Below are 56,865 nucleotides of genomic sequence, written 5' to 3' on the forward strand. Positions count from 1 at the left end.
ACCGTCCCGGCGATGTGACCGGTGGCGGTCCTCTGGACGTCGATGGTCAACCGCATTCCGGCCTCCTGTCGGCGGCGCCGCTCTCCCGGCGCTCTGGCAAGCGCTCACGGTAATCGCCGGGAAACGGGAAGGCGTCCAGGTACCACCCCTATAGATGGCACGACAAACCCCGACATGCCCGTTTCCCGTACCCTGACGTGCGGGTTTCCCCTACGCGGGCCTGGCCGTTTCCGTACGACGGCCTGGCCGGGGCGTCGTAATCCACGAGCCGCGAACCGGGCACCGGATACCGGGTGCCGGACGGCGGACACCGGATGCCGGTTACTCGTCGGGGTCGGACAGGACGGCGCGGAGTTCGCGCCGGTTGCTGACGTTCAGCTTCGCGTAGATGCGGTTCAGCTGCGTCTCCACGGTGCTGACCGTCACCGAGCGCCCCCGCGCGATCTGGGGGGTGGTCATGCCCTCGCACACCATCGCCACGACCTCGCGCTCGGCCCCGGTGAGGCTGCTGAAGGCGGCGTTGGGGCCGTCCACGGAGAGCCTGAGCTCCCCGGCCGTCTTCAGGGCGAGATCGGCGTAGGCCACGGCGCCGGTGCGGTTGAAGGCGACGAGCGCCCGCCTCAGCAGCCGTTCCGCCTCGGCATGGCGGCCCCGGGCGTGCTGGGAGCGCGTCATCACCAGGTCGATCCTGCCTGCCTCGATCGGCAATCCCACCTCGCGGGCGAGGGAGAGAGCCTCCTCGCACTCCCGTACGGCGCCCGCGTGGTCGCCCCGGGCGGCGGCGATCTGGCCCCGCACCCTGGCGATGGACATCAGGGTCGAGAGGCGCCCGCTCGAGGCGGCCCTGTCGGTGAAGACGCCCAGCGAGACGTCCGCCTCGTCGACCCGGCCGAGCTGGGAGAGCGCGTCGGCGCCGACCGGGCCGAACAGGTGGGTGCCCGGTTCCAGGGAGTCGTAGTGCAGCTCGATGGTCTCGGCCGCGCTGAGCAGCCGCTGGACGTCGCCCTGGGCCTGGGCGATCGACGCGCGCGCCCCCGCCGCGTAGGCGAGACTCACCCTGCTCTCGACGATCGGCGCCCATTCCGCGGCCTGGCGGGCGTGCTCGCGCGCCCGGTCCCACTCGCCCCGGGCCGCGCGGGGGAAGCACGCCAGGGAGTGCAGGAGCGCGTAGTCCCAGACGCGCTCGTTCTCCTCGGCGTCACCGACGGCGAGCCGGGTGAACTGGACGGCGTCGTCGAGCCTGCCCCGCCGGTACTCCACCTCGCCCAGGAAGCCGAGCGCCTGGCCGACCCGCAGCGCCTCGCCGCGCGTGGCCCGCGCGACGCTCTCGCGCAGGTCCGCGGACGCGCCCTCCAGGTCGTCGGTCCACAGCCGGATCATCCCGCGGGCCACCAGCCCGTCCAGGCCGGCCGCCGAACCCGGCAGGTCGGCGTCCGCCAGGGACGCCAGCGCCTCCTCGGCCCGTCCGGCCAGGGTCCAGCCCAGGGACTGGGCGAACCAGGCGAACGCGCGCACCCACGGCTCGCGGCTGCCCGCCGCGACGGCCGCCGTACCGTACTCGACCATCTCGGGGTAGGAGATCTCGACCACCCCGATGATCGCGAGCTGGGCCGCGATGCGCGCCCGCAGGTCCGCGGGCGCGTGCGGACTCTCCGCCCCGCCCTGCCCGACGGCGCCCAGGGCCTGGACCAGCAGCAGCTTGGCCTCCGCGACGCGCCCGGAGATCAGGGCCTGGTAACCGGCGACGTAGTCGCGCCAGGGACCTCGCGGCATCGCGAGGATCTCGCTCTCGTAGCGCCGGGCGACGGTGGCGTCACCGGAGACCAGCAGGGTCTCCGCGGTCGTCAGTATCCGGGCCACCCTGTCGGGTCCCGGCGGCGTCAGCTCCGCGGCGTGGCGGGCGTACACCGCCGCCAGGGGGAGCCTGCCGCGCGACAGCAGGGACTGGGCCTCCTCCTGGGCGAGCGCGGCGAGCTCGCCGTCCGTGCCACCGCCGGACGCCGCGATCCCGTGCCACAGCGCGCCGGGGCCGCCGAGCAGGGCGGCGCTGCGGTGCAGCGCGCGGCGGCGCTCGACGCCGGAGTCGTAGTAGATGCGGTCCCAGACGAGCAGGGTGGTGAACGCGAACTCCTGCCCTCCCGTGCCGGGGATCTCCTTGACCAGCCCGGCGGCGACGGCCTCTTCGAGCGGCGTCGTGGCGTCGGCGACACCGGAGAGCGCGCGCAGGTCGGCCAGGCCGAAGCGGCGGCCGAGCACCGCCGCCGCGCCGACGACCTCGCGGGTACGGCGGTCGCACGACGCCAGCCGCGCCACGACGGCCTGCGTCATGCCGCGGGGGGCGGGCAGCGGGCCGTTGCCGAAGTTGATCGAGTGCATCTCCACCTGGTCCAGCAGGAGGATCGAGTGCAGCGCGTTGCCGTCGGTGTGCTCGTGCAGCCTCCTGGCGCCTGAGGGGGTGAGCCCGTCGTGACCGGTCGCGACGGCGAGTCTCACGAGATCGTCGGCGGGGAGCCCCTCGACCTGGAGCAGGCGCCCCTGCGCCGAGTCGAAGATCCGCTCCCAGCCCTCGTGGAGCTCCAGGCGGGGAGCGTCCGGGGCCGCTCCCGTCGCGTACCCGGGAGCCTGGTGGACGACCAGGAGCATGACCTGGGCGTTGCGCAGGCGCCGGGCCGCCAGGCGGAGCGCGGCCATCGACTGCCGGTCGCCGCAGTGCGCGTCGTCGACGACCACGATCAGCGCGTCCGCGGCGGCGAACTCCGCCGCGAGGGCCTGCCCGATGAAGGCGGCCTCGGCCTGGCCCGACAGCGTCCTGGCGAGCACCGGGGTCGGCAGCTGCTCGGCGATCTGTTCCAGGACCCCCCAGGGATGGGCGAGCGCGTCCTCGTCGCCGAAGGCGCGGACGGTCCGCACGCCGGGCACGGTGCGCAGGAAGCGCTCGACCAGCTCGGTCTTGCCGATTCCCGACACTCCCCGGACGCCCACGATCCGCGCGTCACGGCGTCTGGCCTCCCCCCACGCCTCGCCGAGGAAGTCGAGCTCCCGCTTCCGGCCGATGAACAGCGGAGAGGTTCTGCCGTACAACGCAGCGCTCCCTTTCCCGATCCTCAATGTTCTTGACGGCGATTATGGATCAGGAATCAACCTATCGGCATGGATTCATCTGAATATTCTTCATGAAACGGATCCGAACTAATTTCACATCGTCCGGACACCCTCTGGATTCCCTCGCCCACGGAACGCCGCGGAAGCAGGCTGCGATCATCCGGACACACCAGGAAACCCTTCCCGGGATATCCACGTCCCCCTTCCCGTCAGCTCCGACCTGGTGCTCGCCGTATTCCACACGGTTTCCCCGGAATGGGAACGATCCACTGTCGGGGAAAGGGATGACAGTTCGTGGATACGGTCGGCCACAAATAGGTAACGGCCATTGATTACCGCACGCGCGGCGCGGACTTCACGCGATCGGCGATTTCCGCGCTCGGCAAGTGTGCTATGACACGAAGTGTCCAATACCTCGCACATTACGCGGGAAAGCACACTGCGGATACGGTGTGCGATTTCTCAACCACGGTCCGGGCACTCGCTCAGGGCTCCGCCCCGGGCGGCGAAACGTGAGGACGGCGTCGACGACACGGGCGGCGCTTGGAACCCGAGCGGCGTCCGCTGCACGGTCGGTGCGATCGGCGTGGGGGCCTAGGCGAACCGGGCAGCCCGAACGAACCGGGCCGCCCGGCGATCTGGGCGAATCGGGCGACCCGGGCGGTTCGGGGTCATGGATGGGCGCGGGCCAGGACCGGGCAAGCGTCACGGGCGGCGGAGGTCAGGGCCGGTCAGAGCAGGGCGGAGCGGAGCTGGTCAGAGCAAAGCAGAGCGGGGCTGGTCGGGACAAAGCAGGGCAAGGCGGAGCCGGTCAGGGCAGGGCGGAGCCGTCCGTGTCCTGGAAGCGCCGCCGTAGCACTTCCTTGCGCACCTTCCTGGCCGCGTTGCGCGGAAGCTCCTCGACGACGAACACCCGGGAGGGCTTCTTGTACCCCGCGACCCGCCCGGAGAGGAAGCCGATCACGTCCTCGCCGGTCACGGCGGCTCCCGGGGACGGGGTCACCGCCACGGTGACGGCCTCGCCCCAGCGCTCGTGGGGCGTGCCGAACACGGCCGCCTCGGCGATACCCGGCATGCCCGCCAGGACCTTCTCCAGCTCGGCCGGGTAGACGTTCATACCACCCGTGATGATCATGTCCTTGATGCGGTCGGTGATGTAGACGTATCCGGCCTCGTCCACCCGGCCCGCGTCGCCCGTCCTGAACCAGGGGCCGGTGAACGCCTCGGCGGTGGCGTCCGGCCGGTTGTGGTACCCGGCGAAGAGGGTGTCGGACTCCACGGCGAGCTCGCCGACGGCGCCCGGCGGGAGGGGGTCGCCCGCCTCGTCGAGGACCCGCACGCTCGCGATGGGCATCGGCCGTCCCACGGAAGCGTGGATGTCGTCGGCCTCGCAGCCCGGCCCCCAGTCGGCGGCCGAGGTGGCGGTGACGGGCGCTCCCGTCTCGGTCATCCCCCACGTCTCGATGTAGCGGCTCCCCACCAGGTCGACCATCTCCCTGACGAGGTCGGGCGGGAGCGCGGAGGCCGAGTGGAGCACCGTGCGGAGGGTGCCGAGCACCTCGGGGCGGCGCCGGACCTCCGCGACGAAGGCCGGGGCGAGCGGGCTGGGCACGTAGGTGAAGGCGGACCGCTCGCGGATCATCGCGTCCACCCACGCGTCCGGCGCCAGCCCGGCCATGAAGGAGAGCGTTCCGCCGAGGTACAGGTGCGGCAGGATGACCCCCCACAACCCGGCCACGAAGGAGAACGTGCCGGTGAACGCGCACCTGCCGCCCGGCGCGAGCCGGTAGTGGAAGGGCATGTGCCGGATGATCCTGGCCAGCGTGGCGTCCTCGACCACCACACCCTTGGCGTCGCCCGTCGTCCCGCTGGTGTAGCCGATCACGGCCGGGAAGCCGCCGGGACCCGCCTCGGGAACCCGGTCGGAGGCCCCGGCGAGCAGGTCCGCGTAGCGGAGCGCGCCCCGGGCGGGGTCCCGCCCCGCGCTGACCAGGACGCCGGGCCCGGCGATCGCCTCGGCGACCTCGGTCCGGCCCTCCGTGTGCAGGAACGCCCGCACGTCGGCGTCGTCGACGATCGCCTGGACCTCGCCCGCCCTGAGCCGGTCGTTGACGTGCACGGCGGTGAACCCGCCGAACGCGCAGGCGACGTACGCCTCCAGCGCCTCGACCCGGTCCTCGGCCATCAGCGCCACCCGGTCGCCGGGACGGACCCCGAGCCCGTGCAGGGCGTTGGCGAGCCTGGCTGCGTTGGACCCGAGCTCGCGGTAGGTCCGCCGCTCCCCGTGCGCGACCATCGCGGTCCGCCCGCCGAACCGCCGCACGGCGGCCCGCAGGAGAGCGCCCCAGCCGTCCGGCGCGTACGAGCCCGGAGAGCCCGGCGGACTCGGCGGGCTCGGCGAGTTGCGTGGACCCGGCGAGCCGTGTGGACCGTGCGGGCCGCCCGCCGCCGGTCCGCCGGGTCCGGCCCCCCACGAGCCGGACCCGGACGAACGGTGGCCGGACGCGTCCGGCCCGGACACCTCGGAGCCCGGCGTCCCGGCACCCGGCGTCGCGGAGCCGGGAGTCCCCGAGCCGTGCGGAGCGGGGGTCGTCATGCCGCGAAGTCCGTACCGAGACCCATCCCGCGCAGCAGGGTGGCCCGGTCGTAGTATTCCAGCCATTCGGTGACCAACCCGTCCGCCACGCTCAGCACTCCGACGACCGGAACCTCCCCGTGATGCCCTCGGACGTCGAAGACGTCGAGACGTTCCAGGAACACCCGGCCGTCGATCACCCCCAGCGCCCGCACGTGCAGGGTGAGCCGCTCCAGGCCGTCGGCGAGGACGGCGAGGCGCTCGCCGATGGCCTCGCGCCCGCGCAGGGGCTCCTGCATCACGCTGTGCAGCACGCCGTCCGGCGCGAACAGCCCGACCACGCGCTCCCAGTCCAGGGCGTTCCACGCCTCGACCATGTCCCGTACCACCGACAGCTTCGCGTCGTCGTCCACGTCTCACACTCCCTCTTCCCCGGCCGCTTCCGGTGCGTGCGCCATCTCGCTCCTGAGGCGGCGTTTGAGGATCTTGCCGACGGGGTTGCGGGGCAGCGTGTCCCGCAGCTCCAGCCGTTCCGGCAGCTTGTACGAGGCGATGCGGTCGGCGCGCAGGTGGCCGACCAGCTCGCCGAGGGTGAGGGCGCTCCCCTCGCGCGGCACCACCACCGCGCACACCCTCTCCCCCAGTACGTCGTCCGGGTAGCCGACGACCGCCACGTCCTGGACGGCGGGGTGGGCGGCGATGAGACCCTCCAGCTCGGCCGGGGCGATGTTCATGCCTCCCCGGATGATGAGGTCCTTGGCCCGGTCGACGTAGCGCAGGAACTCCCCGCGCTCCCCGGCGATCTCGAAGACGTCGCCGGTTCTCAGGTAGCCCAGCTCGTCGAAGGGGTCGGCCACCCGGTCACCGCGCAGGTAGCCCGGGAACACCATCGGCCCCTTGATCCGCAGCTCCCCGGGACGGCCGGGCTCGACGACCTCCTCGCCGGTGTCGGGGTCGACCAGCCGTACCGACACCTGCGCGGAGATCCGGGAGCTCCAGGTGATGCCCGGCACGCCGTAGCGGGGGAAGTACCTGGCCCGCTGCTCGGGGTCGGGCACGTCGTGCGGGTCGGTGAGCAGGGCGATGCCCTCGTTGGAGCCGAAGAAGTTGATGATCCCGATTCCGTGGTCGTCCTGCCAGCCCCTGACCATGGAGGGCGCCAGCGGCACCGACCCCGACCCGATGAGCCGCAGCGACGACAGGTCGGCCGTGGCGAGCAGCTCGGCGCGGGCCAGCAGCAGGGTCAGCAGGGCGGGCGGCGCGACGGTGTAGGTGACGCGCTCCTCGGTGATCTGCCGCAGGAACGTCGGCAGGTCGAAGGGGTGGTGCTGGACGAGTACGCCGCCGACGCGCAGCCACGGCAGGAACATGCCGTTGATCCCGGCCATGTTCACCATGGGGAAGGGGTTGAGCAGCACGTCGTCACCGGTGAGCCGGGGCGCGTCGACCGTGGCCCAGCTCATCGCCAGCCAGTCGTAGTGGGTGCGGGGCACTCCCTTGGGAGTGCTCTCGGTACCGGAGGTCCAGCAGATCGTCACGCAGTCGTTGGGGTCGGCGGGGTGCGCCTCCGCGTACGCCCGGACGGCCTCACCGACCTCCCTCCTGCCGGCCTCGCCCCCGTCCGCCCCGGCCCCGTCCGTCTCGTCCCCGTCCGCCTCGGCCCGTACGACGGCCGCCAGCTCGGCGTCCAGGTCGACGGCCCCGGCGGGCAGGGATCCGCCGCCGTCCGGACCGCCGTCGGCGGACGCGCCGCGAGCCGGAGCGCCCCCGACCCGAACGCCGTGAGCCGACGCACCATGAGCCGGGGCGCTGTGAACCGAGGCACCGTGAACCAGCAGGACGCGCAGGCCGGGCAGGGCCGTGCGGACCTCCTCCGCCGGATGCCGGTCACCGATGCGTGCGGCGGTGAGGAAGGCGGCGAACCCGGCGAGGTCGCCGAGCTCCGCCACCTCGTGCTCGCGGTACTGCACCGGCAGCGGCGAGACGACCATCCGCAGCCGCCAGCACGCGAGGTAGACGACGACCAGCTCGACCGTGTTGGGCAGCTGCACGGCCAGCACGTCGCCCGCGCCCAGGCCGTGCCGCAGCAACACGGCCGCGAGCCGCGTCACCTCCTCGTCGAGCTCGCGCCAGGTGAGGCGCCGGGGGTCGGCGTCCACCAGGGCCCGCTTGTTGGGCGGGTCCACGACGGCGAGGCGGCCGGGCTCGGCGGCGACCCGGGCCGCGAAGAGCCCGTCCATGGTCTCGTCCGTCCACCAGCCCCTCGCGGTGTACTCCTCGACCCTCTCGGGCGGATGCAGTCCTGTCATCCCCGTCATCGTCCTCAGTCGCCCTGCGCGTAGTTGTGGGAGATGTCGACGACGTCACCGGCCGGTTCGAAGGTCTTCTTCTCCGCCGACCAGACGAACGGGCGGAAGGCCATGATGCCGAGCGCCTGCGTGGGCGACATCTTCCAGTCGATGCCGTCGATGAACATCGGCGGGTGGTACTCCTGGGTGCGGGCCGCGTTCATGATGCCGAGGCGGCTGAGCCCGTCCGGGGAGGAGCTCGCCGTGGTGAAGACGTCCACCATCAGGTCGGCGATGGCCCAGCCGTTGACCGTGTAGTTGTTGAGCGGGGCCTTGTTGCCCTGCGCCTCCATGTCGGCGAGATACTTCTTGACCGCCTCGTCCTCGGCGTAGATCGGGTTGCCCGGGTCCTTCAGCCAGACCATGATCTGCTGCCCGTCCGCGGCCTCGCCCGCGGGCTCGTAGAGCGACTTGCCGTCGACGCAGTTGGCGGGCTGGACGAAGGTGTCGGGCTTCCACCCGGCGCGGCCGACGGCCATGCTGAGGGTGAGGCAGTCGGTGGTGACCCCGGCGTCCACGAGCACCTGGGCGCCGCTGGCCTTGAGGGTCGTCGCGGCGGCGTTCGGGTCGGTGAGCGGGGCCTCCTTGATGATCTTGAGGTTGGTGCCCTCGATCGCCTTCTTGAACCCCTGCGCGTATCCCTGCCCGGACTCGGTCTGGTTGACCGCCAGCGCGACGGTCGCGCCACCCGGGTACTTCTTCTTGAGCTGCTCGACGACGACGGCCATCTCCACCTCGGCGGAGGGGAGATACTCGGTGGTCCAGGGGAAGTTCTTCGCGTCCCGGTAAGCGGGCACGGACGCCTGGCCGAACAGCAGGGGCACGCACGCCTCGTTCTGGTCGTCGGCGACCGCGTTGAGCTGGCCGGAGCCGAAGGTGTCGAGGACGTGCACGCCGTCCTTCTGGATCAGCTCGTTGACGTTGGCCTTGGCCTTCTCCGGGTTGAACGCGTCGTCCTTGGCGACGACCTCCAGCTTGACGCCCCCGACGCCTCCGGCGGCGTTGGCCACCTCGAAGCGGGCCTTCATGCCGTCGATGACGGCGCCGACCGCCTGGGCGAGCGGCCCGGACAGGGCGGCGCTCCAGCCCACCTTGAGCGTTCCGGTGATCTTCTCCCTGGCGGCGTCCGGGTCGGCGCAGCCGTCGACCGGTGTCACGCTCTCCGCGGCGGCGCCCGGGGCACTCTCCGCCCCGGCCGCGGGGGCGGGGTCCGCCGCCGGGTCGGCCCCGCCGCATCCGGCGGCGAGCAGGGCGGCCGTCAGGCCGATCGCGGCGAGGTGTCGGGTTCTCATGTGCGTTCTCCCAGGGTGTCGCTGGTGGGGGGTGAGGCGGCGTCGCCACCGGGCGGCGGTGCGTCATCGGGGGGCGGTGCGTCATCGGGGGGCGGGGCCGCCCGGTGGCCGTCGCCGGTCGCGGGATCGACGTGGACGACGCGCCCGGCGAGCCTGCCGAGGACTCCGGCTATGCCCTGGGGCATCAGGAAGACGATCGCGATGAGGATCGCGCCGAAGAGCACGCCGGACACGTGGCCCGAGGCCAGGTCGGAGGTGAAGTAGGGCAGGTAGACGACGGCGAGGGCGCCGACGACCGGTCCGAACAGGGTGGCCGCGCCACCGAGGAAGAGACCGGTGATGAGCTCGATCGACTTCAGCAGCGTGAAGGAGCCGTCGGGCGACAGCGCGCCGACGTACATCGCGAAGAGGCTCCCCGCCAGGCCGGTGACGGCCCCGGAGATGCCGAAGACCCCGGTTTTGATCGTCGCCAGGCGCACGCCCGAGGCGGCGGCGGCGATCTCGTTGTCCCTGGTGGCGATCATCGCGATGCCGAGGCGGCTGCGGGTGAGGTTGCGGACGAGGACGAGCACCAGGACCAGGGCGGCCACACTGACCCAGTACAGCCACAGGCCGCGCTGGCCGACCGTGAGCCCGGTCCACTCCGGCGGGCCCAGCTGCCGGGAGCGGATGACGAGGCCCGCGGCGCCCCCGGTGAAGTCCTCGAAACGCCGGACGATCTCCGGGAAGGCGACACCCACCGCGAGCGTGACCAGCGCCAGGTACAGGCCCCTGATGCGCAGCGCGGGCAGCCCGACGACGAGTCCCAGCAGGAAGCAGAGCACCACCGCCACCGGGATGGTCGACATGGGCGCGGCCCCGTACGAGACCACCAGGACCCCGGTGGTGTAGGCGCCGAGCCCGAAGAAGGCCGAGTGCCCGATGGACAGCAGGCCGGTGTAGCCGGTGGCGAGGTTGAGGCCGCTGATCGCGATGGCGAAGATCAGCACACTGGTGAACTGGCCGACCCGGAAGGGTTCGGCGTACGAGCCCGCGACCAGCAGCAGGGCGGCGACGGCGAGGAGGGCGAGCCGCAGTCCCCGGTGCGCGGGCGACCCGGCGCGCACGGTGACCGGGAACCGGCGCGAGGCCCCGCCGGACGGCGCCACGCCCTCCCGATCACGTTCGGGGACGCGGTCGCGGTCACGGCCAAAGGCACTGTCGCGGCTACGACCGGAGGCACTGTCACGGCCACGGTCGGGGCCGCCGTCGCGGGACAGGGCGGTCTCGGGGGTCACAGGCGCTCCATCTGCCGGGTCCCGAACAGCCCGGTGGGCCGGAACAGGAGGATGAGGACGATGACGACGAGTGCCGCGGTCTGCGGCAGCGTGCCGCCGATGAACTCGACGTAACCGGTGATCATCGCTTCGAGCACGCCGATGCCGAGCCCTCCCACGACCGCGCCCACCGGGCTGTCCAGCCCGCCGAACAGGGCGGCGGCGGAGGCGTAGATGAGGATCGGGAACATCGTCTGCAGGCTGAGCTGGTGCGGGGAGAGCGGGGTGAGCAGCACCCCGGCGAGGGAGCCGATGACGCCCGCGAGTCCCCAGCCGAGCATCAGGATGCGGCCGGTCGGCACCCCGCTGAGCGCGGCCGACTCGGGGTTGTCGGCCACCGCGCGCATGTGCAGCCCCAGGCGGGTCCGGTTGAAGAGCGCGAAGACCGCGCCGATCAGGACGACCACGAAGAGCCAGACGCCGAGCGCGTCCCAGTAGAGCCGGGCGCCCCCCACCGAGACGAAGTCGTCCATCGCGCTGGGGAACAGGCTGGGCATCGTCTTGGTCTCGGAGTTCCACAGCAGTCCGGCCAGCGCGTTGAACGCGGTGAACAGTCCCAGCGCGACGATGAGCGAGGCCATGTCGTTGCGCCGCCTGATGGGTCTGATCAGGGTGCGCTCCACCACCGCGCCGAGCACGAAGCCCGCGGCGGCTGCCACCAGGGCCGCGATCCACAGGGGCACCTGGGCGGCGGCGGTGAGCCACCAGGCGAGGTAGGTGGTGAACAGCGCCATCTCGCCCTGGGCGAAGTTGATGGTGCCGGTGCTGCGGAAGACCACCACCAGGGCGAGCGCCATGATCGCGTACACGGCGCCGTTGGTGACGCCGTCGAAGAGTCGTTCGAGGAAGATGTCCATGGGGGCGCTCCTCAGTACCCGAGGTAGGCGCGTCGGACGCTCTCGTCGCCGCGGAACTCCCCGGCGGTTCCCGAGGCGATCACCCGGCCGACTTCGAGCAGGTAGACGCGGTTGGCGAGGCCGAGGGCGAGCTCGGCGTTCTGCTCCACCAGGAGCATCGAGACGCCCTGTTCGCGGTTGACGGTCGCCAGGATGTCGAACAGCTCGGCGACGATGCGCGGGGCGAGCCCGAGGCTGGGTTCGTCGCAGAGCAGCAGGCGGGGCCTGCTCATCAGGGCGCGGGCCACCGCGAGCATCTGCTGCTCGCCGCCCGACAGGGTGCCCGCGGCCTGCCCGGTGCGCTCGGCGAGCACCGGGAACACCGAGCACCAGCGGTCGACGTCCTCGCGGATGCCCGCCTTGTCCCTGCGGAGCGCGGCGCCGACGTGCAGGTTCTCCAGCACGGTGAGGTGCGGGAAGGTGCCCCGCCCCTGCGGGACCAGGCTCACGCCCCGGGAGACGACCGCGTCGGGCCGGAGCCCGCCGAGGGGGCGGCCCTCCAGCTGGATCGTTCCCTCGTACGGGAGCAATCCGGCCAGGGCCCGCATCGTGGTGGTCTTCCCGGCGCCGTTCGCGCCGAGCACCACCACCGCCTCCCCCTCGCCGATCTCCAGGTCGACGCCGTGCAGGACCCGCGCCTGGCCGTAGCCCGCGCGCAGCCCCTCGACGGTGAGCAGGCTCATGACGCCTTCCCCAGGTACGCCTCGACGACGCGGCGGTCGCCGCGTACCTCCTCGGGAGTGCCGTCCGCGATCTTGCGGCCGAACTCCATCGCGACCACGTGGTCGGAGATGCTCATGACCAGGCCCATGTGGTGTTCCACCAGCAGGGCGCCGAGGTCGTGGTCGCGGCGCAGGCGGCGGATGAGCTCGCCGAGGTCGCGTACCTCCGCGTGGGTGAGCCCGCCGGCGGGCTCGTCCAGCAGGAGCAGTCTCGGTCTCGCGGCGAGCGCGCGGGCCAGCTCGACCCGTTTGAGCGTGCCGTACGGCAGGCCCTGGGCCGGCCGGTGCGCCACGTCGCGCAGGTCGAGCTCGGTGAGGATGTCCATGGCCTCCCCTTCGATGCGGCGCTGCCTGGCCCTGGTGCCCGGCCACCCGGTGAGCGCTCCGGCGAACCCGGCCCGCTCGCGGGCGTGGGCCCCGGCCACGGTGTTCTCCAGCACGGTGAGCGAGGGGAACAGCGCGAGGTTCTGGAAGGTACGGGCGATGCCGAGCCGCACCACGTCGTGTGGCCTGACGCGGGACAGGTCGGCGTCGCCGAAGGCGATGGCGCCGGAGTCGGGGCGGTAGATCCGCGTGACGCAGTTGAACAGGGTCGTCTTCCCGGCGCCGTTGGGACCGATGAGCCCGCAGATCTCTCCGGGGGCGACGGTGAAGCCGACCCCGTCCAGGGCCGCGACGCCGCCGAAGCGGAGCGTCACGTCCGTGACCGTGAGGGAGGGCCGTTGACCGGCTTCGTGGACCGTCTGCATCTGAGTGGCTCCAATGCGAGCTTTCATACTTCAGTTAGCAGTGCGTTGCTGGTCAGGTCTTACTACAACAAAAAGAGTGAGTGCGTCAACGGTCCTTAACCCGGTTGAAACTCGTCCGCAACGAGTCCTGGCCAACTCACTCTCTTAGTTGTAGCGTCGAGGAACCCACCCCTGCGAGGAGGCCCGACGTGACCGACCGGCGCGACGAAGCGGTGCAGGCACTGCTCGACAAACAGGAGATCTACGAGGTCCTGGCGCGCTATCTGCGCGCCGTCGACCGGGGTGACGTCGAGGGGGTGGCCGCGTGCTACCTGCCCGGCGCCACCGAGGACCACGGCGGTGTCTTCGAGGGCACCGCCGAGGACTACGTGAGCAGCGTCGCCCGCGTGCTCACCCACCCCAGGAGCCGGACCATGCACTGCATGACCAACGTGCTCGTCGAGCTGGCGGGCGACAGCGCGCAGGCCGAGTCGTACGTGACCACGTTCAGCCGGGTGAAGACCCCCGACGGGCTCGGCGACTCCTTCGTCGGCGCCCGCATCGTCGACCGCCTGGAGCGGCGCGACGGCAGGTGGGGCATCGCCCACCGGGCGCTCGTCTGGGAGTGGAACCACGACGCGCCCGTCTCGGAGACCTGGATCTTCGGCATGCTCGTCCCCGACCCGGCGGTCCTGGTGCGCGGTGGCAAGCACCCCGACGACCTCGTCTACGACGGGCCGAACGGGGCGGCCCGGTGAGCGGTCCAGTGGGCGGCCCGGTGAGCGGCTCGGTGAGCGGCCCGGTGAGCGGCCCGGTGAGCGGCCAGGCGATCCGCGGCTCCGTCGCCCTGGTCACCGGCGGCAACCGCGGCATCGGCAGGGCCTTCGTCGAGGAGCTCCTCGCCCAGGGCGCCGCGCGGGTCTACGCCGGGGCGCGCGACCCCGCCGACGTCGACACCGAGCTGGTGGCCGCCGGGGCGGTTCCCGTACGGCTCGACATCACCGACCTCGACCAGGTCGCCGAGGCCGCCGCGACCTGCGCGGACGTGAACCTCCTGATCAACAACGCGGGATACTTCGCGGGCGAGCGCCTGGTGCTGACCGGCGACCCGCAGGCGGCGCGCCGGGAGATGGAGGTCAACTTCTTCGGCACCCTCAACATGACCCGTGCCTTCGCCCCGGTGCTCGGCGGCAACGGCGGCGGCGCCATCGCCAACGTGCTGTCGGTCGCCGCGATGACCCCGGCCCCGTTCATGGGCGGCTACTCCACCTCCAAGGCGGCGGCGCTGTGGCTGGGCACCATCGCCAGGGCCGAGCTCGCCGCGCAGAACACGCAGGTCACCTCCCTGATCGTCGGCTCGGTGGACACCCGGATGGCCGCCCACGTGGACGGCGCCAAGGAGGACCCGCGCGAGGTCGCGCGGGCCGGGCTCAAGGCCGTCGCGCGCGGGGAGTCCGTCGCCGACACCGACTGGATGGCGATCGACGCCCGCGCCCGCCTCGCCCGCGACCCCGGCCGGTACGAGCGCCAGCTGGCCAGGCTGCTCGACGTACAGAACCTGAGGACCGGCCGATGAGCGCGTCCGGCACGAAATCCCGGGGACGGACCGGCGAGCGTCCTCGACACACGAGACCCGAGGACCGGCCGACGAACACGCCCGGCACGCGAACCGTGAGGACCGGCCGATGAGTGACCTCGAACTCGTACAGGCGACGCTCGCGGCCCGCGACCTCTCCGCCGCCTCCGCCGTCGCCCGCTCGGAGCTGGGCCTGGCCCCCGGCTTCCCGGACCCGGAGCTGGCCTCCTTCGCGATGGCCAACGAGGTCCTCACCCTGGGCGACACCTATCTGGAGATCGTGGCCCCCACCGGCGAGACGTCGGCGCTGCACCGCTTCCTCGCCGGTGGCGAGGGCGGCTACCTGCTCGCGATCCGCGTCCCCGACACCGCGGCGCTGGTGGAGCGGGCCGCCGCGGGAAACGTCCGCGTCGTCCACCGGCAGGACTTCCAGGGGGCGACGATCACCCAGCTGCACCCCGGCGACCTGGGGGTGATGCTGGAGGCCGACGAGATCCCGCCCGGCCGCGAGTGGCACTACGACGACTGGAGCGTTCCCGCGCGCCCGCCCGGCGCGTCGGCGGGCGACCTGCTCGCCGCCGACGTGGCGGTCGGGCACCCCGAGGAGACCGCGGCACTCTGGGCCCACCTGCTGGACGTCCCGGCGGAGCACTCCCCCGGCGCCGGGAACGGCGTGCCCACCGTACGGATCGGAAGCCGGATCGTCCGGTTCGTCCCCCACCCCGGAACCGGAACCGGCACCGGCACCGGTCGTCGCGGCCTCGTCGCCCTCGACCTGCGCGCCCTCACCCCCGGCGCCCCCCGCGAGATCACCGTCGCCGGTCTCACGATCCGCCTCGTACCGGCCGGGGAGCCCGTACCAGCCGGGGAGTCCATGTCGGCCGGGGAGTCCATGTCGGCCGGGGAGTCCGTGTCCGCCGGGGAGGGCGCGTCGTGAGCGTCCGCGTCATCCAGTGGGCGACCGGCGCCATCGGCAGGACCTGCCTGCGCGCCGTCCTCGACTCCCCCGGCCTGGAACTCGCCGGGCTGTACGTCTACGGCGACCGCAAGGCGGGCAGGGACGCGGGCGAGATCGCCCGGCGGCCCCTCACCGGCGTGCTCGCCACCCGGGACCGGCAGCTGATCGTCGACACCCCCGCCGACCTCGTCATCCACGCGCCCCGGCTGCAGGTCCCGTACGAGACCCACGACGCCGACATATGCGCGTTGCTGCGCTCGGGAAAGAACGTGATCACCACCGCGGGCCATCACTTCCCCCGCGCGCACGGCAGAGAGCGCGAGGAGATGTTCCTGGACGCCTGCCGGGAGGGCGGCACGACCCTGTACGGCGTGGGCATCAGCCCCGGCGTCGTCGGCGAGCGGCTGGTGCTGGCGCTGACCGGCGTCTGCCTGGACGTGGAGCACGTCTCCATCGACGAGGTCCTCGACGCGAGCCGCACGCCGGACCCGAACTTCGTCTTCGACGTGATGGGCATGGGCTCCGACCCCGCGAAGACCGACCTCGCCTCGGGCGAGCTGCCGGAGCTGTACGGCATGCTCTACACCGAGACCCTGGCGTTCATGGCCGAGCGGATGGGCCTGGCCGTCGACCGCTACGAACCCGACCACCACGTGGAGCTCACCGACCGGGAACTCCGCGTCGCGGCCGGGACGATCCCCGCGGGCACGGTGGCCGCGACCGAGTGGCGCTGGCACGCGGTCAGCGGCGGGCGGCGGGTGCTGACCCTGTCCATCGTGTGGACCATGGACCCGTCGATGCCGCGCTACGCGGGCCGGGACCACTGGACGGTGCGGGTCACCGGCAGGCCGGGCCTGACGATGACCCTGAACCTGGTCGAGCCCGACGACCCGCTGAGCCGGACCACCGCGGGCCAGTTCGTCACCGCGGGCCCGGTGATCCGCGCCATCCCCGAGGTCCTCGCCGCCCCGCCCGGCATCTTCGAACCCCCGGTCTTCGCCCCGTTCTCCTTCCCCGGGCCTGCCGGGTCACCGGGCGTCTCCGAGGCTCCCGGGCTGCCGGGGGGCGGAGGTTCCGGGTCACCGGACGCCCGGGGTTCCCGTCTTCCCGAGTCGCCGAGGTGAGCACACCGTGACCGTCCCCGCCGCCACCGGCTCCACCACCGGTCCCGCCGCCCCTGATCCCGCCCCTGCCCCTGCCGCCCCTGACCCCGTCCTCACCGGGTCCGCCACCGCCGGTCCCGCCGCCAACCCCGCCACCGGCCCCGTCGTCACCGGCCCCGTCCGGCACGGATTCGACGCCGACTACGCGCTGCACGCCGACGGCTCGCGGGTGGAGCGCCTGGCGGACATCCTCCGCCGCCGGGCGGCGGCCACCCCGGACCTGCCCGCGGTGATCGAGCCGGGCGGGGTGACGACCTTCGCCGTCCTCGATGCCCGCTCCAGCCGGGCCGCCCGCGCGCTGCTGGCCGACGGGGTGGGCGAGGGCGACAGGGTGGCCTACATCGGGGCGAACGCCCCCTCCTTCCTGGAGGTGCTGTACGGCGCCGCCAAGATAGGCGCGATCGCCACGGCCGTGAACAACCGCCTGGCCCCGGCGGAGGTCGCCCAGATCCTGGGCGACGCCGAGCCGTCGGTGCTCGTCCTCGGCTCCGGGGACGGCGGCCTCGCCCCGGGGAAGGGCGTCGTCCCCTCCCTCACCCGGGTGGTCACCGCCGACGGCGACCCCGGGACGACCCCGTACGAAGACTGGCTGGACGGCCACCCGGCCGACGACCCGGGGGTGCTCGCCGACCCCGGCTCGACCGCGCTGATCTTCTACACCTCCGGCACCACCGGCCTGCCCAAGGGCATCATGCTGAGCGGGCGCAACCTCGGCCAGGCTCTGGCGACCATGCACTACGAGATCGGCATGGACGAGACGTCGGTGGCGATGGCGCCGATCCCGTACTTCCACATCTCCGGGCTCGGCCTGGCGATGGTCGCGGCCGTCAACGGCGCGGCCCTGCTGCTGGAACACGCCACCGCCCCCGAGGAACTGCGGGACCTGCTGATCTCCCGGCGCGTGTCGCACGCCGCCCTGGTGCCGACGCTCATCCAGCGACTGGTCGCGCTGCCCGGCGTGCGGGAGTACGACTGGTCGGCGCTGAAGATCGTCGTGTACGGCTCCTCCCCCATCCCGCTGCCGGTGATCCGGGCGGCGACCGAGTCCATCGGCTGCCGCTTCCTGCAGAGCTACGGGCTCACCGAGTCGACCGGCGGCGTGACCGTCCTGCACCCCGACGACCACCTGCCGGAACCGGGCCTGGAGGGGCGGCTGCTGTCGGCGGGCCGCCCGATGCACGGCGTGCCGATGCGCGTGGTGCGTCCGGAGACGCTGGAGGACCTCGGTCCCGGCGAGCGGGGCGAGGTCCTGATCGGCGGCGGGCACGTGATGACGGGCTACTGGCGGCGCCCCGCGGAGACGGCCGCGACGATCCTGCCCGGCGGCTGGCTGCGTACCGGCGACGGGGGCTCCTTCGACGCCGACGGCTACCTCTACCTGCACGACCGGATCAAGGACATGATCGTCAGCGGCGGCGAGAACGTCTACCCGGCCGAGGTGGAGAGCGTGCTGACCGGTCACCCCTCGGTCGCCGAGGTGGCCGTGGTCGGCGTGCCCTCCGACCGATGGGGTGAGGTGCCGCACGCGGTGGTCGTCCCGCGTCCCGGCGCGGAGCCGGTCACCGCCCAACAGCTGATCTCCTGGACCAGGGAGCGCCTGGCCCACTTCAAGTGCCCCGCCGACGTCTCGTTCGTGGACGCGCTGCCGCGCAACGCGAGCGGCAAACTCCTCAAGACGCGCCTCCGCGAGGACCACGGCCGCCGCTGACTTCCGGCCCCGGGCGTCATCCGGAGGGAGGCGCCCGGGGAGTCTCCTCACCGCGCACGGATGAGGACCGGCATCCACCGCACGCGGGTGTGGGTCATGTGGGTCAGGTCGAGACGGGCACCGGCCGGGCACCTGCCACCGGCTGAGGCCCCCAGGCGGTTCCGGGCGGTCCGGCACAGGGCCGTCCGCCAGAGCTGCGTTTCCAGAAATTTCCGGTTCTGGGAGAAATGATGTCGACGCCTTCGACATGGACGGGTGTCCACGAACCCCACCAGAGGAGGCGTCCTGCCATGGGAACCGCCCGTGAGTGACGACCGAAGAGCCCGGTTCGAACAGGTCTACCTCGACACGTACGAACAGATCCTCGGCTACGCGATGCGCCGCTGTGACTCTCCGGAGGACGCGGCCGACGTGGTGGCCGAGACGTTCGAGATCGCGTGGCGCCGGGTGGACGACCTGCCGCCCGGTGAGCAGGCGAGGCTGTGGCTGTACGGCGTGGCGCGCAACGTCCTCGCCAACCACCGCCGGGGGCTGATGCGCCGCCACAGCCACCAGACGGCGCTGCACGAGAACGTCGCCGATCTCTACGCCCGCACGTCCCCGGACGGGGAGGGGACGGAGCTCAGGGCGATAGGACAGGTCTTTCGCGAACTGTCCGACGACGATCGCGAGCTGTTGTCGCTCGTGGCCTGGGAGGGCCTGGACGCCGGGGAGATCGCGTCCGTCCTGGGCCGTTCCCGCAACGCCGTACGCATCCGGCTCCACCGGGCCCGCGGGCGCTTCTCCCGCGGGCTGGCGGAGGCCGGGATCGAATTCACCCCGATGAGCCGGGCCGTGCGAGTCCCGACATGGAGGTCCTCGTGAAGCACACCCATGAGCCGGTGAACCCACCGGCCCGCGTCCGCGACGACGAGCTGGCCGGTCAGGCGTCCGCGGCGGGGGCGCGGGCACTGCTGGCGTCGATCACGTCCGGATCCGGGGCCGGATCCGAATCCGCGTCCCGGGTCCCCGCGGTCTCGCCGTCACGCCGACGACCGTGGAGGCCGCGCCTGGTGACCGGGGTGCTCACCGCCGGAGTGCTCGTCGCCGGGGTCGTCGCCGGTCCCGGCCTGCTGCGCGACGGGAGCGCCACGAGCTACGCGAACTCCGCCGTCGACATCGTGCTGGACGGCGAGCAGTACGTCGCCCGCATCAAGGACCCGTTCGCCGACCACGCCAAGTACACCGAGGCGTTCCGGGCGGTCGGCCTGGACATCACGCTGCGCCCGGTACCCGTCTCGCGTGGCAGCGTGGGAAAGATCATGGGGATGATCGTCACCGGCGGCGAGGAGCCTGACGCGAGGATGACCCCGGATCCCTCAGGTCCCCGGTTCGGCGGTGTCCCCCTCTCGATGGAGACGGCGCCCGGGAAATGCGAGCCGGGCAAGGACGCCGGGTGCGTGATGGTGATGCGGATTCCCTCCGGCTTCACCGGCAGGGTGGACGTGAGGCTGGGGCGCCAGGCGAGACAGGGAGAGGAGTACGCGAACTTCGACCTGGCCATGGCCTCCGGTGAGATGTTCGCCGGGGTCCGGCTGAGGGACGGCCGCCCGGTGGACGAGATCCTGGCCGAGGCTCGGAAACGCGACCTGGCCACGGTGTTCAGCCTCGTCCGGATCGACGCGAGGACGGGCGGGCTGTCCTTCGAACCGCTCCCCGCCGACCGGGTCGGACGTGACTGGACCGTCTGGAACGCCTGGCAGGTGAAGGCCGGGGTGATCCGGCTGCTCGTCACGCCCGAGCGACTGGCCGAGAACCCGTTCTACAACGGAAGCGCGCCACCGCCCGCCTCCTGACGCGGGAACCCCGGCTCCCGCCCTCCTCCTGACCGGCTCTTGCCCGCGCCGGAGGCGGGAGCCGGACGGTTCAGCCGCTCGGCTGCCGGTCTCTCCTGCGGATCTTGATGTCGCGCATGTCCGTCACCGCGACGTGGAGGATCCGGTACGGGTGGCCGTGCGCGTCCAGCGCCGCGACGGCTCCCCGGGTGGCCTCGTCCTCGCCGTCGTCCGGGCTCGCGGGCACCTGGCAGCGGAAGGTGAACGCCGAGAGGCTCTGGTCGTGGGTGAAGGCCCCCGCCTCGGTGAACCCCAGGCCGCCCGCCGCGAGGACGGCGGCGCGGCCGGTGTCGCTCAGCCCGTCGAACGTGCCGCGAATCATCACTCTGAACATGGACGGTCCCTCTCTCGTGATCTCGTGTCTCGTCATCTCGTGGCGTAGGTGAGAACGCGCTCGCCGAGCAGGCCCTCGATGGTGTCCAGCAGGTCCAGCACGGCCGCGGCGATCGCGTCGGGGCGTTCCCCCGCCGCGGTGCGCCTGCCGATCTCGGCGAAGACCATCGAGTGGAGGCAGCCGAGCTGCCAGGCCACCACGCGGGGCACCGGGTCGTCGGGGGCGGCTCCGGTCTCCTCGGCGAGCACGGCGGCGAGCGCGTCGGTCATCTGCCGGCCGAGGTCCTCCAGCCGGGCGGTGAGCGTGGGGGCGGCCCGCATCATCTCGAAGACGCGGCCGAATCCCTCGGTCAGCCCCAGCCTGCGGTCGCGGCGGTGCACCTCGTCGCGCAGGTGGGTCAGCACCGCCCGCGCGGCGGGTTCACCGGGCGGGCGGTGCCGCACGATGTCGGCGAGCCGCTGCGGGGACGCCTCGTCCGGCGGCAGGACGAGGTCCTCCTTGGCGTCGAAGTAGTTGTAGACGGTGTTCACCGACACCTCGGCCGCCGCCGCGACCTCGGCGATCGTGACGTGCTCGAAGCCACGCTCCACGAACAGGCCGACGGCCACCTGGGAGATGCGCTGCCGCGTCTGCCGTTTCTTCCGTTCTCGCAGCCCCTCGGTCATGGCCGGAAGTTTAACCGCACTCCAAATATGAAGTCGATTGCATTTTTGCAGCGCACTCTATTTTTGTTGAGACCATGACCTCGCCGACCGGCGGGCCGGTGCGGTCCGAGTCAGCCGATCCGGCGGTCGTTCCCCTCCCACCAGGGGCGGCGCAGCTCGCGCTTGAGGACCTTGCCCGAGGGGTTGCGGGGCAGCGCGTCCACGAAGGAGACGGCGGTGGGGCACTTGTAGTGGGCCAGCCGCTCGCGGGTCCAGGCGAGCAGTTCCTCCTCGGTGGTCTCCTGGCCGGGGCGGGGCACCACGACCGCCAGGGGCGTCTCGCCCCAGCGCTCGGAGGGGACGCCGATCACCGCGGTCTCCAGCACCGCGGGGTGCCCGGCCAGGGCGCTCTCCACCTCCGCCGGATAGACGTTCTCCCCGCCGCTGACGATCATGTCCTTGATCCGGTCGTGCAGGTAGAGGTAGCCGTCGCCGTCCATCGACCCGGCGTCGCCGGTGCGCAGCCAGCCGCCGGGCAGGAAGGCGGCGGCCGTCTCGGCGGGGTTGCGCCAGTAGCCGGTCGTCACGCAGGGGCCCCGGACGATGACCTCGCCCACCACACCGGGGTCGGCGGGCCGGTCCGTCTCCAGGTCGAGGATCGCGACCTCCATGCCGGGCACCGCCCGCCCGGCCGAGCGCAGCCGCCCCTTCACCGGGTTGTCCGGCAGATGCTGGTCGGGACCGAGCAGGGTCGTCACGCCGATGGTCTCGGTGAGCCCGTACGACTGGAAGAACTCGGCGCCGAACAGCGCGACCGCCCGCGCCAGCAGGCTCTCGGTGATGGGCGAGGCGCCGTAGACGATCTGCCGGAGCGCGGAGAAGTCGGCGTCGCGGGCCGCGGGCAGCTCGGCCATCACCTGGATCACCGCCGGGACCATCGCCGTGTGGGTGACGCGATGGCGGATCAGCTGGTCGAGCATGGAGGCGGGCGTGGGTTCGCGGCACTGCACGAGGGTGCCGCCCTCGGCGATCGTGATGAGCGCCCAGCCCGCACCGGCGATGTGGTAGTACGGGATCGGCACCATGCTGACCGCCCCACCGGCCTCACCGGCCCTACCGCCCAGGTCGAAGCAGGAGCCGAACAGCGCGACCCCCGAGGCCAGCCCGGACGCGGTGACGTTGACACCCTTGGGCCTGCCCGTCGTGCCGGAGGAGTACATGAGCACGATCAGCTCGTCCCCGGCGGCGTCGCGCTTGGGGTCCCTGGGCCGCGCCCCGGCCAGCCACTCCTCGTAGGCGGGACCGACCACGATCACCGGCACGCCCTCCTCCACCGGGACCTCGGCGTGCTCGGGGCCGACGACCACCAGCGACACGGCGGCGTCGGCGAGGATCCAGCGCATCTCGTCCGGGGCCAGCCTGAAGTTGAGCGGGACCAGCACCGCCCCCGCCTTGGCCGCGCCGAAGAGCAGCTCGAAGTACTCGGTGGCGTTGCGGTCGACGTATCCCACGCGGTCACCGGGTTCGAGGCCCGCGGCGATCAGGGCGTCGGCCACCCGGTCGGAGCGCTCGGCGAGCTCCCCGTAGGTGGCGGCGCGACCGTCACCGGTGACGGCGACGGCGTCGGGCGCGCGGCTCGCGGACAGGCGCAGGAGGTCGGCGACGGGGGTGGGGGCGGGGGGCATGGTCGTCCTTCTCTCTTCCGGACCGGACGTCGCCGCCCGGCCTTCCACGCGAGCCGGACGTCGCCGCCCGGCCTCTCACACGGACCGGGCGTCGTCACCCGGCCTTCTCACACGGACCGGACGTCATCGCCCGGCCTTGCCGTCGAGTCGTCTCATGCCGGGCGTTGCACCACGATCTCGTGCCCGCGCAGCGGTGCCGTGCAGGCGTCGCACGTCAGCTGGATCTGGAAGTCACGCCCGCACGCCCGGTGGGTGTAGACCAGGGCGGGTCCCTCGGCCGCCCGGAACCACCGCTGTCCCCAGTCGATGCCGGTCATCGTCACGGGGAAGAAGGCGCGCCCCTTCTCCGTGAGGTGGTAGCTGAGCCAGTCCGGCCGTTCGGCGCTGGGCACCTGCTCGAAGACGCCGAGCTCGCAGAAGACCCGGAGCCGGTCGGCGATGATGGTGGGCGGGGCGCCCAGGCGCTGCTCGAAGTCGCGGAAGCGGTGCAGTCCCTGGAAGGCGGCTCCCAGGATCGCCGCCGACCAGCGGTTGCCCACCAGCGCCATCGTCTCGGGGAACATGCCCGCGCCGCCGTCGGCGGTGGAGCCGGAGCGGCGCCGGGTCGTGGCGGCGGGCACCGAACGTTCCCAGGTGCCGCTCGGCCCGAAACCGCCGACGACGTCGCGGGGCCGTACGGAGCGCGCGCAGGCGGCGCAGGTGAGGATGGGCAGGAACTCCCGGCCGCAGCGCCGGTGGACCATCCTGGGCAGCGACTCCTGGTGCTCCGGCACCCAGCGCGACTCCCACGCCCACACCGACAGCAGCATCGGCCACAGGTCCCGTCCCCGCTTGGTCAGCCGGTACTCGAACCGCTTGGCCCTGCTCTGGTACTCGACCCGCTCGAAGACGCCCATCTCGGTGAGGAACGCCAGCCTCCGGGTCAGCACCGCGTGCGAGATGGGCAGCTCCTGCCGCCACTCCCCGTAGCGGCGCACCCCGAGCAGCGCGTAGCGCAGGATCAGCAGGTTCCACTCGTCACCGATCAGCCCCAGGGTGAGGCCGACGGCGTTGGTGTGCCCCGGGGGAAGCTGCGTGGGACGGTCCATGGGGTGCACGAGCACGCGCGTCTCCTGTAGGCCACGGTCCCGGGTGCCCTTCGCCGACGTCTTCCCTCCCGAGGTTCCGGGACCGGGTACGGCGGCCTTCGCCCGCGTCACGGCGGGACCGGCGACCACGCCCCCCGCCACGGCGGGACCGGCGGGCTCCGTCCCCGCCGCGTCGCGACCGGCGGAGGCGTCGGCCCTCGCGGTCACGCGACCGGAGGCGTCCGCGCCGGAGGGACCGGCGACGCCGGTTCTCCCCTTCGCGGGCCTGGCCACGCCGGTCACAGCCTCAGGGCGTGGGCCGGTGACTCGGCGTCACGCCAGCCGGGGATCGAGTCGCCCGCCGCCCAGGTGGCGTGCGTGCCGCTGGAGATGCGCTCGGGAAGCCTCAGCCTGGCCAGCGGACCGTCGGCCACCCTGGCCGCGTCGAAGATCAGGCACTCGGAACGATCTTCGTTCATGTCGGTGGTCAGCGTAACAAGGTAACCGTCGTCCTCGGCGGTGGATCCCACACGCGGGGCCATCGCGGGCTCGCTGCCGTACACCCCGGCGGGCAGGCCGAAGCGCTCCTCGTCGCCGGTGAGCAGGTCGTGGCGGACCAGCCCGTCGAACAGGAACCACCCCTCCAGCCCGGTGGCCGCGTAGGCGTAGCGGTGCCGGCGCCCGCCGTAGGCGTTGTTGAGCACGCCGAACTCGGTGATGGAGTCGGTCAGCCGTTCCTCCCGGCACCGGCCGGTGACCAGGTTCAGCCGCCAGCGGTGCAGCCGGGTCTGCATGCGGTCGAGCGCGAGGAAGCGGAACATCCGCTGGTAGGCGCCGCCCTCGCCGGTGTCCTTGGGTTCGGGTTCGCCCTGGAAGAAGCCGTCCAGGACGATCTCGTCGCCCTCCTCGTACGCGTTCACCCAGTGCAGCACGTAGGTGGGGTCGGCCTCGAACCACTGGATCGGCCGGGCGCCGCCGCGCCGGGGCACGACGGCCAGCCGGGTCGGCAACTCGGGGTGGAACCTGGCCGCGTACCGCCCCCTGGCCAGCAGATCGGGCTCCCAGAACATGGGGCAGTCGTTGAGGATGGCGTAGTTCTCGGTGAAGGCCATGTCGTGCGGCAGGCGCGGCCCGGGGAGCGGGACCTCCACGTAGTGGCTGAGCCGGTCGTCGGCCCCCACCACGCCGTAGTGCATGTACGGCTCGGCGGTGCCGTAGTTGAAGAAGAGCAGCTCCCCGGTGTGCGGGTCGACCTTCGTGTGCGCCGAGACCCCCAGGTCGTGGGGGAAGGCCCCGCCCCACTCGGCCTTGCCGAGCGTCTCCAGGGTGAGCGGGTCGAGCCGGTAGAGGTCGCCGCACTGGTAGAAGCTGGTGAGCGCGACGCCCGCGTGCACGACGACGTCGGTGCTGGAGGCGTCCTTCATCCGGCCCCTCGCCCCCCAGCCGTCCTGGCGCGGCGAGTCGGCGGGCCGCTCGGCGATCCCGGCCCAGAGCGGCCCGCCCGCCTCCCGCTCGGCGAGCAGCCCGTCGGTGCGGACGAAGCGGTTGCGGTAGAAGGCCTTGCCGTCGCGGAAGCCGACGACGTGGACCATGCCGTCGCCGTCGAAGGGGTGGTAGCGCTCCAGCGCGGGGTGCACCGGGTTCTCGGTGTTGCGCAGGTAGACCCCGTCGAGGTCGGCGGGGATCTCCCCCTCGACGACCCGCAGGTCCTCGGCACGCCACTCGGTGGTCTGCGGCCGCCACGGGCCCGTCCGGTACGGGTGGTCGTCGTCCTGGGGCAGGGTCGACAGCACGCGCCCGACGACTTCGACGTCCATTGGTCTTCTCCTCGTGTGACTGGACCGCACGGGCCCTCGTGCGGCTGGACCGCGCGGGCCCTTGTGTGACCGGACCGCGCGGGCCCTTGTTACCGGACCGCGCGGGGATGCCCGGTGACCTCACCCGGCCCGCTCGGTCCTGCCTGTTCCACCCGGCCCGTTCGACCCGGCCCGCTCGGCCCGGTCCACCTCGACCGGCCCACTCCGCCAGGGCCTTACTCGGCCCCGACGACGAAACTGACGGTCGTGGTGGTGCTGCCGCCGATGTTGAGCGTGCCGAACCGGCGTGCCCCCTCGACCTGGTAGTCACCGGCCCGGCCGGTGACCTGGCGGGCGGCGTCGAGGAGCATCCGGACCCCGGTGGCGCCGACCGGGTGGCCGCCGCCGATGAGACCGCCGCTCGGGTTGACGGGGATGCGCCCGCCGATCTCCAGGTCGCCGTTCTCGATGGCCTTCCAGCTCTCACCGGGTCCGGTGATGCCGAAGTGGTCGATCGCGGCGTACTGCGACATGGTGAAGCAGTCGTGCGTCTCGATGCCGTCGAGGTCGTCGACGCCGCCGACACCCGCGCGGGAGAACGCGTCGAGCACCGCGTTGCGCACGTGCGGCAGCGCGTACGGCTCGTCGCGGCTGCGCTCCAGCTTCATCGCCAGCGGGAGCCCGACGGTCCGGTGCCCCCAGCCGAGCACCCGGGCGAGGCGGCCCTCGCGTGCGAGTCCGGGGTGGCGGGACAGGAAGCGCTCCCCGACCAGCACCACCCCGGCGCCGCCGTCGGTGATCTGGCTGCAGTCCGTACGCCGCAGCCTGCCCTCCACCACCGGGTTGGCCTCGTCGTCGGCGGTGAAACTGGCCTCGGTGAACGTCCACCCGCGCGTCTGCGCGTTGGGGTTGGCCCTGGCGTTGCGGAAGTTGAGCTCGGCGACGGCCCGCAGGTGGGCGTCGTCGAGGCCGTAGCGCCGGTCGTACTCGTCGGCGAGGGCGCTGAACATGTGGGGCCACACGAACTTCGCGTCCTGCCCCTCGTGGCCCACCCACGCGGCGGCGCCGAGGTGCCCGGCGGCGAGGTCACCGGGCACGGTGCGCTCCAGCTCCAGGCCGAGGACCAGGGCGCAGTCGTAGCGTCCGGACTCGATGTCGGCCATGGCGGCCAGCGCGGCGACGCCGCCGGAGGCGCAGGCCGCCTCGTGCCTGGCGGCGGGGACCTCCCACAGCTCGGGCTCGACGGTGGCGGGCATGCCGCCCAGCTGGCCCTGCCCGGTGAAGAGCTGGCCGAAGGCGTTGCCGACGTGGATGACGTCCACGTCGGAGGGGGCGAGACCGGCGTCGTCGAGGGTGCCGCGCACGACCTCCCCGGTGAGCTCGGCGAACCCCTGACCGGCCCGCGACCAGTTGCGGGCGAAGTCACTCTGGTGGCCGCCCAGGATCCATACCGCGTCCGGCATGGCGCGCCTCCTCACTGAGATCCGTCTGCTGTCCGTTTCTTACTACAACAAGAAGAGTATGCCGTCAACGCACCCCGAACCGTTCTTCCAGGTCCGTACGGAAAAACTGCCCGAAGACGGTATTGCCGCCCTTCACCCATCTCACTACATTTAAAAGAGTTACTTGACGACGGGAGGAGCGGCGCATGGGATCGCTCGACGGGCAGGTCATCGTGATCACGGGAGGCGGGCGGGGCCTGGGACGGGCGTTCGCCCTGCACCTGGCCGGGCTCGGCGCCCGCCTGGTGGTCAACAACCGCAACCGGGTCGTCGACGAGAACGGCCTCGGCCCCGCCGACCACGTGGTCCGGGAGATCCGGGACGCGGGCGGCGAGGCGGTGGCCGAGCACGGTGACGTGGCCGACCCGGCCACCGCCCGCCACCTGGTGGAGCTCGCCCTCGACACCTGGGGCGGGATCGACGCCTGCGTCACCAGCGCCGCGGTGAGCGGCCCCGCGATGTTCCACAGGTCCTCGCCCGAGGCGTTCGAGGCCGTCATCCGCACCAACGTGCTCGGCACCGCCCAGGTCGCCGCGGCCTGCTCGGCCGTCATGCGCGAGCGGCGCCACGGCCGGATCGTGCTGGTCGCCTCCACCGCCGGGCTGCACGGCGAGCCCACCGTCTCGGCGTACGCGGCGAGCAAGGGCGCGGTGATCGCGCTCGGCCGGACCGTGGCGGCCGAGGGCGCCGGGCGCGGGGTGTTCACCAACGTCCTGCTCCCGTACGCGCTGACCCAGATGACCGAGAGCGGCATGGCGTCCGAGCACCGCCACCTGATGGACCCCGCCGCGGTCGCCCCGGTGGTCGCCGCGCTCTGCGACCCCCGGAGCACCCTCAACGGCGAGGTGATCGTGGCCGCGGGCGGCGGCCTGCGCTCCGCCGACTCCGTGGAGTGGGGCACCGTTCTCACCTCGGAGACCGCCTCGGGAACCATCCCGGCGGCCACCTCGGGAACCGCTCCGGAGACCCCCCCGGAGGCCGCCTCGGAGACCCCTCCGGAAACCATCCCCGAGGGGAGTGGCGGCCTCACTCCCGCGAGGCTCGCCGAGCTCCTCGAACGCAGCCGCAAGGGCCCCGCCCACCGCTACGCCAACGCCCAGGACGGCTTCCTGGACCTCGCAGAGGAGATGACCCGTTGACAGGCCTGCTGATCAACCTGCTGGTCACGGCGGTCGCCGTGCTGCTCACCATGCTCGCCACGATGGCCTACGCGCTGCGCACCCGGAACCAGGGCTTCGTCGACACCGTCTGGGGCCTGGGCTTCGTCGTCGTGGCGGCGGTCAGCTTCGTCACCTCCCAGCTCCTCGGCGAGGGCCTCGACGCCCGGCGGATCATCGTGCTGGCGCTCACCGCGATCTGGGGGATACGGCTGGGCGCCTACATCCACCGGCGCAACAGCGGCAAGGGCGAGGACCCGCGCTACACCGCGCTGATGCGCAGGAACACCGGCCCCGTGGTGCCGTACGTGATCAGGAACGTCTACTGGCCGCAGGGCTCCATCATGTGGGTGGTGTCGCTGCCCGTGCAGGTCGCCATGTACGAGACCGCGCCGCTCGGGATCGTCACCTGGATCGGCGTCGCCCTGTGGGCCTTCGGCTTCCTGTTCGAGGCGGTCGGCGACCACCAGCTCTCCCGGTTCAAGGCGGACCCGGCCAACCAGGGCGGGGTCATGGACCGCGGGCTGTGGGCCTGGACCCGGCACCCCAACTACTTCGGCGACGCCGTCGTCTGGTGGGGCCTGTTCCTCGTCGCCTGTTCCCACTGGGCGGCGCTGCTGACGGTCGTCTCCCCGCTCCTGATGACCCACATGCTGGTCAACAAGAGCGGAAAGGCCCTGCTGGAACGGCGGATGGCGCGCCATCGCGGCCCCGAGTACGCCGACTACCTGGCCAGGACCAGCGGCTTCCTGCCCCGGCCGCCCCGGCGCGGCCCTTCGGAGGGCTGAGCGCGGGCGTCTCGGACAGCTGGGCGCGGGCGTCTCGGACAGTCAGACAGAGGGCGGCACGGCCGACAGCATGTCGAAGCGGCGGTCGCCCTCGTACAGGGGCGTCTGCGCCTGCAGGAGTGTCTGCGTCTGCAGGGGCGTCGAGAGGGACGCGGGCAGCGGGTCGTACAGGGGGGTGGGCGTCGGCAGGGGTGGGGGCACGGAGCTCAGCGACCTGTTCCCGCTCTCGTAGAGGACGGCGTACAGCCCGCTGATCAGGCGCCGCACGTCCCGCTCCGGCCGGACCACCAGGCGCATGAACTGGCTGGTCATGCCGAGCTTGTTGCCGCACTCGCGGACGAAAAGGTTGTGCTCGTCGAGCAGCTGGTCGCGCAGCGCGGCGCCGTCCCTGCCCCCGGGGAGCCGTACCAGCAGGAAGTTGCCCTGGGAGGGGAAGACGGTGAGGCCGGGGACCCGGGTCAGCTGGTAGCGCATCGACTCGCGGTCCAGGGCGAGCAACCGGAGGCTGTCCAGATACTCGGACATGTGCTGGCGGATCATGAAGACCACGGTCTCGGCGAAGGAGTTCAGGTTCCATCTGGGCAGGGCGCGCCGCACCCTGGCCGCCAGCGCGGGGTTGGCCACCATGTAGCCGAAGCGGATGCCGTGCAGCCCGAAGTTCTTGCCGAGGCTCTTCAGCACCACCACGTTGGGCCGGATGGCGGCCTCGTTCGCGACGCTCGGATACGGCTCGGCGTCGACGAAGTCGATGAACGACTCGTCCACCACGACCAGGTCGAGGTCGACGAGCCGGTCGAGCAGGGCGATGACCTCGTGGCGGCGCAGGTAGCCCCCGTCGGGGTTGTTCGGGTTGCAGATGACCGCCACCCGGGAGCCGCGGTGCCGGACGAAGTTGACGTAGGCGTCCACGTCCAGCGCGAACCCCTGGTTCTCCGGCAGCGGATACATGTCCACGCGCTTGCCGGTCTCCATCGGCTGGTCGGTCCAGCGCCCGAACGTGGGGATCGGGACGGCCAGGCTCTCCCTGACCAGCAGGTGGTCGATCCAGGTGATCAGCTCCGTCGACCCGTTGCCCATCACGACGGTCTGCGGGTTCAGGCCCAGCACCCCGCAGAGCTCGGCGGTGATCGTGTCGGCGTCGCTGGGGTAGAACTTCAGGATCGTGCTGAGGTTGTTCTCCAGGATGCCGAAGACCTCGGGCGTCGGGAAGTACGGGTTGCAGGGGATGCAGAAGTCGACCAGCTCCTCCCCCGGCTCCGGCTGCTCCGGCGCGGCCCGCATGAGCGAGAAGTACGACGGGCTGTGCGCGGCGGCATGCGCTCGGCTGCGATCGGTGGGACCGGCCAACTGGGCCTCCTGACGGACGTTCACGCCTCTGACACCCCCAGCTACGCACCTGGATACGGGCTGGTTCAGCGGGGCTCGCGCGGACGGTCGTCGCCGGTCTCGTCCCGATCGTCCCGGCTCTCCGAACGGCTCTCCGAACGGCTCTTCGCGCCGGCGCGGCTACACCAGGGCCGGGGCGGTGTGCGGCGTCGATCCGCGCAGGCGGGCGGCGTCCTCGCTCGGCGGCGCGCCGAACTGGCGGCGGTACTCGCGGCTGAACTGCGACGGGCTGTCGTAGCCGACGCGGTAGCCGACCCCGGTGACGTCGTGGGGATGGGTGGCGAGCAGCAGCCGGGCCTCCTGCAACCGGATCTGCTTCTGGAACTGGATGGGGCTCATCGCGGTGACCGCCTGGAAGTTGCGGTAGAAGGCGGACACGCTCATGCCGGACAGCTGCGCCACGTCCTCGACCCTGAAGGACTGCGTGTAGTGGTCGCGGATCCACCGGACCGCCCGCGCGACGTGGGTGAGGTTGCTGTCGGCGAGGCCGAGCTGGCGCACGACGGCGCCCTGCTCTCCGGTGACGAGCCGCCAGAGGATCTCCCGCTTGATCAGCGGCGCGAGCACCGCCACGTCACGTGGCCGGTCGAGCAGGCGCAGCAGCCGGACCACCGCGTCGACGAGCGCGTCGGGCGCGTCGCTGACGGCCATGCCGGACGGCGTGCCGCCACCGGGCGGGAGGTCCCCGGGGGCCGCCTGCAGCAACAGCTCGGCGACGGTGGCCGGGTGCAGGATCAGGCCGAAGCCCATCGCCGGCCGCTCGGGGCTCGCCTCGGTGAAGTGGCCGGTGATCGGCATGTCGACCGAGGCGACGAGGTACTGCCCGGCACGGTACTCGTACACGCGGTCGCCCAGCGCGATCCGTTTCGCGCCCTGCGCGATGAGCGCCAGCACCGTGCCCGACATCGACGGCGACGGCGGGTCCGGCTGCTCGACCTTCGAGACCAGGACGCCGTCGATGTCGGTGGTCATGTCGGGCCGGGCATGGCGGGCGAGCAGGGAGCGCAGCTCGTCAAGGTCCATGACCCGATTGAATCACAAGCCCGATAATTCCCACAGCGGTAGGATCAGGCAAGAGATCAGGAGCATCATTCTAACGTTTCCGCTGGTAGCGATGATTACATGGGCTTATCGAAATCCCAGGAGCGCAAGAGTGCTCCACGAATGAGGAGATACCCCCATGGCCGTCGACCACGGTTTCCACGCCACCATGACCGCGCAGCCCGGCAAGGGTGACGAGCTGGTCGCGTTCCTGCTCGACGCTCCGTCCCTGTCGAACGAGGACTGCGTCGTCTTCCTGGTCAGCCGCTCGGCCAATGACCCGGACGTCGTCTCCGTCACCGAGGGCTGGACCAGCGAGGAGGCCCACGGCAGGTTCTTCGCGACCGAGGAGGCGCAGGCGCTGGTCGCGAAGCTCCAGCCGCTGCTCGCCGGCGAGTCCCGGTACGCCGACGAGGTCCCGGTCGGCGGCAAGGCCGCCTTCTGAAACCCCCGGCCGCCCCGGCCGACATCAGCGAACCCCGGACAACCTCGCCGAACTCCAGCGAACCCAGACGACCTCGCCGAACCCCGGCGACCCCGAACGACCTCGCCGAACCCAGCGAAGCTCATCGAACCCCAGCGAAGCCCAGCGAGAGGAACCCATCATGGCGAAGGACCCCACCATGGCACCGGCACGCCCCGACCTCGACCCCGAGCTGCGCGCCCTCCTCGCGGACATGCCGCTCATGTCCGAGCTCACCCCCGAGGTGCTCGCCCAGCTGCGCCAGTACCCGTCGACGCCGATCGACACCCTCCTCGACGGCCGCGCCGTCGACCGCAGGGAGCTCACCGTCCCCACCCCGGACGGCACGCCGCTCCCGCTGTCGATCCTCAGCCCCGCCGGTACCGATCGCGCCACGGCGGCGCCGTGCGTCTACTGGATCCACGGCGGCGGGATGGTCATGGGAGACCGTTACTCGCAGATCGACATCCCCCTCGACTGGCTCGACCTGCTCGGCGCCGTCGTGATCTCCGTGGACTACCGGCTGGCGCCGGAGGCAGGCGGCACGACACTGGTCGAGGACTGCTACCACGGCCTGCTCTGGGTCGCCGAGCACGCCGACGAGCTGGGCATCGATCCCGCCCGCATCGTCGTCGCGGGTGCCAGCGCCGGTGGTGGCCTCGCCGCCGGGGTCACGCTGATGGCACGCGACCTCGCCACCCCGGCGATCGCGGCCCAGGTGCTGGTCTGCCCCATGCTCGACCACCGCAACATCACCACCTCCAGCCGGCAGTACTCCGGCGGGGAAGGCGTCTGGACCCGCGAGATGAACGAGTTCGGGTGGCGGTCGGTCCTCGGTGACCTCACCGGACAGGACGTGCCCGGTTACGTCTCCCCCGCGGTGGCCGGCGACCTCTCGGGCCTGCCGACCACCTACATCGACGCCGGCACGGCCGAGGTCTTCCGCGACGAGGACGTCGACTACGCCACCAGGATCTGGGCGGCGGGCGGCCAGGCGGAACTCCACGTCTGGGCGGGGGGCTTCCACGGATTCGACGCCCTGTACCCGCAGGCACGCGTCTCGGCCACGGCCCGCCGGACGCGCAACGACTGGCTCGCCCGGATCCTGAACCCGGCGGCCTGAACGCGTCGCCGGTCCTGAACCCGGTGACCCGAACACGTCGCCGGTCCCGAACCCTGCGGCCTGAACACACCCCGGGTCCTGAATCCGGTGGCTTGAAAACACGAAAGCCGGCACCGCCGAGCCGGTGCCGCTCCACGAACGAACAGGAGAGTCCAGTCATGCAGGTCGCCATCGTCACCGGTGCCAGCTCCGGTATCGGGCAGAGTGCCGCCATCCAGATCGCCAAGCGCGGAACCGGAGTGATCCTGACATATCACGGCAACGAGTCCGGGGCGCTGGACACGGTGGCCACAATCGAGAAGGACGGCGGCACCGCCGTCGCGCTGCCGCTGGCCCTCGGCCGCTCGGAGACGTTCCCGGCCTTCCGCGAGTCCGTCGCCGGGGCGCTGCGCGACACCTGGCGGCGGGACACGTTCGACTTCCTGGTCAACAACGCCGGATTCGGCCATATGGCGATGTTCGAGGACACGACCGAGGAGACGTTCGACACGCTCATGCGGGTGCTGCTCAAAGGCCCGTACTTCCTGACCCAGACCCTGCTGCCGTTACTGGCCGACGGCGGCGCGATCGTCAACACCACGAGCAACGCGGCCCTGCTCTCCGGCCTGGAGCCCGGTTACTCCGCCTACGGCACCATGAAGGGCGGCCTGGTCGTGCTGACCCGTTATCTGGCCAAGGAGTTCAGCGCACGCGGCATCCGCGTCAACTCCGTCTCCCCCGGTTCCACCCGCACCCGCATCGCCGACAACGCGTTCGAACGCCACCCCGAGGTGATCCCCGCGCTCGCGGCCAGGACCGCCCTCGGACGGCTCGGCGAACCCGACGACATCGGCATGGTGATCGCCACGCTGCTGACCGAGGAGTGCCGCTGGATAACCGCCCAGGACATCGAGGTCTCCGGCGGCTACAACCTCTGACCACGTCAGGCGGAACCGACGGCAGTCCCATACCGCACGGACCTGGGCCTTCCCCCCACGGCACCGAGACCCTCGTCGACCGGGACGCCGCGGCCCGGCCCACCCGGGGTCATGGCGCATGAGCACACAGGGCTCACGTGCCGGGGTGTCGTCGCGGCTCCGTGTCAGGGCGGGGCGAGGACGCAGAACTCGTGGCCCTCCGGATCGGCCAGGCACGTCCACGGGACGTCGCCCTGGCCGAGGTCGAGGTCGGTGGCGCCGAGGGCCCGCAGCCGGGCCACCTCCGCCGCTTGATCGTCACCGGGGTAGGGCAGCAGGTCGAGATGGACGCGGTCCGGCACGGTCTTCACGCCGGGCGCGCGGATGAACTCCAGATACGGCCCGACGCCCTTGGCGGAGCGCAACGCCGCCTGATCGTCGGTCACCTCGTGCGGGGTCCAGTCGATCGCCTCGCCCCAGAACCGGGCCGTGGCCCGCGGGTCGGCGCAGTCGACGACCACCGCGGCGATCGGCCCGGTGTCGCGGTAGATCTCCCGGGGCTCCAGCACGCAGAACTCGTTGCCCTCCGGGTCGGCGAGGACCGTCCACGGCACGTCGCCCTGGCCCACGTCGGCGGGCGTCGCGCCGAGAGCCTTCAGGCGCGCGACCAGCTCCGCCTGATGGGCCGCGGAGGTGGTGGCGAGATCGAGGTGCACCCGGTTCTTCGTCGTCGTCTTGGGTTCCGGGACGGGAACGACGTCGACGCAGACGGCGACCGGGTCCGGCCAGACGAGGCCGCCGGCGGGGCCGACGTAGGTGGTCACGCCGGGGCTGTAGGCACTCCAGCCGAGCGCCTCCGCCCAGAACCGGCCGACCGCCGAGGCGTCGAGAGCCTTCATGTTCACCTGGACGGGTCGCAGTGCCATGCCGGCGATCCTACGCACCCGCTCCGCGACGACATCCGCACCGTCGCCGAACAGAGGGCGACTCACTCACCAGCCGCGACACTCGGCCCCGCCGGCTCACTCGCCAGATGAGGTATCAGGCCACGGCCAGCCGTACGGTCGCCCCCGCGTCATCCTGTCGCGGCGAAAAACCACTGTCCCCCATGAAATCAGGTCTTGCTGAAACCTCCCGAAGGGAGCATCCGCGGTTAGAACGTCAGCGACTTGAAGGCGCGTACCTGCTCGGTGATGGCGCGTTCCGTCGGCAGGCGTTCGACCGACGACGCGCCGAAGAAACCCACCACACCCTCCGTACGGGCCAGCACGTGGGCGGCGTCCTCCGGCTCCGCGATGGGACCGCCGTGGCAGAGGACGAGGATGTCGGGGCGGACGGCCACCGCGGCGTCGCGCATCGCCTGGACCCGTTCGACCGCCTCGTCCAGGGACAGCGCGGTGCCCGCGCCGATGCTGCCCTTGGTGGTGAGCCCGACGTGCGGGACGAGGACGTCGGCACCCGCCTCGGCCATGGCCCGCGCCTGGGCGGGGTCGAAGACGTAGGGGGCGGTGACCAGGTCGCGCTCGCGCGCCAGCCTGACCATCTCGACCTCCAGGTCGTAGCCCATCCCGGTCTCCTCCAGGTTCTGCCGGAAGACCCCGTCGTACAGGCCGACGGTCGGGAAGTTCTGCACCCCGGCGAAGCCCATGGCCGCGAGCTGGTCGAGGAACCTGGGCATCAGCCGGAACGGGTCGGTGCCGCACACCCCGGCGAGCACCGGGGTGTCCCTGACGACGGGAAGCACCTCGGCGGCCATCTCCACGACGATCTGGTTGGCGTCGCCGTAGGGCAGCAGCCCGGCGAGCGAGCCCCGGCCCGCCATCCGGTAGCGGCCGGAGTTGTAGATGATGATCAGGTCGACACCGCCCTCCTCGGCGCACTTGGCGGACAGCCCGGTGCCGGCGCCCGCGCCGATGATCGGCCGGTCCTCGGCGACGGTACGGCGCAGCCTGGCGAGAACGTCCTCGCGGTTCACGTGGCACCTCCGCCGCGGCCCCGGTGCGGGCCGGTCGGTCGCGGCCCGGCGGGGAAAGGGGAACGGGTCACGCGCGGACCGGCCGATCGTGGCGTGGACGGGACCTGGTCGCGGGTCATACGGCGGCCCTCGCGGTGATCATCAGGTGCAGCCGGTCGGCCATGGCGCGGCCGAAGGCGGGGTCGTTGACGTGCAGGTCCAGCTTCTCGACCTCGACGGCCGAGCCCCGCAGCCCCTCGTCCAGGGCGTCGAAGCAGGACTCGTCGGCCTTGGGGTCGTGGAAGGGCGCGCCCTCGACGTCGAGGGCGGAGACGCCGCGGCGCGGGACGAACAGCACGGCCGGGCCGTTGGCCGCGCTCAGCTTGGCGGCCATCCGGCGGCCGAGCTCGCCCATCTCCTCGGCCGTGGTCCGCATCAGGGTCACGGTCGGGTTGTGGACGTACAGCAGGCGGTCGCCGAAGGACTCGGGGACGGTGTCGCGGGGACCGAAGTTGACCATGTCCAGCGCGCCGGGGGCGACCACCTGGGGCACGCCGCGCGCTCCGGCCGCGGTCAGCCGGTCAGGGCCGGCCGACAGGACGCCGCCGACCAGGTCGTCGGCGAGTTCGGTGGTGGTGAGGTCGAGCACGCCCGAGAGCAGGCCGCTCTGGGCCAGCGACTCCAGGGCCCGCCCGCCGGATCCGGTGGCGTGGAAGACCAGCACCTCGTAGCCGAGCTCGTCCAGCCGCTCCCTGGCGGCGTCGACCGCGGGCGTGGTCACACCGAACATCGAGGCGGCCACGAGCGGGCGGTCGTCCTCGACGACCGGGGACGGGATACTCGCCATGCCGGCCATGGCCGCCGCGGCGTTGCCGAGGACGCGCACGGAGACGCGGTTGACCCCGGCGAGGTCGACGACGCTGTACATCAGCGTGACGTCCTTGGCCCCCACGTAGGGGGACACGTCGCCGGAGGCCATGGTCGAGACGATGAGCTTGGGCAACCCGATCGGCAGGTCCCTGACGGCCCGCGCCGCGATCGAGGACCCGCCGCTGCCGCCCACCGCGAGCACGCCGTCGAGACGGCCCTGGGCGTACAGCTCGGCGAGGACGGCGGCGGCGCCCTCCCCCATCGCCGTGACGGCCGCTCCCCGGTCGCCGGTCGCGCGCAGCGCAGCGACGTCGGTCCCGGCCGCCAGCGCGACCCGGTCGTTGCCGACGTCGGCGGGCACCCGCGCCTCACCGATGCCCGCGTCGACCAGGACGACGTCGCAGTCGAGGGCGCGTAACCGGTCGTGGAGCCAGGCGTACTCCCACCCCTTGGTGTCCAGCGTTCCAACCAGGCCTATCGTCGGCATCTCGCCCCACGCCTCTCTGTTCGCGGACCTTCTTCGCCACGTTGGTCGCGGTGACCGTCCCGGGAGGCGCGCACCGGACCCGATGGACGATCTCCGCGGGCGGAGGCCCCTTCCGGGCCCCGCCCCGGGACGCCCCGTGGTTCGCGGATCGCGCCCCCGCCGCCGGTCGGCGGCGCGACCGCCGGACGGGAGGGCCCGGTGGCGGGCGAGCCCTCCCTGGTGTGCTGCGCTGTCTCGTCGCTGTGTGCGTTGTCAGCTGTGAGTGTTGTCAGCTGTGAGTGTTGTCGGCTGTGTGCGTTGTTATGTGTGCTTTGTTGGGCGTACTGGTCAAAGGGCGGCGGAGAAGGTGCCGTAGTAGCCGCCCAGTTCCTGTCGGTAGACGCTCTGCCGGTACGTCGCCGCGTCGTACTCCGGCGCGTCCTGGATCTCCTGCTTGGTCCGCGAGATATAGATCTTGCGTTCCTGCCGGTCGATCCGGGTCACCGTGCTGGCCGGGAGCACGACCTTCTTGCCGGAGAGCCAGGAGCCGATGTCGGCCACGACGTAGCTGTCATCGGTCACATTGCTCTCCTCCTCCACCAGGCCGACCTTGCCGTCCACGGCCTCCACGTCGAAGCCGATGACGCTCATCGTCTCGTCGGGACCGTAAACGCCGTCGCGATAGCTCCACAGTCCTTCGCTCGTCATGTGCGGGCTCTCCTCATCGCGATATGTGTGGCCCCCGCCTACCCCTGGCGGACGAGGTAAACGGTGCATCGGATGGTCGTCTTATGCCAGGAGGCGGGGCCGTATCGCGGCACGGGCGAGACCACTAGAATGTGATTCTAGGATTGGCCGATCTTCCGGCCCCGACCGCGAGGAGCCCACGTGCACGATGCCTCACCGGAACTCCCGGCACTTCGGGAACTCGGCGCCGTCTTCGACCACACCGCCGTCGCGGCACCGCGGATCAGGGATCTCCTGCCGATCTACCTCGACCTGCTGGGCGGGACCTTCCGCAGCGGCGGCGACAACCAGATCGGCGGCTACCGGGCCCTGCAGCTCACCTATCCCGGCGGCAACAAGATCGAGCTGATGGAGCCCCTCGACGGCTCCCCCTTCTTCGACAGCTTCTTCGAGCTCACACGCGGCCGGGGCGGCGTGCACCACCTCAACTTCCACGTGGACGACATCGACCTGGCGGTCTCCCTGCTCACCGATCGCGGCTACCGCCTGCACGGCCTCAACCTGGGCGACCCGAGGTGGCGCGAGGTGTTCCTGCACCCCAAGGAGGCCCACGGCGTGCTCATCCAGCTCGCGCAGCCCGGTCCGCGCGACTCCGTACCCGTCCCCTCCCTCGACGACGTGCTGGCCGGACGCGGATTCCGCGGCAACGGGATTCCCAGCCCCGCCTGAACAGGGCACCATCATCGGGCGGGACGAGGTCACGGAGCCTTTCCCTCCTGGGACAGCGGAGAGGCGAGATGACACGCAAGCCAGGCGCCTGGGAGTGGAGCCGTACGGCGCAGACCCGTACGAGCATGCTCAGGGCCGCCAGGGAGGTCTTCACCGAGCACGGTTTCACCGACGCCGGGGTGGCCGACGTCGTCGAGCGCGCCGGGCTGAGCGTCGGCAGCCTCTACCACCACTTCGGCGGCAAGACCGAGCTGTTCCTCGCGCTGTGGGAGAGGCACCAGGCCGAGCACGAGGAGAACGCGGCCTCCGCGGTGGCGAAGGCCCGCCAGTCCGGCGTCCGCGACCCCCTGGAGCTGTTCGTCGCCGGCGCCCGCGCCTTCCTTGAGGGGTCGTGGGAGCGTCGGGACCTGGCCCGGCTGTTCATGGACGGCGGCGGGCCCCCGGGTTTCGAGCTGATGCGCCGCACGCGCGGCCGCGAGTGGGTACGGCAGAACGGTGTCCTGCTCGGCGCGGGCGGCACCTCCCTCGACCGCCTGACGGCCGCCGTCCTGACCTCGGTCATCGGCGAGGCGGGCCGTGAGGTGGCGACCTGCGACAGCGAGGCGGAGGCGGAGCGGATCATCGAGGCCGCGATCGAGCTGATCCGCCGCCTCGACCCGCTGCGCGCCCCCTCGGCATCGGTGCCGGCTCCCGCTCCGGCCCGGGAATCCGGGTCCGAGCCACCGGGCTGAAGTCCTCCGAAGCCCTCCGGCGGCCGGACGCGAGCGCAGGCGCAGGCACCGTCAGCACGCCACGCGCCGTGCGCCGGAGTCTGACGCCGCGCGCTACGGACTGACCTCGATGACGTCGACGCCGATCAGGTCGGCGACCGCGCGCAGGTCGGCGATCCGGTGGCCGGTGCCCAGGGCCCAGTGGTGGGAGATCCCGGTCGCGCTCCAGGCGTCGGTCCACTCCCCCGGGTCGCACCCGAAGTCCACCCGCGAGGTGGTGTTGCCGATCCGCAGCAGCGGCCCCTCCACCGTGGCCCCCTCGGAGACCACGAACGCGAACGTCCCGTCGCGCCGCTGCAGCAGGCCCAGCGCGGTCACCGGGCCGTGCGCCACGTCGAACTCGACCGACACGCCCCAGCCGCGCTTGCCGTGGTAGACACCCAGCCCGCGCAGCAGCGGGCGCCGCGCGCTGATCGCCAGGTGGGCCGGTCCGTCGTGCCCCATCTCCACGTGGCCGCGCGCGAAGTCGAGCGCCTGCAGCTCGGTGAACGACCCGCCCGCGCCCAGCCGGTCCATGACCAGCATGGCCAGCGAGGTGCGCAGCTCGTACTCGCCCGCGGCGGGAACGCCCCGGGCGGTCAGCAGGGACGCCCCCAGGATCATCCCGGCGCCCAGCCGCTCGTGGATCTCCCCCTCCAGGCCCCGGTGGTAGTAGGCCAGGCTGTCGAGGGCGAAGTCGTCCACCAGCCGGTCCAGGCCGACCGACACCCGCGCCGCCCAGGCGAAGTCGTCGTCCTTGACCGAACCGTCCAGCTCGAAGACCTCCCGCGCCAGCCCGACGCGCTCCCTGACCTGCGCGTCGGTGACCTTCTCCACCCGTACGCGCAGGTCGTCGAACTCCAGGACCTCGACGTGCCCGCCCAGGTTCACCGGTACCAGGGTGAGGTCGGTGGCCACGTCCAGCATTCCCGGGTACAGGTGGCCCATCAGGCCGTGCCTGCCCCGGCGCAGCGCCGCGCGTACCCCGGCCGCCCGCACCCACCGGCCGATCCTGGCCCAGGCCCGCTCGTCCTCCAGGTATCCCGACACCGACCGGAACGCGATCCCGGCCCGCATGAAGGTGTTGGCCATCTCCGGCAGCGGGCAGGCACCGCAGTAGGCGAGCCACTGGCCGGTGTCGAAGCTCGCGTGGTCCATCGACTCGGTCGGCTGCAGGTTGATCAGCAGCACCGGCGCCCCGCTGCGCTGCGCCACCGGCAGCAGCATGGTCGCGGTCATGTACGTGGTGAGGAAGCCGACGATGATGTCGCAGCCGGCCTCGCGCAGCCGCTCCGCCGCGACCGCGCCCTCCTGGGCGTCGGAGACGAACCCCACGTCGACGACGTCGCAGCCCAGCTCCCGCATCCGTTCGGAGACACGCTCCGACGACCGTCGCAGCTGCGGGAGCAGGTCGGGGAACTGCGGCCAGTAGGCTCCCAGCCCCCCGGCCACGAGTCCCACCTTCGTGCGCGGGGCGGTCACCCGGTCGAGCGCGGCGGTCATGGCGTTCTCCTCTCGCACCCCGGCGTCGCGAAGGGCATCCGGCGCGCGTGGACATCAGGCACGTGAACATCGCACGCGCGGATGTCGGACGCGCGGATATCAGGCGCGGGCATCAGGCGCCCCAGCCCGCCTGGGCACCGCCGACCCGGTCGGCGGCGATCTTCTCGAAGTAGCCCGACCTGGCGTACGCCGCCATCGGGTCGGGGTCCAGCCCCAGGTCGGTGCGCACCTCGGCCAGCAGGGGCCGCACGTCGGTGTTGTAGGCGTCCATCACGACCGCGTTCGCCCCGAGCACGTCCCCGGCGGCCTGGGCGACGGCCAGCGCCTCGCGGTCGACCAGCAGCGCCTTCGCCGTGGCCTCCTGCACGTTCATCACCGACCGGATCTGCCCGGCGATCTTCGGCTCGATGTTGTGGCACTGGTCCAGCATGAACGCCACGTCCTCGGTGAACCCGCCCCCGCCGATCACCTCGACCATGATGCGGAACAGCTGGAACGGGTCGGCCGCCCCCGCCATCAGGTCGTCGTCGGCGTAGAAGCGGGAGTTGAAGTCGAAGCCGCCCAGCTTGCCCTCGCGCAGCAGGAACGCCACGATGAACTCGATGTTGGTGCCCGGCGCGTGGTGGCCGGTGTCGACCACCACCTGCGCCTTGGGACCCAGCTTCAGGCAGTGCGCGTACGCCGTCCCCCAGTCGGGCACGTCGGTGGCGTAGAACGCGGGCTCGAACAGCTTGTACTCCAGCAGGAAGCGCTGGTTGTCGCCCAGCCGCTCGTAAACCCGCCCCAGCGCCTCGGCCAGCCGGTCCTGGCGGGCGCGGATGTCGTCCTGGCCGGGGTAGTTGATCCCGTCGGAGAACCACAGCTTCAGCGTGTCGGACCCGGTGGCGTCCATGATGTCCACGCAGTCCAGCAGGTGCGCGAGAGCCTTGGCCCGCACCCGCGCGTCCGGGTGGGTCACGCTGCCCAGCATGTAGTCGTCGTCCTGGAACACGTTGGAGTTGATCGCCCCGATCCGGACTCCCAGCCCCGACGCGTGCGCGGCCAGCGCGGCGTAGTCGTCGACCCGGTCCCACGGGATGTGCAGCGCCACCTGCGGCGCCACCCCGGTGAACGCGTGCACCTGCGCGGCGTCCGCGAGCTTCTCGAACGGGTCCCTCGGCACCCCCCGCTGGGCGAACACCTTGAACCGCGTGCCCGAGTTGCCGTACGCCCACGACGGGGTCTCGATGACCTGCGCCCGCAGCGAATCCTTGATCATGAATCGGTCCCCGATCATTTGAGGTGGAAGACTTCCTCGAGCGAGACCATGCCCTCGTCGGGGCGGCCGTCGAGGCTCTCGAAGAACGGCGCCATCTCGGCCTGCCACCGGGCGTTGACCTCGGTCGCGGCCATGGCCTCGCGGGCGGCCTCGAAGTCCTCGGTCTCCAGATAGCCGACCAGCAGCCCGTCCTCCCGCAGGAAGAGCGAGTAGTTGTGCCAGCCGGTGGCGCTCAGGGCGTCGAGCATCTCCGGCCACACGGCGCGGTGGCGCTCGCGGTACTCGGCCAGGCGCTCCGGCCGTACCTTCAGCAGGAAGCAGACACGCTGCACGGGATGGCCTTTCTTGGGTGCGGCCCGCGCCTTCCGACCACGGGCCTCCGCTGCCTTTCGATCACGTCGATCACGGGTCCGCGCCTTCCGGCCTCGGGACCGTGCCAACCCTGGCGCGGGCCGCACTTCCGGGGTGCGGTCCGCGCTTCCGGGATTCGGCCCGCGTCCTTTCCGGGTGCGGGCCGCGTACCTTCCCAAGGCCCGGTCCGCGTCCTTTCCGGGTGCGGGCCGTGCCGTCCCGGGCGCGGCCCGCCTCCTCGCGGGCGCGGGCCGCGCCGGTGGCGTCAGAAGTCGAACTGGTCGATGTTGGAGGCGTCGAAGGTGAACGGCGGGCCGAGGATGATCTCCCCGTCCTTGCCGATCGTCCGCTCGCCGAGCTTGCCGGCCTTCAGGACCTCGCCCTCGGCCCCGGTGATCTGCCCGGAGGCCAGCGCCGCCGCCGCGTACGAGGCCAGGTAGCCCAGGTCCTTGGGGTTCCACAGCGCGAACTTCTCGACCGTCTTGTCCTTGACGAACTGGCGCATCTGGTTGGGGGTGCCCAGCCCGGTCAGCACGACCTCGCCCTTGTACTTGGAGCCGGAGATGTAGCGCGCCGCCGCCGAGATGCCCACCGTGGTCGGCGAGATGATGCCCTTCAGGTCCGGGTACGCCTGCAGCAGACCCTGGGTCTCCTGGAAGGACTTCTGGTCGTCGTCGTCACCGTAGGCGACCTTGACCAGCTTCATGTCCTTGTACTCGGGCTTGCCGAGCTCGTCCTTCATGAACTCGATCCAGGTGTTCTGGTTGGTCGCGTTCGCCGTCGCCGACAGGATCGCCACCTCACCCTTGCCGCCGATCAGCTCCGACAGGAGCTTCACCTGGCTGCGGCCGATCTCCTCGGAGTTGGCCTGGTTGATGAACAGGTCGCGGCACTCCTTGGAGGCGTCGGAGTCGTAGGAGACGATCTTCGTCCCCTTCGCCCGCGCCTGCTGTAGCGGCCCGCACACCGCGTTGGCGTCGTTGGCCGCGATCAGGATCGCGTCGTGTCCCTGCTGGGTCAGCGTGTTGATGTACGACACCTGCGAGGAGGCGGACGCGTCGGAGGGGCCGACCTCCTTGGCCTCCGCCTTGAACTCCGCGGCCGCCTCGATCCCCGCCTTGTCCACGATCGTCTCGTACGGGTTGTTGATCTGCTTCGGCAGGAAGGCGATCTTCAGCCCTTCCTTGATCGGCGCGTTCGGATCGGCCTTCGCCGGGGCGGACGACGCGGGGGCGGCCGGGGCCGCGGAACTCGCCGAGTCCTTGGTGGTACCACCACCGCAGGCGGCGAGCGCGATCGACAGCAGGCCGGCCACCATCGCGGCGGGAACGGACCTTCGCGAAACAGTGAACATAAGCGCTTCCTCAGGAAGTGGGGGGTGGTCGGACTCCTACGAAAAAACGATTTAACCGGTTGAGCTGGACAGTAGAACCAAGCTCCGGCAGGTGTCAATGGCACATGAACGTGCCGTTTCCTTAGCGTTACACGACCTCCACCCCCGGGCGGCCCGGCTCCCCGGGGGAAACCCGCCGGACCCGCGTCCCGCCAGCCGGGCCGCCATCCGTTGCCACGTTTTAACCATCTCGGCACCTGACGGGGCGTGAATCCCCCCGAACGGCGCCTCCCCGCGGCCCAAGAGAGAACCCACGAGAGAGAGTCCCCGGGAGAGAACCCTCCCCGCCGCCCCGTGCGATAGATGAGGTGTGAGTCTTTTCCCCCCGTGGCGGCGGGACCCTCCCCCCGTCACCACCGAGAGCGACGACGCGGAACTGATCGCCGCGATCGCCGCCGAGAGCATGACCGCGCTGCGCATCCTGCACCGGCGGCACGCTCCCTGGCTGCGGGCGCGCCTGGCACGCCGCTGCGCCGACCTCGACGCGGTCGACGACGCCCTCCAGGACACCTTCATGGCCGTCTGGCGGTCCGCCGCGCGCTTCAGCCCGACCGGCGGCGACGCCGCCGGGTGGCTCTGGACGATCGCGATGCGCAGGCTGGTCTCGGTGCTGCGCGGTCGCGGGGCACGCTGGATCGGTCAGGGCCACGACCTCGACGAGGCACGGAGCACCGTCGAGTCGGCCGAGGACCTGGTCCTGGTCCGCGTGGAGCACGGTGACCTCGACGCGGCGATCCGCAGGCTCACGCCCGAGCTCCGCGCGGTCATCCAGGCCACCGTGCTCGACGGCCTCACCGTCAGGGAGGCCGCCCACCTCCTCGGTGTCCCCGAGGGCACCGTCAAGACCCGCGCGATGCGCGCGAGGGCGCGTCTGCGAAGGGACCTGGCATGAGCGTGCACGACGAGCCCGGAGGACGGCGGCCGGTGAACACCTGGCACATCCCCGGCGATCTGCTGGACCGCTACCTGGCCGGAGACCTGGACCCGGTGCGGGCCATGTCGGTCGACGCCCACCTCGGGGGCTGTCCGGTCTGCCGGGCGGCCGTCCCGTACGAGCGGGAGTGGCTCGAAAGCTCCTGGCAGCGCCTCGAGGACGAGGCGGGCCTGCCCAGGCCGCGCCCGGCCGAGCGGCTGCTGCGCCTCGCCGGGCTGCCCGGCCACGTGGCGCGGCTGGTGACGGTGACACCGGCGCTCGGCCGGGCGTGGCTCACCGCCGTACTGGCCGTGCTCGCCTTCGGCGTGCTCGCGGCGAGGCAGACCGCCGAGGCGCTGCCGTTCTTCCTGGTGGCCGCCCCGGTGCTGCCGCTGGCCGGTATCGCCGCCGCCTACGGCCCGCGCGTCGACCCCGTCCACGAGCTGCTGGCCGCCACCCCCCTGTCGGGACCGCGCCTGCTGCTCGTCCGCTCGACCGCCGTCCTCACGGTGGCGTTCGTGCTGGCCGGTCTCGCCTCGCCGCTGCTGCCCGCCCCGCCGGGGCTGAGCGCCGCGTGGCTGCTGCCCGCGCTCGCGGCGACCTCGGGCTGCCTGGCGCTGTCCACCCGGCTGTCCGTACCGGCCGCCGCGCTCACCGCGGGCGGGCTGTGGCTCGCCGGTGTCGCCGTCGCCGCCGAGGCCGGTGGCGGCTGGCGGGTCCCGTTCCAGCCGGGCGCGCAGCTCCTGTACGGCTGCGCGGCCGCCCTGCTCGCCGTACTCGTCTACCGGCGGCGCGACCGCCTCGACCCGGGGGAGACCCGTTGAGCATCACCGTGAAGGGCCTGGTCAAACATTACGGCCGCACCCGTGTCCTGGACGGCCTCGACCTGGTCGTCACCCCGGGCGTCACCGGCCTGCTCGGGCCGAACGGGGCGGGCAAGACGACGCTGCTGCGCTGCCTGGCCACCACGCTCGCCCCCGACTCCGGTACCGTCGACGTCCTCGGCCTGGACCCCGGGGACCGGCTCCAGCGCACGGCGCTGCGCCGCAGGCTCGGCTACCTGCCGCAGGACCCCGGCCACTACCCGCACTTCACCGCGTTCGACCTGGTCGACTACGTGGCGATCCTGAAGGAGATCACCGATCGGCGCGAGCGCCACCGCGAGGTGCGGCGGGTGCTGGCGGAGGTGGGACTGTCGGACCAGGCGAGGGTGCGCGCGCGCAAGCTGTCGGGCGGCATGCGCCAGCGCCTCGCGCTCGCGCAGGCGCTGCTGGGCGAGCCGGACGTGCTGATCCTGGACGAGCCGACCGTGGGTCTCGACCCCGAGCAGCGGATGCGGTTCAGGGCGCTGGTGTCGAAGGTGGGCGAGAGCCGTACCGTGCTGCTGTCCACCCACCAGACCGAGGACGTCGCGGCGTTGTGCGAGCGGGTCGTGACCGTGGACGAGGGCAGGGTGGTCTTCGACGGGACGCCCGGCGAGCTCGCCGCGACGGCGGCCGGGCGGGTGTGGCTGTCCGAACGGCCTCCCGCCGGGCCACACCTGTTCTGGCGCACGGCCGACGGCCGCTACCAAACCCTCGGCGACCGGCCGGAGGAGGGCGTGCCCGCGGAGCCGGGGGTCGAGGACGGCTACCTGCTCCTGCTCGGCGACCGCGGACGGGCGGCCGCGGCATGACCGGCCATCCGTCCGGGAACGCGACCGGTCATGGCGCCCGACGCGGTACGGCGGTCCGCGAGGACGGCCGGGGCGCGAGCGGCGGGGCCGTCCTCGCCCCCTCCCCCCGCAGGACACCGCTCCTCCCCCGCCGCGGAACGTCATGGGAGCTGTTCGTCTTCGAGGTACGCCGCCTGGCGCGGAATCCGGTCCTGTGGGGCACGGCGGCGCTCGTCCTCGCGGTGCAGACGTACCTGAGCCGCGACCAGCAGCCGGACATGGGCATCGATCCGATCGCCGCGACGGGCATGGCGTCCTGCCTGGCCGGAGCCGTGCTGCTCGTGGCGAACCTCGCCACCTCCCGCGACGGCCGGCACGGCATGCCGGAGAGCCTCGCCGGGCTGCCCGCCGGCGCCGGGCACCGGACGAGGGCCGTGCTGTTCGCGGCACCGCTGGTCGGTGGCCTGTCGGCGGCCGTGGTGCTCGGCCTCCATCTCCTCATCCGCCTCCTGAGCGGGCCCGTCGCCGGGACACTGGACCCGTACGAGCCGCTGACCGCGGTGGCCGCCTCGGCGTTCGCGGCCGCGCTGGGAGCGGCGGTGGGCCGTTGGCTGCCCTGGCTGATCGCCGGGCCGCTGGTCATCGCGGCGATCGGATTCCTGATCTTCCAGAATCCGGCCAACGGGTCGGCGGGCTGGTGGCTGCCGGTGATGCAGCACCACTACCCCGACTGGCCCGACCGGCCCTCCGGCACGCACCTGGTCTACGTGCTGGCCCTGGTCGTCCTCGCCGGCGGGATCGCGTCGCTGAGACACGGGCTCCGGCCGTCACCCCTGGTCGCGGTGGTCGCGGCCGTCGCCGTGGCGGTGCCCGCGGGGGCCACCGCGGCGGAGGTGCGGCCGGTCGCCGCGACCCGCTCCGGCTGGATGGACACGGACGACGTCGATCCACGCGTCAGGGACCGCTTCTTCGGGCCGCACGCGTACCGGTGCGAGGAACGCGGCGGGGTCACCTACTGCGCCTACCCCGAGTACGTCCCGTGGATCCCGCTGTGGGAGGAGGCCGTCGCACCGGTGGTGCGGGCCATACCGCCCGAGCGCAGGCACCTGGTGCCACAGGTCCGGCAGATGACCTCGGCCTGGTTCTTCGGTGAGGACACCGAGGCGCACGCCGTGCGGCCGGGCATGTCCTGGGGTCATCCCGACCAGCGAAGACGACTCGCCGAGGACCTGTCACTCCACGTCGCGGGACTCCGCCTCCCGTGCGACGCCCGCGGGCAGGCGCGCACCCTGGTGACGCTCTGGCTGATCGGGCAGGCATCGCCGGTCACGCGGCCCCGGTCGCTACGGATCGACGGCAGGCTGAGCGGGAAGAGCCTGGTCGACTACGGCGACATCGAGGTCGGTTACGCCAGACGACTGCTCGCCTCCCCCGGCGCGCGTGAGCGCGTACGGACCCACTGGGACACGCTCATGAGACCCACCACCACGCTCGAACGAGCGCTGCCGCTGCTGGGCCTCGACCGGGAGTTCCCCATCTCGAAACCGGAGGGCACGCCATGTCGCTGACGATCGGGGCGCGCGAGACCGAAGAGCGCCAGACCGAAGAGCGCGAGGCCGAAGGGCACAGGACCGAAGGGCGCGAGAGGGCGCGGTGGACGGCCGGGAGCGACGCTCCCCCGGCGAGCGCCGGCGAGCCCGGGACCCGGCGGACACCCGCGGCCCTCATCCTGGCCGCCGCCCGGCGAACGCGCGCCGTCCTCATCCTGGCCAGGACCCGGCGGACACCCGCGAGCCTCATCCTGGCCGGAGCCCGGCGGACACGCGCGGTCCTCGCCCTGACCGGAGGGCAGCGGATACGCGCCGCCCTCGCCCTGACCTGGCCGCTCGCGCGGGCGATCGACTGGGCGCCGCTCGCGGCCGTCGCCGTCTTCACCGCCGCCCTGGTGTCGCTGGTCGAGATGGGAAGCGAGCTGTCGGCCGGCACCGCGCTCGACCTGATGCGGGTCGGTGGCGCCCTGCTCGGCGGAGCGGCGGCTTTCGCGCTGGTCGATCCCGTGGCCACCAACGCGGGACCGGCCCCCGTGCCCCGCTGGGTCCGGCAGGGGCTGCGCTGCCTGCTCGCCGGCGCCGTCGCGATGGCCGTCTGGCTGGGCGCCTTCGCCGTCGTCGTCTCCCGCCTTCCCCGAGGTCAGCTGTTCCCGCTCTCCGATCTGCTCGTCGAGGCCGTCGTGTGCCTGGGGGCCGGGCTCGCCGCCGCGGCGACCGCCACCCGGTTCACCTCGGGAAGACAGCTCGCCCTCGCCGCCGTCGTGGCCCAGCTCATGCTCGTCCTGGCCACCGTGCTCCTGCCCGCCGGGCTCCAGCTGTGGCCGCCGACGTGCGGGTACGGCCACTGGTACGAGGCGCATCGCTTCTGGCTGGTCATGTCGCCGCTCCCGCTGCTGTGGCTGGCGGCGGCGAACAGGGACGTCCGCTGACCGCGGACCCGTCCGCGAAGGGGCGGCACGAGGTTCGCCCCGCCCCGGAGCCGAACCCCTGATCCGATTCATCCCAATCAGGAATGAATGGGGAATTCCTCGCCATTCGCTGTGCCGGAGAACCCGCCGGTGACCAGGGGACGGAAATCGCCCGCCCGGCGGATTTCCCTGTCCGGCCATGGGCCATGTGAGCACTATGACGCAGACCGTCTCCCGAATGGCCGCTTACATAAAGGCGTCCGCAGTTCACAGATCGGAGAGACCACCATCATGTCGCGTAAGCGTCGCAACATCACCGCCCTGGCACTCACGCTGGCCGGGCTCGCCACCACCGCCGTCCTCGCCTCCCCCGCCCACGCGGCCGGGGCCACCGTCACGGTGGGATCGTTCGGGAACATGTCCGTCGTGGGCACGACCGGGAACGACAGTGTCGACATCAACCCGTCCAACGGCAAGGTCAACGTGACCTCCAGCCTGCACTCGGTGACCGCGGGTGCCGGATGCGTCCAGCAGGGGCCCGGCACGGTCTCCTGTTCCGGGGTCTCGACCATCACGGTCAACGTCAGGACCGGCGACGACACCGTGCGCAACAACACCTCACTGTTCGCCGAGATCTTCGGCTCGGCCGGGTCCGACCGCCTCTCCGGTGGTTCCGGCCGCGACATCCTCGTCGGCGGGAGCGGCGACGACTTCCTGTCCGGCAACGGCGGCAACGACACCACCGACGGCGGACCGGACTCCGACGGCTGCAGCGGGGAGACCGAGGTCAACTGCGAGGTGTAGTGGAGGTCACCTGGCCGCACGGGAGCGGGCCAGGTCAGGGGGCGGGTGGCGGCACCGCGGGGGCGGTGCCGCCGCCCGCCCCCGGGACCGGAACACGCGGGGCCGACGCCGTCACACGGCCCGGGACACGCGGGACCGGTGCCGCGAGCGCGGCCCGGGACGGCTCCCCGTGCCCCGGACGCGGCCGGGGCACGGGGAGCCGCTATTTTCCGAACATGACGATCGCCCGTTCACTGCTGTTGTTCGCGCTGGCCGCCGTCGCCGAGATCGGCGGCGCCTGGCTGGTCTGGCAGGGGGTCCGCGAGCAGCGGGGGCTGCTGTGGATCGCCGCGGGGGTCGCCGCGCTGGGGGCGTACGGATTCGTCGCCACGTTCCAGCCGGACGCGAACTTCGGCCGGGTCCTGGCCGCCTACGGCGGGGTGTTCATCGCCGGTTCGCTGCTGTGGGGGATGCTGGCCGACGGCTTCCGCCCCGACCGGTGGGACCTGATCGGCGCGGGCGTGTGCCTGGCGGGGGTCGCCCTGATCATGTACGCCCCGCGCGGGTGAACCCGGAGCGGCCGTCGCGAAAGGTCCGCGGGAAAGCCCGCGTGGCCAAGCCGGGAGGGCCCTGGGGAAAGGCCCGCACGGCCGGACCGGGGGCGCCCGGGGAAAGGCCCGCGTGAACGAACCGGGGAGACCTGGGGAAACCCACGTGGCCGAACCGGGGAGACCCGAGGAAAGGCCCACGTGGCCGAACCGGGAGAGGCCGAAGGAAAGGCCCGCGTGAACGAACCGGGAGAGAAAGGCGAATCCGCAGGCAGTTTCATCCACCATTTCTGATATATCTCCCGTATCAGGAAAGCCTTTCCGGTTACCCTTGGACCGTGCCCGTCTACGTGGCCGTGGATCTCGGACCTGAGGGCGGCCGGGTATTGACCGGCGAATTCGATGGTGAACGGCTCGCGGTGCGAGAGGCGCACCGCTTCGCCAACCGGCCCGTCCGCGTTCTCGACGGCCTGTACTGGGACGTGCTGGGACTTCTCACCCAGGCCCGCGGGGGCATCGCACTGGCCGCCTCCCGTGGCCGCCTCACCAGCGTGGGCGTGACCGCCTGGGGCGGTGACTTCGCGCTCCTCGACCGCGCCGGGCGGCTGCTGGCCAACCCCCGCCACCACCTCGACCCCTACACCTCCGGCCTGACGGGTCTCGTCTCCTGGCAGGACCACTACGAGCTGACCGGGGTGCGTCCCGGACCCGGCACCACGGCCTGCCAGCTGCTGGCGCACGCCGGGTCCCCGCTCCTGGAGGCGGCCGACCACCTGGCGATGATGCCGGACCTGTTCACGCTCTGGCTGAGCGGCGAGATGCTCGCCGAGCGGACGATCGCGAGCACCAGCCAGCTGCTGGACGCCAGGACCGGCCGGTGGGCGGACAGCCTCGTCACCCGCCTGGGCCTGCCCCACCACCTGTTCGCCCACCGGCTCGCCGAACCCGGCACGGTCGCCGGGCCGCTGCGCGACGGGAGCGACGGAAGCGGCGTGGGCAGCGGGGGCGTCCGGAGCAGCCGGAACGGGAGGGGTCCCGGCGCGACCATGGTCGTCGCGGTGGCCGGCCACGACGCCGCCTCCGCGGCCACGGCGCTTCCCGTCTCCGCGGGCTCGGTCGGCTACATCTCCTTGGGCCCCCGTTCGCTGGCGGGGCTGGAGCTCGACGCGCCGGTCACGAGCCGGGCGGCCAGGCTGGCGGGCTTCACCAACGAGGGCGGCGTCATGGGGACCGTGCGCTTCACCCGCGCCCTCAACGGCCTGACGCTGCTCCAGGAGTGCCGCAGGGCCTGGGGGGTGCGCACCTCGTACGCGGACCTGGTCGCCGAGGCGGCCACGGCGCCCGCGTTCGGCCCGCTGATCGACCCCGGCCACCCGTGGTTCCTCGAACCGGGTGACATCCCGGCCAGGATCGCGGCCTACTGCCGGTCGACCGGCCAGGCGCCGCCCGAGGACCGCGCGCAGACGGTGCGCTGCGTCCTGGAGAGCCTCGCGTGCTCCTACCGGTGGGCCCTGGAGCAGGCCGAGTTCCTCAGCGACCGGCGGGTGGAGGCCGTGCACCTCGTGGGGGGCGGGGCCGCCAGCGCCACGCTCTGCGGGCTCGTCGCCGACTTCGCCGGGCGGCCGGTGCTCGCGGGTCCGGTGGAGGCGACCGCCGTGGGGAACCTGCTGGTCCAGGCGATGGCCGACGGCCGCCTCGGGTCCCTCACCGAGCTGCGCGAGGTGGTCCGCCGCTCGTTCAGGCCCCGGCCGTTCCCCCCGGCCGCGCGGCGGGAGCCGTACGAGATCGCCTACTCCCGCTACCGGCGGCTGACCGGCATCGACGGGTTCTGGAACGACGCGGGACCCGGGCCGAGGCCGGACACCGGGCGCCGGACGCGCCCGGCCCGCCACGCGGCGTCGGCCCCCTCGGGGACACCGGTGACACCGGCGACACCGGCGACACCGGCGACGTCAGCGGCCCCGGCGGTCTCGGTGACCTCGGTGACCTCAGTGGGACTCTCTGGCGACCGCGTCACCGCTGGAGCCGACGAGGAAGTCGAGGTCGGCGCCCCGGTTGGCCTGCATCACATGATCGACGTAGAGGCGTTCCCAGCCCCGTGACGGCGCGGCGAAGGCCTCCCGCATCGCCTCGGACGGTTGACGCCTGGCCAGGTCCTCCGGCGGGATGTCGAGGTCCAGGCGTCTGGCCTCGACGTCCAGGACGATCGGGTCGCCGGTCCGCACCAGGCCGAGCGGGCCGCCCGCCGCGGCCTCGGGCGCCACGTGCAGGACCACCGTGCCGTACGCCGTGCCGCTCATCCGGCCGTCGCAGATCCGCACCATGTCACGCACCCCGCGCTCCAGGAGCTTGGCCGGCAGCGGCAGGTTTGCCACCTCGGGCATTCCCGGGTAGCCCTTGGGACCGCACCCGCGCAGCACGAGCACCGAGGAGGCGTCCACGTCGAGATCGGGGTCGTCGATCCGGGCGTGCATGTCCTCGATGCTGTCGAAGACCAGGGCCCGGCCCCGGTGGCGCATCAGCTCGGGCGAGGCCGCGGCGGGCTTGATGACAGCCCCGGACGGTGCCAGGTCGCCGTACAGGACGGCGATGCCCGCGGCCTCCTGCAACGGCTGGTCACGCGGGCGGATGACGGTCTCGTCCCAGATCCGCGCCTCGTCCAGGTGGTCGGCGAGCGGCCTGCCGGTCACCGTCAGCGCGTCCGGGTCCAGCAGGTCGCGTACCTCGCGCAGCGCGGCCAGCAGGCCGCCCGCGCGGTGGAAGTCCTCCATCAGGTGGCGGCCCGCCGGTTGCAGGTCGACCAGGAGCGGCACCCCGGCGCCGGTGCGGTCGAAGTCGTCGAGGGAGAGCTCGACGCCGAGCCGGCCCGCGATGGCCAGCAGGTGCACCACCGCGTTGGTGGATCCGCCGACGGCGGCCAGCGCGACGATCGCGTTGAGGAAGGATCCCCTGGTGAGCAGGGCGCTGGGGCGCAGGTCCCGTTCGACGAGCTCGACGGCGAGCCGCCCGGTCTCGTGGGCGCCCTCCAGCAGGCGGCTGTCGGGGGCGGGCGTGCCCGCCAGGCCGGGGACGGTGGTGCCGAGCGCCTCGGCGACACAGGCCATGGTGGAGGCGGTGCCCATGGTGTTGCAGTGGCCCCTGCTGCGGATCATCGACGACTCCGAGCGCAGGAACGCCTGCTCGCTCAGGGTGCCCGCGCGGACCTCCTCGCTGAGCCTCCACACGTCCGTGCCGCAGCCCAGCGGCACGCCGCGGAAGGTGCCGGTGAGCATGGGCCCCCCGGGGAGGACCACGGCGGGCAGGTCGACCGAGGCCGCGGCCATCAGCAGGGACGGGATGGTCTTGTCACAGCCGCCCAGCAGCACCACGCCGTCGATCGGGTTGGCCCGCAGCATCTCCTCGGTCGCCATCGCGGCCATGTTGCGCCACAGCATCGCGGTGGGCCTGACCAGCGTCTCGCCCAGCGAGACGACCGGCAGGTTCATCGGGACGCCACCGGCCTCCCAGATGCCCTGCTTGACGCTCTCGGCCACCTCGTCGAGGTGGGAGTTGCACGGGGTGAGGTCGGAGGCGGTGTTGGCGATCGCGATGTGCGGCCGGCCGTCGAAGGCGTGCGAGGGCAGCCCTCGCCGCATCCAGGCCCGATGGATGTAGGCGTTGCGGTCGGTTCCCGCGTACCACTGCGAACTCCGCCGGTCCGCCGTCACGTTCTCAGCCTCATTTGCCGAACGGTAGTCTACGGAACCCGATTCTTGTACCTCCCGCCTCGCCCCGGCGGCCCCTGGAAGGTTCCACCCGTGAGAGCGTTCGTCGTGACCGGGCCCCGCCGCTTCGCCGTGCTGGACGTCGAGCCCCCGGTGCCCGGTCCGGGACAGGTCGTGGTCGACGTGGAACGGGCCGGGGTGTGCGGCACCGACATGGAGTTCTTCAGCGGCGAGATGGCCTATCTCAAGGAGAAGGACAACGCCCGCTATCCCATACGGCTCGGCCACGAGTGGTGCGGGATGGTCTCCGCCGTCGGTGAGGGCGTCGACGGCGGCTGGATCGGCACCCGCGTCACCGGCGACACCATGCTCGGCTGCGGCAGGTGCCGCCGCTGCCTGGGCGGGCTGCAGCACGTGTGCGAGGACCGCTTCGAGATCGGCATCCGGGGCGGGTGGCCAGGCGCTCTGGCCGAGCGGCTTCCCGTGCCGGTCACCGCGCTGCACGTCCTGCCGGACACGGTCGACGCGGTGGCCGGGGCGATGGTCGAGCCGGGCGGCAACGCGCTGCGGGCCGTCGAGGCCGCGAACCTCTCCCCCGGCGACCGGCTGCTGGTGCTGGGGCCGGGGACGATCGGCCTGCTCGCCGCCCGGTTCGCCCTGGCGCACGGGGCCGAGGTCCACGTCATGGGCCTGTCGGAGCCGTCGCTGGAGTTCGCCCGTGGCCTCGGGGCGCACGGGGCGTGGACCTCGGACAAGCTTCCCGATCTCCCGTTCGACGCCGTCATCGACGCCGCCAACGCCCCCGGCCTGCCCTCCCTCGCCGTCGACCTGGTGGAACCGGGTAAGCGGGTGGTCTACATCGGCCTGGCGCCGACCCCCAGCGCGGTCGACACCCGCATGCTGGTGCTCAAGGACGTCACGGCCGTCGGCATCCTGAGCGCCTCGCCCGGCCTGGCGGGGGCGATCGAGCACTACGCCTCCGGCGCGGTGGACCCCCGGCCGCTGGTGGCGGCCGTCGTCGGGCTCGACGAGGTGGGCGAGATCCTCTCCGGCTCCCGCCCCGCGGGGGCCGGACCCGGCCCCAAGATCCACGTCGATCCCCGGGCCTGACCGGGTCCCGCGACCGGCCTCCGGAGCCGTCCGACGCGGCCGGCCGGATCGGCTTCCCGGCGCACGCTCAGGTACTCGCGGATGAGGTTTCTCCTGTTCCGCCCATGTTTCGATGAGAACAAGGCGGCCATCTACCATCCTGGTCCTGTCATTCCCAGGATGACCAGGCCACTTCCTGTCCGTGGACGGCCGGCGGAGACTTCAGTCGCGGCCGGGGATCCCCCGCCGCCGGCCCGCGCGACCGTGCCGCGAGAGGCCCCGCGGCGAGGAACGGCCACGGCGAGCGGGTGACGACCGGCTCCGGGGCTCCGTCCGGCACACGACCGGCCCCGCGCCACGAAGAACACGAAGAACACAAAGAGCACGAAGAACACAAAGAACACGGAAACCGTGAAGAGCACGAACGCCACGAAAACCCTCAAGAACCCGAAAAACCGATAAGAGGACTGACAATGCCGACGTCACTACCGGGCGGAAGCCTGAAGCTCGCCGAAGACCTCACCCTCAGCCGGGTGGGCTACGGGGCCATGCAGCTCGCGGGCCCCGGTGTCTGGGGACCCCCGCGAGACCGCGGGGAGGCGATCGCGGTGCTGCGGGAGGCGGTCGAGCTGGGGATCACCCACATCGACACCAGCGACTACTACGGCCCGTACGTCGTCAACGAGATCATCCGTGAGGCCCTGCACCCCTACCCGGACGACCTGCGCATCGTCACCAAGGTGGGGGCCCGGCGCGCCCCCGACAAGTCCTGGCCGCCGGCCCTGTCCCGCGAGGAGCTGATCACCGCCGTCCACGAGAACCTCGAACATCTCGGGCTCGACGCGCTCGACGTCGTCAACCTCCGGGTCGGCGAGCTGACGGACCCGGCCCCCGGTTCGATCGCCGAGCCGTTCACCGTGCTCGCGGAGCTGCGGGAGCAGGGCCTCATCCGGCATCTTGGCGTCAGCGTCGTGTCACCGGAGCAGCTCGCCGAGGCGCGGTCGATCGCCCCGGTCGTGTCGGTGCAGAACTTCTACAACCTGGCCCACCGCGCCGACGACGACCTCGTCGACCACTGCGCCCGCGAGGGTATCGCCTACACGCCCTTCTTCCCTCTCGGCGGGTTCACACCCCTGCAGTCCGGCGTCCTGGACCGCGTCGCCTCCGAGCTCGGCGCGACTCCCTTCCAGGTCGCCCTCGCCTGGCTGCTGCACCGCTCGCCCACCGTCCTCCTCATCCCCGGTACGTCGTCGGTGGCCCATCTCCGGGAGAACGTCGCGGGAGCCGGTATCGAGCTGCCCGCCGACGTCCTCAAGGAGCTCGACGCGATCGGCGGGTGACCGCCGCCTGAGGAGGCGCTCAGCCCTTCAGGCCGGTGTGGGCCAGCCCCTCGATGAACTGCCGCTGCGCGAGCACGAACACCACCAGCACCGGCAGGGCGGTCATCGAGGCGGCGGCGAGCTGGACGTTCCACATCGGCCCGCCGTAGGCGTCGACGAACTGGGTCAGCGCCTGCGGGAGGGTGAACTTCTCCGGCGAGGAGAGGTACACGATGGGTTCGAGGTAGAGGTTCCAGCTGTGCAGGAACGTGAAGATCGCGACGGCGCCGAGCGCGG

General features: G+C 72.3%; 52 protein-coding genes (2 of these 52 running past the window's edge). 24 read left to right on the top strand and 28 right to left on the bottom strand.

Annotation, left to right across the window (positions count from 1 at the left end; genetic code table 11):
• The 10 genes from ACFFRH_RS29705 to ACFFRH_RS29750 form a co-directional block, all read right to left on the bottom strand.
• Positions 1-56: the 5' end (the start) of a hypothetical protein gene (locus tag ACFFRH_RS29705; protein WP_350971714.1), read on the bottom strand. 85 nt of this gene lie to the left of the window's left edge; only the first 56 of its 141 coding nucleotides appear in the window; the start codon lies at positions 54-56; the stop codon falls past the left edge of the window.
• Between the two features lie 265 nt (positions 57-321).
• Complete coding sequence (locus ACFFRH_RS29710) at positions 322-3,081, bottom strand: helix-turn-helix transcriptional regulator (RefSeq protein ID WP_386161027.1); 2,760 nt, start codon at positions 3,079-3,081, stop codon at positions 322-324.
• Between the two features lie 832 nt (positions 3,082-3,913).
• Complete coding sequence (locus ACFFRH_RS29715; protein WP_386161028.1) at positions 3,914-5,698, bottom strand: class I adenylate-forming enzyme family protein; 1,785 nt, start codon at positions 5,696-5,698, stop codon at positions 3,914-3,916.
• The gene (locus tag ACFFRH_RS29720; RefSeq protein WP_386161029.1) at positions 5,695-6,090 is read right to left on the bottom strand and encodes a nuclear transport factor 2 family protein; all 396 of its coding nucleotides are present in this window, start codon (positions 6,088-6,090) and stop codon (positions 5,695-5,697) included. The genes ACFFRH_RS29715 and ACFFRH_RS29720 overlap by 4 nt, the downstream gene beginning before the upstream one ends.
• 3 nt (positions 6,091-6,093) lie before the next feature.
• The gene (locus tag ACFFRH_RS29725; RefSeq protein ID WP_386161030.1) at positions 6,094-7,986 is read right to left on the bottom strand and encodes an AMP-binding protein; all 1,893 of its coding nucleotides are present in this window, start codon (positions 7,984-7,986) and stop codon (positions 6,094-6,096) included.
• Positions 7,987-8,000: 14 nt separating this feature from the next.
• Entirely contained in the window at positions 8,001-9,317 is a 1,317-nt protein-coding gene (locus tag ACFFRH_RS29730; protein WP_386161031.1) for an ABC transporter substrate-binding protein, read from the bottom strand.
• Entirely contained in the window at positions 9,314-10,594 is a 1,281-nt protein-coding gene (locus tag ACFFRH_RS29735) for a branched-chain amino acid ABC transporter permease (RefSeq protein WP_386161032.1), read from the bottom strand. The genes ACFFRH_RS29730 and ACFFRH_RS29735 overlap by 4 nt, the downstream gene beginning before the upstream one ends.
• Positions 10,591-11,490, bottom strand: coding sequence for a branched-chain amino acid ABC transporter permease (locus tag ACFFRH_RS29740; protein WP_386161033.1), 900 nt, complete (start codon positions 11,488-11,490; stop codon positions 10,591-10,593). Before ACFFRH_RS29740 ends, ACFFRH_RS29735 begins: the two co-directional genes overlap by 4 nt.
• An 11-nt stretch (positions 11,491-11,501) precedes the next feature.
• Positions 11,502-12,212, bottom strand: coding sequence for an ABC transporter ATP-binding protein (locus ACFFRH_RS29745; protein WP_386161034.1), 711 nt, complete (start codon positions 12,210-12,212; stop codon positions 11,502-11,504).
• Entirely contained in the window at positions 12,209-12,949 is a 741-nt protein-coding gene (locus ACFFRH_RS29750) for an ABC transporter ATP-binding protein (RefSeq protein WP_386161035.1), read from the bottom strand. The genes ACFFRH_RS29745 and ACFFRH_RS29750 overlap by 4 nt, the downstream gene beginning before the upstream one ends.
• 239 nt (positions 12,950-13,188) lie before the next feature.
• Here ACFFRH_RS29750 and ACFFRH_RS29755 point away from each other — a divergent pair, with 239 nt between their 5' ends.
• The 7 genes from ACFFRH_RS29755 (at position 13,189) to ACFFRH_RS29785 (ending at position 20,219) form a co-directional block, all read left to right on the top strand.
• Positions 13,189-13,737: a nuclear transport factor 2 family protein gene (locus ACFFRH_RS29755; RefSeq protein WP_344746870.1), complete on the top strand. Its 549-nt coding sequence runs from the start codon at positions 13,189-13,191 to the stop codon at positions 13,735-13,737.
• On the top strand, positions 13,734-14,555 hold the full coding sequence (locus tag ACFFRH_RS29760; protein ID WP_344746871.1) for an SDR family oxidoreductase: 822 nt from the start codon (positions 13,734-13,736) through the stop codon (positions 14,553-14,555). Before ACFFRH_RS29755 ends, ACFFRH_RS29760 begins: the two co-directional genes overlap by 4 nt.
• Before the next feature lie 109 nt (positions 14,556-14,664).
• Complete coding sequence (locus tag ACFFRH_RS29765) at positions 14,665-15,492, top strand: VOC family protein (protein WP_386161036.1); 828 nt, start codon at positions 14,665-14,667, stop codon at positions 15,490-15,492.
• The gene (locus tag ACFFRH_RS29770; protein ID WP_386161037.1) at positions 15,489-16,637 is read left to right on the top strand and encodes an NAD(P)H-dependent amine dehydrogenase family protein; all 1,149 of its coding nucleotides are present in this window, start codon (positions 15,489-15,491) and stop codon (positions 16,635-16,637) included. Before ACFFRH_RS29765 ends, ACFFRH_RS29770 begins: the two co-directional genes overlap by 4 nt.
• A gap of 7 nt (positions 16,638-16,644) precedes the next feature.
• Positions 16,645-18,384, top strand: a complete 1,740-nt coding sequence (locus ACFFRH_RS29775) for a long-chain-fatty-acid--CoA ligase (RefSeq protein ID WP_344746873.1) — start codon at positions 16,645-16,647, stop codon at positions 18,382-18,384.
• A gap of 303 nt (positions 18,385-18,687) precedes the next feature.
• On the top strand, positions 18,688-19,248 hold the full coding sequence (locus ACFFRH_RS29780) for an RNA polymerase sigma factor (protein ID WP_344746874.1): 561 nt from the start codon (positions 18,688-18,690) through the stop codon (positions 19,246-19,248).
• A complete protein-coding gene (locus ACFFRH_RS29785) occupies positions 19,245-20,219 on the top strand; it encodes a hypothetical protein (RefSeq protein ID WP_344746875.1) in 975 nt (324 codons plus the stop codon). The genes ACFFRH_RS29780 and ACFFRH_RS29785 overlap by 4 nt, the downstream gene beginning before the upstream one ends.
• 70 nt (positions 20,220-20,289) lie before the next feature.
• On the opposite strand, the gene ACFFRH_RS29790 is transcribed toward ACFFRH_RS29785, so the two are convergent.
• The 6 genes from ACFFRH_RS29790 to ACFFRH_RS29815 form a co-directional block, all read right to left on the bottom strand.
• The gene (locus tag ACFFRH_RS29790) at positions 20,290-20,592 is read right to left on the bottom strand and encodes a DUF6204 family protein (protein WP_344746876.1); all 303 of its coding nucleotides are present in this window, start codon (positions 20,590-20,592) and stop codon (positions 20,290-20,292) included.
• 32 nt (positions 20,593-20,624) lie between these two features.
• Positions 20,625-21,257 carry a TetR/AcrR family transcriptional regulator gene (locus ACFFRH_RS29795; RefSeq protein WP_344746877.1) on the bottom strand — a complete coding sequence of 211 codons (633 nt, stop codon included), beginning with the start codon at positions 21,255-21,257 and terminating at the stop codon, positions 20,625-20,627.
• Positions 21,258-21,367: 110 nt separating this feature from the next.
• A complete protein-coding gene (locus tag ACFFRH_RS29800) occupies positions 21,368-22,921 on the bottom strand; it encodes a long-chain-fatty-acid--CoA ligase (protein WP_344746878.1) in 1,554 nt (517 codons plus the stop codon).
• 152 nt (positions 22,922-23,073) lie between these two features.
• Complete coding sequence (locus ACFFRH_RS29805; protein ID WP_344746879.1) at positions 23,074-24,282, bottom strand: winged helix-turn-helix transcriptional regulator; 1,209 nt, start codon at positions 24,280-24,282, stop codon at positions 23,074-23,076.
• Positions 24,283-24,287: 5 nt separating this feature from the next.
• Positions 24,288-25,805 carry a carotenoid oxygenase family protein gene (locus ACFFRH_RS29810; RefSeq protein ID WP_344746880.1) on the bottom strand — a complete coding sequence of 506 codons (1,518 nt, stop codon included), beginning with the start codon at positions 25,803-25,805 and terminating at the stop codon, positions 24,288-24,290.
• 215 nt (positions 25,806-26,020) lie between these two features.
• Positions 26,021-27,247, bottom strand: a complete 1,227-nt coding sequence (locus ACFFRH_RS29815; protein WP_344746881.1) for an acetyl-CoA acetyltransferase — start codon at positions 27,245-27,247, stop codon at positions 26,021-26,023.
• 185 nt (positions 27,248-27,432) lie between these two features.
• Between ACFFRH_RS29815 and ACFFRH_RS29820 the strand changes: the two genes are divergently transcribed.
• Together ACFFRH_RS29820 and ACFFRH_RS29825 are read left to right on the top strand one after the other, a co-directional pair.
• Positions 27,433-28,425, top strand: coding sequence for an SDR family NAD(P)-dependent oxidoreductase (locus ACFFRH_RS29820; protein ID WP_386161038.1), 993 nt, complete (start codon positions 27,433-27,435; stop codon positions 28,423-28,425).
• Positions 28,422-29,231 carry a DUF1295 domain-containing protein gene (locus ACFFRH_RS29825; protein WP_386161039.1) on the top strand — a complete coding sequence of 270 codons (810 nt, stop codon included), beginning with the start codon at positions 28,422-28,424 and terminating at the stop codon, positions 29,229-29,231. Before ACFFRH_RS29820 ends, ACFFRH_RS29825 begins: the two co-directional genes overlap by 4 nt.
• A gap of 42 nt (positions 29,232-29,273) precedes the next feature.
• Here ACFFRH_RS29825 and ACFFRH_RS29830 read toward each other — a convergent pair whose 3' ends face one another.
• On the bottom strand, positions 29,274-30,602 hold the full coding sequence (locus ACFFRH_RS29830; protein ID WP_386161040.1) for a pyridoxal phosphate-dependent aminotransferase: 1,329 nt from the start codon (positions 30,600-30,602) through the stop codon (positions 29,274-29,276).
• Between the two features lie 135 nt (positions 30,603-30,737).
• Positions 30,738-31,640 (bottom strand): AraC family transcriptional regulator, encoded by a 903-nt coding sequence (locus ACFFRH_RS29835; protein ID WP_386161041.1) that lies wholly within the window; start codon positions 31,638-31,640, stop codon positions 30,738-30,740.
• Positions 31,641-31,797: 157 nt separating this feature from the next.
• On the opposite strand from ACFFRH_RS29835, the gene ACFFRH_RS29840 reads away from it, so the two are divergent.
• From ACFFRH_RS29840 to ACFFRH_RS29850, 3 genes are all read left to right on the top strand, one after another.
• Entirely contained in the window at positions 31,798-32,103 is a 306-nt protein-coding gene (locus tag ACFFRH_RS29840; RefSeq protein ID WP_386161042.1) for a putative quinol monooxygenase, read from the top strand.
• 160 nt (positions 32,104-32,263) lie between these two features.
• On the top strand, positions 32,264-33,244 hold the full coding sequence (locus ACFFRH_RS29845) for an alpha/beta hydrolase (RefSeq protein WP_386161043.1): 981 nt from the start codon (positions 32,264-32,266) through the stop codon (positions 33,242-33,244).
• A gap of 158 nt (positions 33,245-33,402) precedes the next feature.
• The gene (locus ACFFRH_RS29850) at positions 33,403-34,161 is read left to right on the top strand and encodes an SDR family NAD(P)-dependent oxidoreductase (RefSeq protein ID WP_386161044.1); all 759 of its coding nucleotides are present in this window, start codon (positions 33,403-33,405) and stop codon (positions 34,159-34,161) included.
• Positions 34,162-34,325: 164 nt separating this feature from the next.
• On the opposite strand, the gene ACFFRH_RS29855 is transcribed toward ACFFRH_RS29850, so the two are convergent.
• From ACFFRH_RS29855 to ACFFRH_RS29870, 4 genes are all read right to left on the bottom strand, one after another.
• The gene (locus ACFFRH_RS29855) at positions 34,326-35,066 is read right to left on the bottom strand and encodes a VOC family protein (RefSeq protein ID WP_386161045.1); all 741 of its coding nucleotides are present in this window, start codon (positions 35,064-35,066) and stop codon (positions 34,326-34,328) included.
• A 227-nt stretch (positions 35,067-35,293) separates the two neighbouring features.
• Positions 35,294-36,115: a phosphoenolpyruvate hydrolase family protein gene (locus ACFFRH_RS29860; protein ID WP_344745974.1), complete on the bottom strand. Its 822-nt coding sequence runs from the start codon at positions 36,113-36,115 to the stop codon at positions 35,294-35,296.
• Between the two features lie 115 nt (positions 36,116-36,230).
• A complete protein-coding gene (locus tag ACFFRH_RS29865) occupies positions 36,231-37,451 on the bottom strand; it encodes a Tm-1-like ATP-binding domain-containing protein (RefSeq protein ID WP_386161046.1) in 1,221 nt (406 codons plus the stop codon).
• Positions 37,452-37,778: 327 nt separating this feature from the next.
• A complete protein-coding gene (locus tag ACFFRH_RS29870; protein WP_344745978.1) occupies positions 37,779-38,138 on the bottom strand; it encodes a PRC-barrel domain containing protein in 360 nt (119 codons plus the stop codon).
• 180 nt (positions 38,139-38,318) lie between these two features.
• On the opposite strand from ACFFRH_RS29870, the gene ACFFRH_RS29875 reads away from it, so the two are divergent.
• Together ACFFRH_RS29875 and ACFFRH_RS29880 are read left to right on the top strand one after the other, a co-directional pair.
• Positions 38,319-38,846, top strand: coding sequence for a VOC family protein (locus ACFFRH_RS29875; RefSeq protein ID WP_344745979.1), 528 nt, complete (start codon positions 38,319-38,321; stop codon positions 38,844-38,846).
• Between the two features lie 68 nt (positions 38,847-38,914).
• A complete protein-coding gene (locus ACFFRH_RS29880; protein ID WP_344745980.1) occupies positions 38,915-39,577 on the top strand; it encodes a TetR/AcrR family transcriptional regulator in 663 nt (220 codons plus the stop codon).
• A 93-nt stretch (positions 39,578-39,670) separates the two neighbouring features.
• On the opposite strand, the gene ACFFRH_RS29885 is transcribed toward ACFFRH_RS29880, so the two are convergent.
• The 4 genes from ACFFRH_RS29885 to rhaS all read right to left on the bottom strand — a co-directional run bounded on the left by ACFFRH_RS29885 (position 39,671) and on the right by rhaS (position 44,061).
• Complete coding sequence (locus ACFFRH_RS29885; RefSeq protein WP_386161047.1) at positions 39,671-41,098, bottom strand: arabinose isomerase; 1,428 nt, start codon at positions 41,096-41,098, stop codon at positions 39,671-39,673.
• Positions 41,099-41,210: 112 nt separating this feature from the next.
• Positions 41,211-42,356 (bottom strand): L-rhamnose isomerase, encoded by a 1,146-nt coding sequence (gene rhaI / locus ACFFRH_RS29890; protein WP_344745983.1) that lies wholly within the window; start codon positions 42,354-42,356, stop codon positions 41,211-41,213.
• Positions 42,357-42,370: 14 nt separating this feature from the next.
• Positions 42,371-42,688, bottom strand: coding sequence for an L-rhamnose mutarotase (locus ACFFRH_RS29895; protein WP_344745984.1), 318 nt, complete (start codon positions 42,686-42,688; stop codon positions 42,371-42,373).
• A gap of 284 nt (positions 42,689-42,972) precedes the next feature.
• Entirely contained in the window at positions 42,973-44,061 is a 1,089-nt protein-coding gene (rhaS, locus tag ACFFRH_RS29900; RefSeq protein WP_344745985.1) for a rhamnose ABC transporter substrate-binding protein, read from the bottom strand.
• A 349-nt stretch (positions 44,062-44,410) separates the two neighbouring features.
• On the opposite strand from rhaS, the gene ACFFRH_RS29905 reads away from it, so the two are divergent.
• The 8 genes from ACFFRH_RS29905 (at position 44,411) to ACFFRH_RS29940 (ending at position 52,558) form a co-directional block, all read left to right on the top strand.
• Positions 44,411-44,992, top strand: a complete 582-nt coding sequence (locus tag ACFFRH_RS29905) for an RNA polymerase sigma factor (RefSeq protein ID WP_344745987.1) — start codon at positions 44,411-44,413, stop codon at positions 44,990-44,992.
• The gene (locus ACFFRH_RS29910; protein WP_386161048.1) at positions 44,989-45,837 is read left to right on the top strand and encodes a zf-HC2 domain-containing protein; all 849 of its coding nucleotides are present in this window, start codon (positions 44,989-44,991) and stop codon (positions 45,835-45,837) included. The genes ACFFRH_RS29905 and ACFFRH_RS29910 overlap by 4 nt, the downstream gene beginning before the upstream one ends.
• The gene (locus tag ACFFRH_RS29915; RefSeq protein WP_344745990.1) at positions 45,834-46,688 is read left to right on the top strand and encodes an ATP-binding cassette domain-containing protein; all 855 of its coding nucleotides are present in this window, start codon (positions 45,834-45,836) and stop codon (positions 46,686-46,688) included. The genes ACFFRH_RS29910 and ACFFRH_RS29915 overlap by 4 nt, the downstream gene beginning before the upstream one ends.
• On the top strand, positions 46,685-48,235 hold the full coding sequence (locus ACFFRH_RS29920) for a hypothetical protein (protein ID WP_386161049.1): 1,551 nt from the start codon (positions 46,685-46,687) through the stop codon (positions 48,233-48,235). The genes ACFFRH_RS29915 and ACFFRH_RS29920 overlap by 4 nt, the downstream gene beginning before the upstream one ends.
• Positions 48,226-49,146: a hypothetical protein gene (locus ACFFRH_RS29925; protein ID WP_386161050.1), complete on the top strand. Its 921-nt coding sequence runs from the start codon at positions 48,226-48,228 to the stop codon at positions 49,144-49,146. Before ACFFRH_RS29920 ends, ACFFRH_RS29925 begins: the two co-directional genes overlap by 10 nt.
• A gap of 270 nt (positions 49,147-49,416) precedes the next feature.
• Positions 49,417-49,929: a calcium-binding protein gene (locus ACFFRH_RS29930; protein ID WP_344745994.1), complete on the top strand. Its 513-nt coding sequence runs from the start codon at positions 49,417-49,419 to the stop codon at positions 49,927-49,929.
• A gap of 215 nt (positions 49,930-50,144) precedes the next feature.
• Positions 50,145-50,477 (top strand): YnfA family protein, encoded by a 333-nt coding sequence (locus tag ACFFRH_RS29935; protein ID WP_344745995.1) that lies wholly within the window; start codon positions 50,145-50,147, stop codon positions 50,475-50,477.
• A 317-nt stretch (positions 50,478-50,794) separates the two neighbouring features.
• Positions 50,795-52,558, top strand: a complete 1,764-nt coding sequence (locus tag ACFFRH_RS29940; protein ID WP_386161051.1) for a rhamnulokinase — start codon at positions 50,795-50,797, stop codon at positions 52,556-52,558.
• Here ACFFRH_RS29940 and ACFFRH_RS29945 read toward each other — a convergent pair.
• Complete coding sequence (locus ACFFRH_RS29945; protein WP_344745997.1) at positions 52,445-54,163, bottom strand: IlvD/Edd family dehydratase; 1,719 nt, start codon at positions 54,161-54,163, stop codon at positions 52,445-52,447. The two genes, ACFFRH_RS29940 and ACFFRH_RS29945, sit on opposite strands and share 114 nt — an antisense overlap.
• Before the next feature lie 90 nt (positions 54,164-54,253).
• Between ACFFRH_RS29945 and ACFFRH_RS29950 the strand changes: the two genes are divergently transcribed.
• Positions 54,254-55,270, top strand: a complete 1,017-nt coding sequence (locus ACFFRH_RS29950; RefSeq protein ID WP_344745998.1) for a zinc-dependent alcohol dehydrogenase — start codon at positions 54,254-54,256, stop codon at positions 55,268-55,270.
• A 452-nt stretch (positions 55,271-55,722) separates the two neighbouring features.
• Entirely contained in the window at positions 55,723-56,589 is an 867-nt protein-coding gene (locus tag ACFFRH_RS29955) for an oxidoreductase (RefSeq protein ID WP_344745999.1), read from the top strand.
• Between the two features lie 19 nt (positions 56,590-56,608).
• Here ACFFRH_RS29955 and ACFFRH_RS29960 read toward each other — a convergent pair whose 3' ends face one another.
• Positions 56,609-56,865 carry the end of a carbohydrate ABC transporter permease gene (locus ACFFRH_RS29960; RefSeq protein WP_344746000.1) on the bottom strand. 586 nt of this gene lie beyond the right edge of the window, so 257 of the gene's 843 nt are visible here — the last part of the coding sequence; its start codon lies beyond the right edge, outside the window — the gene reads right to left on this strand; its stop codon occupies positions 56,609-56,611.

This window comes from Streptosporangium vulgare (assembly GCF_042428775.1).
GTDB lineage: Bacteria > Actinomycetota > Actinomycetes > Streptosporangiales > Streptosporangiaceae > Streptosporangium > Streptosporangium vulgare.

Excerpts from the sequence above, each read along its gene's own strand:
- ACFFRH_RS29910 (WP_386161048.1), top strand. The coding sequence starts at position 44,989 with ATGAGCGTGCACGACGAGCCCGGAGGACGGCGGCCGGTGAACACCTGG.
- ACFFRH_RS29815 (WP_344746881.1), bottom strand. The coding sequence starts at position 27,247 with ATGCCGGACGCGGTATGGATCCTGGGCGGCCACCAGAGTGACTTCGCC.
- rhaI (WP_344745983.1), bottom strand. The coding sequence starts at position 42,356 with ATGATCAAGGATTCGCTGCGGGCGCAGGTCATCGAGACCCCGTCGTGG.
- ACFFRH_RS29820 (WP_386161038.1), top strand. The coding sequence starts at position 27,433 with ATGGGATCGCTCGACGGGCAGGTCATCGTGATCACGGGAGGCGGGCGG.
- ACFFRH_RS29885 (WP_386161047.1), bottom strand. The coding sequence starts at position 41,098 with ATGACCGCCGCGCTCGACCGGGTGACCGCCCCGCGCACGAAGGTGGGA.
- ACFFRH_RS29840 (WP_386161042.1), top strand. The coding sequence starts at position 31,798 with ATGGCCGTCGACCACGGTTTCCACGCCACCATGACCGCGCAGCCCGGC.
- ACFFRH_RS29790 (WP_344746876.1), bottom strand. The coding sequence starts at position 20,592 with ATGTTCAGAGTGATGATTCGCGGCACGTTCGACGGGCTGAGCGACACC.
- ACFFRH_RS29855 (WP_386161045.1), bottom strand. The coding sequence starts at position 35,066 with ATGGCACTGCGACCCGTCCAGGTGAACATGAAGGCTCTCGACGCCTCG.
- ACFFRH_RS29725 (WP_386161030.1), bottom strand. The coding sequence starts at position 7,986 with ATGACAGGACTGCATCCGCCCGAGAGGGTCGAGGAGTACACCGCGAGG.
- ACFFRH_RS29765 (WP_386161036.1), top strand. The coding sequence starts at position 14,665 with ATGAGTGACCTCGAACTCGTACAGGCGACGCTCGCGGCCCGCGACCTC.
- ACFFRH_RS29715 (WP_386161028.1), bottom strand. The coding sequence starts at position 5,698 with ATGACGACCCCCGCTCCGCACGGCTCGGGGACTCCCGGCTCCGCGACG.
- ACFFRH_RS29930 (WP_344745994.1), top strand. The coding sequence starts at position 49,417 with ATGTCGCGTAAGCGTCGCAACATCACCGCCCTGGCACTCACGCTGGCC.
- ACFFRH_RS29880 (WP_344745980.1), top strand. The coding sequence starts at position 38,915 with ATGACACGCAAGCCAGGCGCCTGGGAGTGGAGCCGTACGGCGCAGACC.
- ACFFRH_RS29920 (WP_386161049.1), top strand. The coding sequence starts at position 46,685 with ATGACCGGCCATCCGTCCGGGAACGCGACCGGTCATGGCGCCCGACGC.
- ACFFRH_RS29865 (WP_386161046.1), bottom strand. The coding sequence starts at position 37,451 with ATGCCGACGATAGGCCTGGTTGGAACGCTGGACACCAAGGGGTGGGAG.
- ACFFRH_RS29955 (WP_344745999.1), top strand. The coding sequence starts at position 55,723 with ATGCCGACGTCACTACCGGGCGGAAGCCTGAAGCTCGCCGAAGACCTC.
- ACFFRH_RS29740 (WP_386161033.1), bottom strand. The coding sequence starts at position 11,490 with ATGGACATCTTCCTCGAACGACTCTTCGACGGCGTCACCAACGGCGCC.
- ACFFRH_RS29795 (WP_344746877.1), bottom strand. The coding sequence starts at position 21,257 with ATGACCGAGGGGCTGCGAGAACGGAAGAAACGGCAGACGCGGCAGCGC.
- ACFFRH_RS29730 (WP_386161031.1), bottom strand. The coding sequence starts at position 9,317 with ATGAGAACCCGACACCTCGCCGCGATCGGCCTGACGGCCGCCCTGCTC.
- ACFFRH_RS29800 (WP_344746878.1), bottom strand. The coding sequence starts at position 22,921 with ATGCCCCCCGCCCCCACCCCCGTCGCCGACCTCCTGCGCCTGTCCGCG.
- ACFFRH_RS29810 (WP_344746880.1), bottom strand. The coding sequence starts at position 25,805 with ATGGACGTCGAAGTCGTCGGGCGCGTGCTGTCGACCCTGCCCCAGGAC.
- ACFFRH_RS29845 (WP_386161043.1), top strand. The coding sequence starts at position 32,264 with ATGGCGAAGGACCCCACCATGGCACCGGCACGCCCCGACCTCGACCCC.
- ACFFRH_RS29745 (WP_386161034.1), bottom strand. The coding sequence starts at position 12,212 with ATGAGCCTGCTCACCGTCGAGGGGCTGCGCGCGGGCTACGGCCAGGCG.
- rhaS (WP_344745985.1), bottom strand. The coding sequence starts at position 44,061 with ATGTTCACTGTTTCGCGAAGGTCCGTTCCCGCCGCGATGGTGGCCGGC.
- ACFFRH_RS29925 (WP_386161050.1), top strand. The coding sequence starts at position 48,226 with ATGTCGCTGACGATCGGGGCGCGCGAGACCGAAGAGCGCCAGACCGAA.
- ACFFRH_RS29870 (WP_344745978.1), bottom strand. The coding sequence starts at position 38,138 with ATGACGAGCGAAGGACTGTGGAGCTATCGCGACGGCGTTTACGGTCCC.
- ACFFRH_RS29850 (WP_386161044.1), top strand. The coding sequence starts at position 33,403 with ATGCAGGTCGCCATCGTCACCGGTGCCAGCTCCGGTATCGGGCAGAGT.
- ACFFRH_RS29835 (WP_386161041.1), bottom strand. The coding sequence starts at position 31,640 with ATGGACCTTGACGAGCTGCGCTCCCTGCTCGCCCGCCATGCCCGGCCC.
- ACFFRH_RS29935 (WP_344745995.1), top strand. The coding sequence starts at position 50,145 with ATGACGATCGCCCGTTCACTGCTGTTGTTCGCGCTGGCCGCCGTCGCC.